Here is a 57,671-nt window from a genome sequence, read left to right as displayed (position 1 = left end):
ACGAGGTTTGCGAGCGGCAGGTGAAGTCGCTGGTGGCGCTCACCGGTGTGCCCGAGCCCGAGGTGCGCCAGCGGCTGGCCGGTGCGCCGGCCTTGCTGTCTTCGGAGCGCCTTGACGGCCTGCTGTTGGTGAACGCCGTGCCGGCCGAAGTCATCCGCCAGCGGCCCGATGTCTACCGCGCACAGCGCGAGCTGGTGGCCGCCAGCGAAGACGTGGGCGTGGCCAGGGCCGCTTTGCTGCCGGGCCTGTCGCTCTCGGGCAGCTTGCTGCGCAACCGGTTCTCCGGCAGCGGCACCGAGGGCACGTTCAACACCTGGGCCATCGGACCGATCCGCCTGAGCCTGCCGCTGCTGGGGCGTGACAGCCTTCGCGCGAGCACCGACAGTGCGCAGGCCCGCTACGAGTCTGCGGCCATCGCGTACGCCAGCACCCTGCGCCAGGCGGTGGCCGAGGTGGAGCAGGCGCTGGTGACGCTGGCCAGCCTGCGCGAGCGGGAGGCGTCGACGGTCACGGCCGTGGCCGGCTACGAACAGTCGCTCAAGGGCACCGAGGCGCGCTACCGCGTGGGCCTGGCCAACCTCAACGAACTGGAAGAGGCGCGCCGCCTCAAGCTCAACGCCGACAGCAGCGCGGTGAATCTGCAGCAAGAACGCATCAACGCCTGGATCCAGCTCTACGTCGCCCTGGGCGGTGGCTTCGATCCCGTGAACAACCCCAACGCACTCAAAGACCCCGCATGAACGCCACAACTTCCCCATCGCGCAAACGCTGGCTCTGGCTGGCCATCGCCCTGGCCCTGGTGCTGCTGGTGGTTTTCTGGGCGTTCATCAAGCAGCCCGCGGCGCCCGCGCCCGACGCGGCTGCCGCCGGCCCCAAGCCTTCGCTCACCGTGACCGTGGCCCAGCCCGAGCGCAGCAGCCTGCCGATCCGCCTGCAGGCCAACGGCAACATCACCGCCTGGCAAGAGGCCAGCGTGGGCGCCGAACTCAATGGCCTGCGGCTGGCGTCGGTGAACGTGAACGTGGGTGACGTGGTGCGCAAGGGCCAGGTGCTGGCCGAGTTCGCGCGCGAAACCACGCAGGCCGACAGCCTGCAGAGCCGTGCCAGCCTGATGCAGGCCGAGGCCAGCCATGAGAACGCCAAGGCCGACGCCGACCGGGCGCGGTCCATCCAGGACAGCGGCGCGCTCTCCGCTTCGCAGGTGGCGCATTACCTCACGCAAGAGAAGGTGGCGCGCGCGCAACTGGAAGCCGCGAAGGCTGTGCTGAGCGCCACCGAGGTTCGCCTGGGCAACACCCAGGTGCTCGCGCCCGATGACGGCGTGATTTCGGCGCGCGGTGCCACCGTGGGTGCGGTGGTGAGCGCGGGGCAGGAGCTGTTCCGCCTGGTGCGCCAGAGCCGCATGGAATGGCGCGGCGAGGTCACGCCCAGCGAGGTGGGGCGTGTGAGCAAAGGCCAGGAGGTGAAGGTCACAGCGGCCAGCGGGCTGGAGATCACCGGCCGGGTGCGCGCGATCGCGCCCAGCGCGGACCCGCAGACGCGCAACATCCTGGTGTTTGTGGACCTGCCGCGCAACGACGAGCTGAAGGCGGGTACTTTTGCCAAGGGCTTCTTTGAGCTGGGCCAGAGCGATGCGCTCACGGTGCCCAGCGAATCCATCGTGGTGCGCGACGGCAGCAACTACGTGTTCGTGATCGACCCGCAGAACAAGGCCAGCCAGCGCAAGGTGCAGACCGGCCGGCGGGTGGGCGAGCGGGTCGAGGTGCTCGAAGGCGTGAAGGCCGACGAGCCGGTGGCGGTGCAGGGCGCGGGTTTCCTGAACGAAGCCGATCTCGTCAAAGTGGTGAAGTGAGGACCGGGCCATGAACGTCTCTGCCTGGTCCATCAAGAATCCGATCCCGGCGTCGATGCTGTTCTTCATGCTGACGCTGGCGGGCCTGTTCTCGTTCGGCCAGATGAAGGTGCAAAACTTCCCCGACCTGGATGTGCCCAACATCACGGTGAGCGCCAGCCTGCCGGGCGCCGCGCCCAACCAGCTGGAAAACGACGTGGCGCGCGTCATCGAAAACAGCCTCGCCTCGCTGCAAGGCATCAAGCACATCACCACCAAGGTGCAGGACGGCGCGGTCACCATCACGACCGAATTCCGCATCGAGAAGAACACGCAGGAAGCGCTGGACGATGTGCGCTCGGCCGTGGCCAAGGTGCGCGGTGACCTGCCGGCCGATCTGCGCGAACCCATCATCAACAAGGTCGAGCTCGCCGGGGGTGCGGTGCTGGCCTACACCGTGTCGTCCGACAAGATGGACGCGGAAGCCATCTCGTGGTTTGTCGAAAACGACATTTCCAAGCTGCTGCTCTCGGTGCGCGGCGTGGGCGCCATCAACCGCGTGGGTGGCGTGGACCGCGAAGTGCAGGTGCTGCTGGACCCGCTGAAGCTGCAGGCGCTGGGTGCGAGCGCGGCCGACGTGTCGCGCCAACTCGCCAAAGTGCAGATCGAAAGCGCCGGTGGCCGGGTGGACCTGGGCGGCAGCCAGCAGCCGTTGCGCACGCTGTCTTCATTGCAATCGGCTGAAGAACTCTCGCGGCTGGAGCTGTCGCTCTCCGACGGCCGACGCGTTCGCCTGGACCAGATCGCCACCATCCAGGACACGGTGGCCGAGCCCACGGCCGCGGCCTTCCTGAACGGCCAGCCGGTGGTGGGTTTTGAAGTCGCGCGCAGCCGCGGCGCCAGCGAGATCGAGGTGGGCAATGGCGTGCGCGAAAAGCTCACGGAGCTGCGCGCCGCGCGGCCGGATCTGAGCATCACCGAGTCGTTCGACTTCGTCACGCCGGTGCAGGAGGAGTTCGACGGCTCCATGGTGCTGCTGTACGAAGGTGCCATCCTGGCGGTGCTGGTGGTGTGGCTGTTTCTGCGCGACTTTCGCGCCACCGTGGTCTCGGCGGTCGCGCTGCCACTGTCGGCCATCCCGGCCTTCATCGGCATGCACTACATGGGCTTCACCATCAACGTGGTGACGCTGCTGGCCATGTCGCTGGTGATCGGCATCCTGGTGGACGATGCGATCGTGGAGGTGGAGAACATCGTGCGCCACATGCGCATGGGCAAGACGCCGTACCAGGCGTCGATGGAAGCGGCCGACGAGATCGGTTTGGCGGTCATCGCCACCACCTTCGCCTTGATCGCGGTGTTCCTGCCCACGGCCTTCATGTCGGGCATCCCGGGCAAGTTCTTCAAGCAGTTCGGCTGGACGGCGTCGTTCGCGGTGTTCGCCTCGCTGGTGGTGGCGCGCGCGCTCACGCCCATGATGGCGGCCTACCTACTCAAGCCGGTGGTGATGGCCCAGGACATGCCGCGCTGGGCGCGCAGCAACCGCGTGACCGGTGCCTTCTGGAAGTGGATGACCAACCAGGACGAACCCGCCTGGCTCAACACCTACCGGGGCTGGGCGGCCTGGTGCATCCGCCACCGCTGGATCACCATGATCGGCGCGGGCGTGTTCTTCGTCGGCTCGCTCATGCTGATTCCGCTGCTGCCGCAGGGCTTCATTCCGCCCGACGACAACTCGCAGACGCAGGTCTACATCGAACTGCCACCGGGCTCCACGCTGCAGCAGACCGTGGCGAGTGCCGAGCGTGCGCGCCTGTTGGTGATGGACGTGCCGCATGTGAAGTCGGTCTACACCACCATCGGATCGGGCTCCGCAGGCAGTGATCCCTTTGCGCCGCAGGGCACGGCCGAGTCGCGCAAGGCGGCGCTGACCATCCAGCTCGACGCGCGGGGCACGCGCCCGCGCAAACAGGTCATCGAAAACCAGATGCGCGCGGCCATGTCCAACCTGCCGGGCGTGCGCAGCAAGGTGGGCCTGGGCGGTTCGGGTGAAAAGTACATCCTGACGCTCACCGGCAACGACGCCGCCGCGCTCACCACCGCGGCCACCGGGATCGAACGCGACCTGCGCACCATTCCCGGCGTGGGCAGCGTGCAGTCCACCGCGTCGCTGGTGCGCACCGAGATCAGCGTGACGCCCGACCTGGCGCGCGCTGCCGACATGGGCGTGACCAGCAGCGCGATCGCCGAGACCTTGCGCATTGCCACCGTGGGCGATTACGACACGGCGCTCCCGAAGATGAACCTGCCGCAGCGGCAGATTCCCATCGTGGTCAAGCTTGACGCCTCCGCCCGTGGTGATCTGGACTTGCTGGCCCGTCTGGCGGTGCCGGGCGGCAAGGGGCCGGTGATGCTGGGGCAGGTGGCCACGCTGAGCTTTGGCGGCGGCCCGGCCGTGATCGACCGCTACGACCGCGCGCGCAACATCAACTTTGAAGTCGAGCTCGCCGGCATTGCGCTGGGCGACATGAAGAACGCGGTGGAGAAACTGCCCAGCCTGCGCAACCTGCCACCGGGCGTGTCGGTGCTGGAGATCGGCGATGCCGAGGTGCAGGGCGAGCTGTTCGCCAGCTTCGGCCTGGCCATGCTGACCGGCGTGCTGTGCATCTACATCGTGCTGGTGCTGCTGTTCAAGGCCTTCCTGCACCCGGTGACGATTCTGGCGGCACTGCCGCTGTCGTTGGGTGGCGCCTTCGTGGCGCTGCTGCTGGCCGACAAGAGCTTCTCCATGCCGTCGCTGATCGGTTTGATCATGCTGATGGGGGTGGCGACGAAGAACTCGATTTTGCTGGTGGAGTACGCGATCGAGGCGCGGCGCGAGCACGGCATGAACCGGCTGGATGCGATTCTGGATGCCTGCCACAAGCGCGCGCGCCCGATCGTGATGACGACGATCGCCATGGGCGCGGGCATGTTGCCGATCGCCATTGGCTGGGGCGCGGCCGACAGCAGTTTCCGTTCACCGATGGCGGTGGCGGTGATCGGCGGTTTGATCACCTCGACCTTCCTGAGCCTGCTGGTGATTCCGGCGGTGTTCACGCTGGTTGACGATGTGTCGATCTGGTTCGGGTCGCTGTTTGGGCGCAAACCTTCTGGGGCCGAGTCGCCGTCGGAGGCCTTGCGAGCCTAGGGTTTGGCGGGCTCGTGAGTGAGTGGCGCTCTGCTCCGCGGCTGTCCCCCGAGGCGGCTTTGCCGCCTCTCCTCCTTGATGCCGCTGCGCTGAGCGCCACTCACTCACGAGCTGATGTGAAGTAGGTGCGCGCACAGACCGAGTGAAACGAGGTCATCGGCGGCCATGGGGCACGGCGCAGCGAAATCAAGGAGGAGGGGCCGCAGGCCCCGGGGGACATTCGCGGAGCCGTGCCCCGTGGTCGCCGATGACCGGAGCAGGCGGAGAGAAACACGAGCAAAGTCGGAGCGAAAACTCAGCCCTCCAAAGTCTCCAGCAACTCCGTCTCGATCTCGATCTGCCGCTTGTTCATCTGCAACTGCGCGCCACAGATGAGGAAGGTGTCTTCCACCCGCTCGCCCAGCGTGGTGATCTTGGCCAGCTGCACGTTGATGTCGTAACGCGCCAGCACGCGCGAGATGCCGTAAAGCAGGCCGGCGCGGTCGCTCGCCGAGACCGACAGCAGCCAGCGCTGCGCCTTCTCGTCGGGCCGCAGGTCCACCCGCGGCGTGACCGGGAAACTCTTGACCCGGCGCGAGAGACGGCCCTTCATGGGCGCCGGCAGCGGGCCGCACTCGTCGATGGTCTGCGCCAGGTTGTTCTCCACCATCGCGATCAATTCGCGGTAGTGCTCCGACAACGTGGGCGCCACCACCTGGAAGGTGTCGAGCGCGTGGCCGGTGAGCGTGGTGTGCACGCGGGCGTCCAGGATGCTGAAGTTGGAGCTGTCGAAGTAGCCGCAGATGCGGGCAAACAGATCGTTCTGATCGGGCGCATACACCAGCACCTGCAGGCCTTCGCCTTCGGGCGAAAGGCGGGCGCGCACGATGCAGCGATCCACCACCGTTTCATCCACGTCGGGCGCCGGCTTGGCGGCGGCTTTGGTTGCGGTCTGGGCGATCTGCCGCGTGAGCACCCGCGTGTGCCAGGCGATCTCGTCGGCCTGGTGGCGCATGAAGTAGCTCACGTCCAGCGTGTCCCACAGCGCCTTGTGCGCCATGTGCGGCAGCGCGTGCAGCGCCAGCATGGACAGCGCCTCGCGCTTGCGCGCTTCGATCACCGCACCCGGGTCGGGGGCTCGGCCGCCGAGCGCTCGCAGGGTGTAGCGGTACAGGTCTTCCAGCAGCTTGCCCTTCCAGGCGTTCCACACCTTCGGGCTGGTGCCCCGGATGTCGGCCACGGTGAGCAAGTAGAGCGCCGTGAGGTAACGCTCGTTGCCCACGCGTTTCGCAAATGCGGCGATCACGTCTGGGTCGCTCAGGTCTTCCTTCTGCGCCATGCGGCTCATGGTCAGGTGTTCGGACACCAGGAACTCGATCAGCTTGCTGTCTTCGCGCTCGATGCCGTGCTGGCGGCAGAAGGTGCGCACGTCCTTGGCGCCGAGGTCGGAATGGTCACCGCCGCGGCCCTTGGCGATGTCGTGGAAGATGGCTGCGATGTAGAAGATCCAGGGCTTGTCCCAGCCGGCGGCTAGCTGTGAGCAGAACGGGTATTCGTGCGAGTGCTCGGCAATGAAGAAGCGGCGCACGTTGCGCAGCACCATGAGGATGTGCTGGTCCACGGTGTACACATGGAACAGGTCGTGCTGCATCTGGCCCACGATGTGGCGAAAAACCCAGAGGTAGCGCCCGAGCACCGAGGTCTCGTTCATCATGCGCAGCGCATGCGTGATGCCTTCGGGCTCTTTCAGGATCTGCAGGAACTGAGCGCGGTTGACCGGGTCGGCGCGGAACTTCGCGTTCATGACCGGTCGGGCGTTGTAGAGCGCGCGCAGCGTGCGGGCCGAGAAGCCTTTGATGCCCACCGTGGTCTGGTAGATGTGAAACGTCTCCAGGATGGCTCGCGGTTGCTGGACGTACAGATCGTCGCTGGCCACCTCCAGCATGCCACCCTTGTCGAAGAAGCGCGGGTTCAGCGGTCTCAGGCGGTCCACGCCGGCCATGTCGTCCTGCAGGCGCTCCTGGATGTTGAGCAGCAGGATCTGGTTGAGCTGGGTCACGGCCTTGGCGGCCCAGTAGTAACGCTTCATGAGCGCTTCGCTGGCGCGGCGCGTGCCTTTGGCCGTGGGTGTTGCGTGAGGCTGTCCGGGTGGGCCGGCGGTGATGACGGCCGGAACCTGCGCCTTGAAGCCGAACGACTCGGCCACCGCGGTCTGCAGGTCGAACACCAGCCGGTCTTCGCGCCGGTTGGCCAGCAGGTGCAGTCGCGCGCGGATCAGGCTGAGCAAGGCTTCGTTGGCCTTGATCTGGCGCGCTTCCAGCGGCGTGGCCAGGCCTTTGCGCGCCAGGTCGTCCCAGCTGCGCCCCAGGCCGGCGGCCTTGGACACCCACAGGATGATCTGCAGGTCGCGCAAGCCGCCGGGCGACTCCTTGCAGTTGGGCTCCAGCGAATACGGCGTGTTTTCGTACTTGGTGTGGCGCTGGCGCATCTCCAGCGTCTTGGCCACGTAAAAGGCCTTGGGGTCCATGGCCTCGTCCAGCAGGCTGACGAGGCGGTTGAAAGCGCTCTTGCTGCCACAGATCAGGCGGCTTTCCAGCATGGAGGTCTGCACCGTCACGTCTTTGGCCGACTCCTCCACGCAGTCGGTCACCGAGCGAACGCTGGACCCGATTTCCAGACCCAGGTCCCAGCACGCGCCGATGAAGCCCTCGATCTGCTTCTTGAGTTCGGCGTCATCGTCGGGCATGGCGCCGTCGGGCAGCAGCACCAGCACATCCACATCGGAGTAGGGGAACAGTTCACCACGGCCGTAGCCGCCCACGGCGATCAGCGAGAAGCCGGTGCCGAAGCCGGCGCGGCTCCAGAGCTCCCGCAAGGTCTGGTCGGTCAGCCGTGAGAGTTGCTGCAGCGCTTGGCGCACACCCCGCGTGGAAGCTCCCTGGTCGCGCAGCAGCGAGAAGAGGGCGGACTTGTCGTCGCGGTAACGCTGGCGCAGTGCGCCAAAGTCGCCCGAGGGCGCCAGAACGGGGTCCATCGGCTCAGGCCGCCACGGCGGCGGCTGGCGTCACAAAAGCCGGCGGCGCCAGGCTGCCGGCCGACAGCGTGAGCACCTCGTAGCCGGTTTCGGTCACCAGCACCGTGTGTTCCCACTGGGCGGAGAGTGAGCGGTCGCGCGTGACGATGGTCCAGCCGTCGCCCTGTTCCTTGATGTCGCGTTTGCCCGCGTTGATCATGGGCTCGATGGTGAAGGTCATGCCGGGTTTGAGTTCTTCCAGCGTGCCCGGGCGGCCGTAGTGCAGCACCTGCGGGTCTTCGTGAAACTTCTGCCCGATGCCGTGGCCGCAGAACTCGCGCACCACCGAGAAGCCGTTGCCCTCGGCAAAGGTCTGGATGGCGTGACCGATGTCGCCCAGGCGGATGCCGGGCTTGACCATCACGATGCCTTTCCACATGGCCTCGTACGTCACCTGGGTCAGCCGGCGCGCCTGCACCGAACAGGCGGCCTCGCCACCGATCATGTACATGCGGCTGTTGTCGCCGAACCAGCCGTCCTTGATGACGGTCACGTCCACGTTGAGGATGTCGCCTTTCTTGAGCGGTTTCTCGTTCGGAATGCCGTGGCACACCACGTGGTTGATGGAGGTGCACAGGTGGCCGGGGTAGGGCGGATAGCCACTGGGCTGGTAGCCGATGGTGGCGGACACCGTGCCTTGCTGTTTCATGAATTCGGCCGCCAGGCGGTCGATCTCCAGCGTGGTCACGCCCGGCTGGATCAGCGGCGTGAGGTAGTCCAGCACTTCGGAGGCCAGGCGGCAGGCCACCCGCATGCCTTCGATGCCCGCTGCGTCTTTGTAGGTGATGCTCATGGACGCGGATTATCCCACCGGGCCCTGCGGCGCAGGGTATCGGTGCCGATGACTGGGCGGGCCACGCGGGTAAAATCGCCACTCCGCCCACCCCCCGGGTCTACGCACCTCAGGCTCCCAACGTGTCCCTGCACCTGCGCACTTTCGATGGCGGCAATGCCATCAGCGACTTCAAAGTCCAGCAACTCCTGCCCCGTCTGGCAGCCCTCTCCGACAAGATCACCGGCCTCTCGGCCCGCTTCGTGCACCTGGCCGCCTTCGACGGCGAGCCCGATGCGGCCACCGTGGCGCGTGTGGGCGAGCTGCTGACCTACGGTGAGCCCGCTTCAGAAGCCCACCTCAAGCTCGAAGCCGCTGGCGCCCCGGCCCTGCTGGTGATGCCGCGCCTGGGCACGGTCTCGCCCTGGGCTTCCAAGGCCACCGACATCGCGCACAACTGCGGCCTGGCCCTGCACCGGGTGGAGCGGCTGGTCGAGTTCCGCCTGCAGCTCAAGAGCGGACTGCTCGGCAAGGCCAGCCTGTCGGCCGAACAGTTGCGTGCCGTGGCCGACCTGCTGCACGACCGCATGACGGAAAACGTCTCGCTCGACCGCAGACAGGCGCAGGCCCTGTTCACCGAACTGCACCCTGCGCCCATGGAGCAGGTGGACGTGCTTGGCGGCGGTCGCGCCGCGCTGGAGCGCGCCAACGCCGACTGGGGGCTGGCCCTGGCCGACGATGAAATCGATTATTTGGTCAACGCATTCAACGGCCTGCAGCGCAACCCGACCGACGTGGAGCTGATGATGTTTGCGCAGGCCAACAGCGAACACTGCCGCCACAAGATCTTCAACGCGCAGTTCACCATCGACGGCGTGGCGCAGGAGAAAAGCCTGTTCGGCATGATCCGCCACACCCACCAGCTGGCACCGCAGCACACCGTGGTGGCGTATTCGGACAACGCCTCCATCATGGAAGGCAGCGTGGTGGAGCGCTTCGTGGCGCGCGCGGGCGGCGAAGCCTCGCCCGCCTACGCGGCCGAAACCGCCACGCACCACGTGTTGATGAAGGTGGAGACGCACAACCACCCGACCGCCATCTCTCCGTTCCCCGGCGCCTCCACCGGCGCAGGCGGCGAAATCCGCGACGAGGGCGCGACCGGCCGCGGCTCCAAGCCCAAGGCCGGCCTGACCGGCTTCACCGTGGGCAAGCTCTGGGGCGGCCTGAGTGACCAGCCGGGCGGCAAGCCCGAGCACATCGCCAGCCCGCTGCAGATCATGACCGAGGGCCCGCTCGGCGGTGCGGCTTTCAACAACGAGTTCGGCCGGCCCAACCTGCTGGGCTATTTCCGCGAATACGAACTGGCGGTGGACGGCGTTCAGCGTGGGTATCACAAGCCCATCATGATCGCCGGCGGCGTGGGCGTGATCGACGCCATCCAGACCCAGAAGATCGAGTTCCCGGCCGGCTCGCTGCTGATCCAGCTCGGCGGCCCGGGCATGAAGATCGGCATGGGGGGCAGCGCGGCGAGTTCCATGGCCAGCGGCACCAACGCCGCCTCGCTGGACTTCGACTCCGTGCAACGCGGTAACCCTGAGATCGAGCGCCGAGCCCAGGAGGTCATCAACCACTGCTGGCAGCAGGGGGCGAACAACCCCATCCTGGCGATCCACGACGTGGGCGCGGGTGGTCTGTCGAATGCCTTTCCCGAGCTGACCAACGACGCCGGGCGCGGTGCGCGTTTTGACCTGCGCGCCGTGCCGCTGGAAGAAAGCGGCCTGGCGCCCAAGGAAATCTGGTGCAACGAAAGCCAGGAGCGTTATGTGCTGGCGATCGCGCCCGAATCGCTGGAGGTGTTCAAAGGTTTCTGCGAGCGCGAACGCTGCCCGTTTGCCGTGGTGGGTGTGGCCACGGAAGAGCGCGAGCTGGTGCTGGCCGACGACCCTTCCACAGGCTCAGGGCGAACGGAAAAAGCGGTCGACATGCCCATGAACGTGCTGCTGGGCAAGCCGCCCAAGATGCACCGTGATGTGAGGTCGGTGGATCGCCAGCCCGCGCCGCTGGACCTCACCGGCGTCGATCTGCAGAAGGCTGTGATCGACGTGCTGAGTCATCCCACGGTGGCGTCCAAGCGTTTCCTCATCACCATCGGCGACCGCACCGTGGGTGGACTCTCTCACCGCGACCAGATGGTCGGCCCCTGGCAGGTGCCGGTGGCCGACTGCGCCGTGACCCTGGCCGATTTCAAGGGCTTCGCGGGCGAGGCCATGAGCATGGGCGAGCGCACGCCGCTGGCCGCCCTCGACGCCGCCGCCTCCGGCCGCATGGCGGTGGCCGAAGCCATCACCAACCTGCTGGCCGCGCCCATCGAACTTCCACGCGTGAAGCTCTCCGCCAACTGGATGGCTGCCTGCGGCGAACCGGGCGAAGACGCTGCCTTGTACGAGACGGTGAAGGCCGTTGGCATGGAACTCTGCCCCGCGCTGGGTATCTCAATTCCCGTGGGCAAGGACAGCCTGTCCATGCGCACGCAGTGGAAAGAGGGCAGCGACACGAAAAAGGTGACCTCGCCGGTGAGCCTGATCGTGAGCGCTTTCGCCACGCTGGCCGACGTGCGCGGCACGCTCACGCCGCAGCTGAACAACGCGCTGGACGACACCACGCTGGTGCTGATCGACCTGGGCAAAGGCCGCCACCGCATGGGCGGCAGCGTGCTGGCCCAGGTGCTGGGGCAGGGCGGTGGCGAGGCGCCCGATCTGGACGACGCACAAGACCTCGTCAACCTGGTGAACGCCGTGAACGCGCTGCGGGCCGAGGGCAAGGTCCTGGCCTATCACGACCGCAGCGACGGTGGCCTGCTGGCCGCCGCCGCCGAGATGGCCTTTGCCGGCCACGTGGGCGTGTCGCTCAACGTGGACCTGCTGGTCACCGAGGGCGACGGCATCAGCGACAGCCGTGCCGAGATGGGCGACGCCAAAAACTGGGCCGGTCAGGTGAGTGCGCGGCGCGAAGAGCTCACGCTCAAGGCGCTGTTCAGCGAAGAGCTGGGCGTGCTGCTGCAGGTGGCGACCTCCGACCGCAACGCCGTGATGCAGACCTTGCGCGAGCACGGTCTGAGCAAACACAGCCACTTTGTCGGCAAGACCCGGCCCGCGACTTCCAGCATGGAGGTGGGCAAAGGCCAGTTGCAGGTCTGGCGCGACACCAAGGCCGTGTTCTCGGCCAGCCTGTTTGATTTGCACCAGGTCTGGGACAGCGTGAGCTGGAAGATCAACCAGCAGCGCGACAACCCGGCCTGTGCCGATGCCGAACATGCGGCCGCCGGCCAGCCCGATGACCCCGGTCTGCACACGAGGCTGACCTTCGACCCGACCAACAACATCGCCGCGCCGTTCCTCAACCTCGCCAGGCCCCGGGTCGCGATCCTGCGCGAGCAGGGCGTGAACTCCCACGTGGAGATGGCCTACGCCTTCACCCAGGCCGGCTTCGAAGCGTTTGACGTGCACATGACCGACCTGCAGACCGGCCGCGCGAAGCTGGCCGATTTCAAGGGCGTTGTGGCCTGCGGCGGCTTCAGCTACGGCGACACGCTGGGTGCCGGCATCGGCTGGGCGCGCAGCATCACCTTCAACGAGGCGCTCTCCGCCCAGTTCCAGGCGTTCTTTGCCCGAGGCGACACCTTCGGTCTGGGCGTGTGCAACGGTTGCCAGATGTTTGCCGAGCTGGCCGACATCATCCCCGGCGCCGAGGCCTGGCCGCGCTTCACCACCAACCAAAGCGAGCGTTTCGAGGCACGCCTCTCGATGGTGGAGGTGCTCGACTCGCCCAGCCTGTTCTTGGCCGGCATGGCGGGCAGCCGGTTGCCGATCGCGGTGGCGCATGGCGAGGGCTATGCCAACTTCCACCACCGGGGCGACGCCAGCAAGGCGATCGCGGCGATGCGCTTCACCGACAACACGGGTACGGCCACCGAGGCCTACCCGTTCAACCCCAACGGCAGCCCGGGTGGCCTGACCGCAGTGACCACCGCAGACGGCCGCTTCACGGCCATGATGCCGCACCCCGAGCGCGTGTTCCGCAACATCCAGATGAGCTGGACCGACCAGGACCCGGCGGCCCGCAGCGCCTGGATGCGTTTGTGGCACAACGCGCGACGGTGGGTCGCATGACCCCGCCCCGCATCGCTTTCGGCGCCTGACGCCTCAACCCTCGAAAGTACCCATGGCCGGAAGCAGCTTGCTTTTATTGATCGACGACATCGCCGCCATCCTGGACGATGTGGCCGTGATGACCAAGATCGCCGCGCGCCAAGGCGCAGCCGCGGCCGATGACGTGGCCGTGATGACGAAGCTGGCCGTGAAGAAGACGGCGGGTGTGCTGGGCGATGACCTCGCGCTCAACGCGCAACAGGTCACCGGCGTGAAGGCCGATCGTGAGTTGCCGGTGGTCTGGGCGGTGGCCAAGGGCTCGATGATCAACAAGGCCATCCTGGTACCGGCGGCCTTGCTCATCAGCGTGGTCGCGCCCTGGGCCATCACGCCGCTGCTGATGCTGGGCGGCTTGTTCCTCTGTTACGAGGGGGTCGAAAAACTCGTGCACGCGTTCGGCGCCCACAAGGCCGAAGACGAGGCGGAACACGCGAAGCTGCTGGAAGCCGTGGTCGACAAGAATGTGGACCTGGTGGCCTTCGAGAAAGAGAAGATCAAGGGCGCCGTGCGCACCGACTTCATCCTCTCGGCCGAGATCATCGTGATCAGCCTGGGCACGGTGGCCGCGGCCAGCATGGGCCAGCGCGTGGCGGTGCTGGTGGGCATTTCGCTGCTCATGACGGTGGGTGTTTATGGCCTGGTGGCCGGCATCGTCAAGCTGGACGATCTGGGTCTTCACCTCAACCAGCAAGTGGCGCGCTGGAAGCAGGCGATCGGCCGCGGAATCCTCGCGGCTGCGCCCTGGCTCATGAAAACGCTCTCGGTCGTGGGCACCGCCGCCATGTTCCTGGTGGGCGGCGGCATCCTGGTGCACGGTGTGCCCGCGGTGGGCCATGGCATTGAAGACTTCGCCGCGGGCCTGGGCTGGGTGGCGCCCGTGGTGACCAGCCTGGCCGGAGCGCTGGTGGGCGTGGTGGCCGGTGCCGTGGTGCTGGTGTTGGTGGGCTTGGTTGGCCGCCTGCGCGGCAAGAAGCCCCAGCCCGCCTGACGCGCTGATCCTTCAGTTGGGGATGGCACTGACCGGGGCAGCGTCCTAGAATGAGTCGGTCGAGCCCCGAGCCTCCAGGGGCCCGCCACCGGACACCGCACCGATTGGCGGTGAAACCTCGGGTCTTCGCCACATGGACGGGATCTTCATCAGCTACCGCAGGGACGACTCGGCCGGTTACGCCGGGCGGCTGTACGACCGCCTCGCCGCCCACTTCGGCGCCGACCGGGTGTTCATGGACGTGGCGGGCATCGAACTCGGCACCGACTTCGTCACCGCGATCGAGCAGGCGGTGGGTTCCTGCCAAGTCCTGGTCGTCGTCATCGGTGACGAATGGCTCAGCACCACCGACGCTGCCGGGCGCCGGCGGCTCGACGATCCCCACGACTTTGTGCGACTGGAAACCGGCGTGGCGCTGGAGCGCGAGATCCGCGTGGTGCCGGTGCTGGTGGGTGGTGCGCTCATGCCGCGTGGTGACGAGCTGCCCGCCGACCTCAAGGCGCTGGCCCGGCGCCAGGCCATCGAGATCAGCCACAAGCAGTGGGAGGCCTCCACGCAAGAGCTGATCCGCGCCCTCGACACCATGCTGGACCGGCGCGCGGACGCCGGCATCACCGAACCCACTGCCGTCGCCGACAAGCCTCGCGACGCCCATGGACCCGTTGCCTCGACCTCCTCACCCGCCGTGACGGCGGCCAGCAGCGGTGGACTTTGGCGCTGGGCAGGTCTGGGCGTCGGTGGGCTCGCGCTTGGACTTTGGGCCTTCTGGCCCGGCGATGACGGGTCCACGTCCCCGGTCGCCTCCACCCCCCTGCTCACCGCCGAATCGCCCCGAGCGCCCGAGACGGCGGTCGTGGTCGCAGCCGCGCCGGCACCGGCTCCAGTGTCCGCGGCGACGCCGACAGCGGAGACGGCACCTCCCGCCAGGCCCGCTGTGGTGGCGGCTCCCGTGGTGTCTGCGCCGGTGATCGTGGCCGCTGCACCGACCCGGCCGCCGCCCCCCTCGAGCCCGGCCACGGCGGCCCCGCTGACCACGACCCGGCCCGCCACGCCGATCGACGTGGCACGTGCCAGGCCAGCGGAGCCTGCCGCACCAGCACCAGCGCCCGCGACGGTGGCTGCGGTGCCGGAGCGTCCACCCGAAGTGGCGCGTGAAGTCAACGCCGCCTTGCCCCGGCCGGGCGAGAGCTGGACGTACCGCACCAGCGGCAAATGGCCTACCAGCCCGCGCCGTGACATCGTGATTTCCGTGCAATCGGTGCGCGACGGCTTGGTGACGGATACCCTGCGCGCCGACGCCGAAACGCGCATCGTGGGCGACTCGCGCCGCGCCATCGGCAGCCGCCCCGCGTTTCTGACCTGGGACCAGATCGGCCTGGAGTACAGCCCCTACCTCGGCGCCTTTCGCGACCTGAGCACCCTGGGCTCGCTGAGCGACTTCGCCACCCCTGACGTCGACACCTGGGGCCAGTGGTACTCGCAGGCCAAGGTGCTCGGGCGCGAGACGGTGAATGTGCCGGGCGGCAGCTTCGAGGCGTTCAAGGTGGAGGTGTGGAGCAGCCGCAGCGCCACCGGTGGCACCACCCTGGCCTCGATCGAGCCGGTGCGCATCCACTACCTGATCTGGTACGCACCGCCGGTCAAGCGCTACGTGAAGATGCAACGTCGCGTGATCAGTGCCAACAGCCGGGAAATCGAAAAGGACCTGTTCGAGCTGGTGGCGCATCGCTGATCCCGAGACCGCTTGACCTGTGTCAAGGCACGCAGACGCGGTCTGCCTAGACTGGTGCCATCCGCCGGCCGATCCTGCCCGGCGAAGCGCGAGGAGACCGCATGACCACCGCCACCCACAGCCCTGAAGCCAACGCGCGCACCGACGCGCCGCTGACCACCTTCGCGAACTGCCACGTCGGCATCCTCAAACGCCTGCAGTCGCTGGATGCGCTGCCCGCGCTGCTGGCGCCCGCCGCCCAGGCGCGCCAGATCGCATCGGACTCGTTGGCGTTCTTCCGCGAAGCGATTTTTGAACACCACCTCGACGAAGAGCGCGACCTGTTCCCGGCCGTGCTCGCCAGCGCCCAGCCGGGTGCCGAGCGCGACCGCGTTCGGGTCATGACCGAGCGGCTGACGCACGAACACCGCGCCATCGAAACGCTGTGGAAAAACCTGGAAAAAGCGCTCAAGCGCGTGGGCAAGGGGCAGGATGCCGACCTGGACGTGAACGAAGTGCACCAGCTCGTGGCCGCGTATGCGGCCCACGCGGGCTTCGAGGAAGCGGAGTTCCTGCCCCTGTGCGAAACCATCCTGGGTCGCAACAGCAACCACATGGCCGCCCTCGGCCTCTCGCTGCACATGCGCCACGTGCGCCAGCCGACCGCCTACATCTGAGGACGCGGCGCCCTCAGGGCAGAATCCGGTGGTGCCCAACCCGCCACCGGAGACCCGCTTTGACCGCAGCCGCCGACCCCACGCAGACAACTTCCATCGTGCTCGTGCATGGCGCTTGGCACGGCGCCTGGTGCTGGAGCCGGGTGTTGCCGCTGCTGCGCAGTGCCGGGGTGGACAGCCACGCCGTCACCTTGACCGGTGTGGGCGAACGTGCCCACCTGATGGCGCCCACGATCGATCTGCACACCCACATCCAGGATGTGATCGGCCTGATCGCAGCCGAAGAACTCCAGCGCGTGGTGCTGGTGGGCCACAGCTACGCGGGCATGGTGATCACCGGCGTGGCCGATCGGCTGCAAGCCAACCACCCGGGGTTGCTCGTGCACCTGGTGTACCTCGACGCCGCGCTGCCGTATCCCGGTGACAGCTGGAGCAGCCACCACGCCACAGAGACCCAACAGGCCCGGATCGCGGCATCGCAGCCCAGCGGCGGCCTGAGCTTTCCGCCGCCCGATGCCAGCCTGTTCGGCCTGAGCGGCGCCGACCGCGACTGGGTCAACCGGCGCCAGACCCCGCAGCCTTTCCATCTGTACCAACAGCCGCTGGACTTCGACGCCGAGCGGGTGGCCGCCGTGCCGCGCACGTTCATTGACTGCACCCAACCGGCGCTGGCCACCATTGCACCGTCGCGCGTGCGGGTGCGCAGCGAACCCGGCTGGAACGTGGTGGAGATGGCCACCGGCCACGACCCGATGGTGAGCGAACCGGCGGCGCTCAGCCAGATCCTGCTGGACATCCAGCGGCGCGCCTGAGGTCCACACGAATACGATCATGACGCAGCGCCTGGACCGCATCGACCTCCTGCGCGCCGCGGCCATGCTGTGGATGACGGCGTACCACTTCTGCTTCGACCTCAACTTCTTCCGCCTGATCCGCGAAGACTTCTACCGGGACCCGTTCTGGACCTGGCAGCGCACCGCCATCGTGAGCCTGTTTCTGTTCACCGCCGGCCTGTCGCAGGCGGTGGCTGTGCACCAGGGGCAGACCTGGGCGCGTTTCTGGCGCCGCTGGTTGCAGGTGGCCGGTGCGGCGCTGCTGGTCACCGCCGGCTCGCTGCTGGTCTTTCCCCAGAGCTTCATTTACTTTGGCGTTCTGCACGGCATCGCGGTGATGTTGATCGTGGTGCGCCTGACCGCGGGTTGGGGCGCATGGCTGTGGCCGCTGGGTGCGCTGGCCATCGGCCTCAAGCTGGTGGCACCGGCCCTGATCCAGTCGGTTCCTGCGCTGGAGGTGTTCAACACGCCCTGGCTCAACTGGCTGGGTCTCATCAGCAAAAAGCCCGTGACCGAGGACTACGTGCCTTTGCTGCCCTGGCTGGGTGTGATGTGGTGGGGTGTCGCGGTCGGGCGCTGGGCGAGTCGCGAGCGGCCGCAGTGGCTGGGCAACGGTGTGCCGGCCCGGAGGGGACGCAAGGCGTTGGTGTGGCTGGGCCGCTGGAGTTTGAGCTACTACCTGCTGCACCAGCCGGTGCTGATGGCGCTGATCTGGCTGGCCATGCGGCTGTCCTGAAACGAAAAAAGCGCGGAAGTCCGCGCTTTTTTCTTGAGCCATGAGGCCGCTTATTCGATCTTGGCCTTTTCGCGCAGACCTTTCTGGAACTCGGTGAGCTTTTGCTGCTGCATCTGCTGCGCGATCTGCGGCTTGATGTCTTCCATCTTGGGCAGTTCGGCCTGGCGGACGTCGTCGACGCGGATGATGTGCCAGCCGAACTGGGTCTTCACCGGCACCTGGGTGGTCTGGCCCTTTTCAAGTTTGACCATCGCCTCGGAGAACTCCGGCACGTAGCTGGCAGCGGCGGCCCAGTCCAGATCACCACCGTTGGCACCGGAGCCTGGGTCCTTGGACTGTTTCTTGGCGATGTCTTCGAACTTGGCCTTGCCCTTGAGCGAAGCGATGATGGCCTTGGCTTCTTCTTCCTTCTCCACCAGGATGTGGCGGGCGCGGTATTCCTTGCCACCGTTGGCCGCCACGAACTTGTCGTATTCGGCTTTGATGTCGGCGTCCGTCACCGGGTTCTTGGCCTGGAAATCGGCGAACAACGCGCGGATCATGATGGTCTGGCGGGCCAGTTCAAGCTGGTTCTTGAATTCGTCGGTGGCGCCGATGCCCCGCTTCTGCGCTTCCTGCATGAACACTTCGCGCAGTACCACCTCTTCCTTGAGCTGGGCACGCACCGTGTCGTCCACCGGGCGACCGCTGGCGGCGATCTGCTGCGCCAGCACGTCCAGGCGCGCGGTGGGCACGGCCTTGCCGTTGACGATGGCGATGTTCTGGGCAGAGGCGCTGAAGGCAGCGGCAACGAGCACGGCCATGGTCAGGGCTGAGCGGGAAAATTTCATGTTGATCCTCGGGGTTGAAAAGGGGTTGGAGCTGCGGGTGCCGACAGGGTTCAGCAGACTCGTATCAGAACGTAGCGGCGGGCATGGAAGCCGCGTCAGGCCTTGATTTCAATGGCCAACGCGTGCAGCCCCGCGTCGGTGAATTTTTGCAGCGCATCATACACAAGGCGGTGTTTGGCCACCCGGCTCAAACCGGCAAAAGCGGGTGCCGCGATGCGCACACGGAAGTGGGTGCCGAAACCCATGCCGTTGGACCCGGAGTGCCCCGCGTGGGCCGCGCTTTCGTCCAGCACTTCCAGCTCGGTGGGGGTCAGCACGGCGCGCAGTTGCGCTTCGATGGCGGCCGCCGTGGGCGTTGCGGCATCGCTCATGATTTTTCCACCGGGTCGTCCTTGAGGAAGCGCGAGATGTACAAGCCCTGGCCGACGATGAAGACCACCGGGAACACATAGCCCCAGAGCTTGAAGTTGACCCAGTCTTCGGTGGAGTAGTAGGCCGCCACGTAAGCGTTGATCGCCGCCATGAACAGGAAGTAACCCACCCAGGCGACGGTGAGTTTGGCCCACACGCCGTCGGGCAGGCTGAGCTGACTGCCCAGCAGCAGCTTGAGAAAGTTCTTTTTCCAGATCCAGAGCGCGGCGGCCAGCACGATGGCCATGCTCGCGTACAGCACGGTGGGCTTCCATTTGATGAAGCGCTCGTCCTGCAGGAAGAGGGTGAGGGCACCGAACACGAGGATGAGCACCAGCGTGACCTTCTGCAGCGTCTGCAGTTTGCGGTCGATGCCGTAGATGATGCCGGTCTGCACCACCGTGGCCGCCATCAGCACCGCGGTGGCGGTGTAGATGTCGGCCATCTTGTAGGCGATGACAAACAGGGCGATGGGGAAAAAGTCGATGAGGAAACGCATGGGTGGATTATCCGCTGCGCACGGCGGTCGCCGTTGACAGGGGTCAAGCCGAGGAACTCGGCACCACAATGGGTGCTCCATACGACTCGTGCATTCACTTTCGGCTTCCAGGAGCAACACCGACATGACCCCTCAAGAACAACAATCCATCCTCACCATCGCCTTGCTGGCGGGCTTTGCCGATGGCCACAAGGCCGACAGCGAGCGTGAGGCGATCCGGCGCATGGCCGATTCGCTGGGGCAGGAGAACGCCGGTGCCGGCCTGCCGCGGCTGTACCAGGACGTGTTGCTCAAGCGCGTGTCGTTGTCCACCGCAGCGTCCAGCCTGCAAGATGCCGGGCAGCGCCAGCTGGCCTATGAAATGGCGGTGTGCGTGTGTGACGCCGATGGCCGGCAAAGCGAGCCCGAACGCGCCTTCCTGGCGGAGCTGAAGACACTTCTGAAGCTCGACCCGACGGTCGCCGCTGCGTTTGAGCGCGAGGCCGACGCCATCGTCGATGCGGCGGAAAAAGCGGTGCCGGTCGCGGTGCCTGCGGCGGTGGCTGCGGCCTCGGTGGTGGCCGCCTCCGTGACGCCCGGGGTCGATCTCGACAAATCGATTCTGAACCACGCGCTGCTCAACGGTGCCCTGGAGCTGCTGCCGCAATCCTGGGCCTCCATGGCCATCATTCCGCTGCAGGTCAAGATGGTCTACGCCATCGGCAAGGCGCATGGAGTGGAGCTGGACCAGGGCCACATCCGGGAATTCATCGCTGCCGTGGGCGTGGGCCTCACCTCTCAGTACCTGGAGCAGTTCGGCCGCAAATTGCTGGGCGGCTTGCTGGGCAAGGTGGCGGGCCGCGCCATCGGCGGGGTGGGCGGTGCAGCCACCGGCATGGCCTTCTCGTTTGCCACCACCTATGCCTTGGGCCAGGTGGCGAAGCGCTACTACGCGGGTGGGCGGGTCATGAGCACCGCGTTGCTGCAAGAGACCTTTCAAAGCCTGCTGGGCCCCGCGAAGCAGATGCAGACGCAGTACCTGCCGCAGATCCGGGAGAAGGCCGCCACGCTGGACGCGGGTCAGATCATGCAGATGATCAAACGGTGAGAGGTTCGGACACGGCCATCGCTTCTGCAGCGATGTCCAGCGAACGAAGGCGCAGCGCAGGGTCGTAGATGTCGCAGACGATCATGAATTCGTCGGCCTGCGTCGCGTCGGCCAAGGCCTGCAGGCCTTCGCGCACCGTGTCCGGCCCACCAATCACCGCAGCGGCCAGGAAGTCGGCGATGCCGGCCTGTTCCTGTGGGTGCAAGCGTTCCATGAAGCCCTGCACCGGCGGCGGCAGCTGGCCGCGCTGACCGGTGAGGATGCCCAGCACGCGCTGGTAGGTGCTGCTGGCCAGGTACTCGGCCTCGTCGTCGGTCGGGGCCGCAATCAAGGGCACGCCGATGATCACGTAGGGTTTCGCCAGCTGGGCCGATGGCTTGAAATGGCTGCGGTACACGTCCAGCGCCTGCAGCAGCATGCGCGGTGCGAAGTGCGAGGCGAAGGCGAACGGCAGACCGCGCTCGGCCGCCAGTCGGGCCGAGAACAGGCTGGAGCCGAGCAGCCAGATCGGCACGTTGGTGCCGGTTCCCGGGTTGGCGACCACGCGCTGGCCGGGCTGTGACGGGCCCAGCAGGTGCTGGAACTCCGCCACGTCGCGCGGGAAGTCGTCTTCGCTTTCGGTGCGGTTGCGGCGCAGCGCGCGCATGGTCATGGGGTCGGTGCCGGGCGCACGGCCCAGGCCCAGGTCGATGCGGTTGGGGTAGAGCTCGGCCAGCGTGCCGAAGGCTTCGGCCACCACCAGTGGCGCATGGTTGGGCAGCATCACGCCGCCCGAGCCCACGCGCATGCGTGTGGTGCCGCCCGCGATGTGGCCCACCAGCACGGCCGTGGCCGAGCAGGCGATGCCGCTCATGTTGTGGTGCTCGGCCAGCCAGTAGCGGGTGAAGCCGAGGGACTCGGCGTGCTGTGCCGTGCTCAGCGCCACGTTGAGCGCGTCGGCCACGCTGCGCCCTTCGCGCACGGCGACCAGGTCGAGCATGGAGAGTGGGATGTCTTGCAGTGTTTTCATGGGGATCAGGTGGGGAACAGACCTTCAACCGACAGGTAGCGCTCACCGGTGTCGTAGTTGAAGCCGAGCACCACGGCGTTGGCCGGCAACTCGGGAAGTTTTTGCGCGATGGCGGCCAAGGTGGCGCCGGAAGAAATGCCGACCAGCATGCCTTCTTCGCGCGCGCTGCGGCGCGCCATCTCGCGGGCTGGTTCGGCCTCGACCTGGATCACGCCGTCGAGCACGCTCACGTCGAGGTTGTTCGGGATGAACCCGGCGCCGATGCCCTGAATGGGGTGGGGCGAGGGCGCACCACCGGAGATCACCGGCGAGGCAGCCGGTTCCACCGCGAACACCTTGAGCCGGGGCCAGCGCGCCTTGAGCACACGGGCCACACCGGTGAGGTGGCCGCCCGTGCCCACGCCGGTGATGATGGCATCGATGCCTTCGGGAAAGTCGGCGGCGATTTCCTCGGCCGTGGTCTGCACGTGCACCGCCACGTTGGCCGGGTTGTTGAACTGCTGCGGCATCCAGGCGCCGGGTGTGCTGGCCACGATTTCTTCGGCGCGAGCGATCGAGCCTTTCATGCCCTTTTCGCGCGGCGTGAGGTCGAAACTGGCGCCATAGGCCAGCATGAGGCGGCGGCGTTCCACCGACATGCTGTCGGGCATGACCAGGATGATCTTGTAGCCCTTGACCGCCGCCACCATGGCCAGTCCGATGCCGGTGTTGCCCGAGGTGGGCTCGACAATGGTGCCGCCAGGTTTGAGCGCCCCGGTTTGCTCGGCCGCCTCGACCATGGCCAGGGCGATGCGGTCCTTGATGGAGCCGCCCGGGTTGCCGCGCTCGGACTTGATCCAGACCTGTTGTGTGGCGTCTCCAAACAGGCGCTGGATGCGCACGTGCGGCGTGTTGCCGATGGTCTGCAGGATGCTGTTGGCTTTCATGGGGTGTCCTTGGTGGGAGCGTGTTCCAGCGACGCCGAGTTCATGCAGTAGCGCAAGCCGGTGTCGGTGGGGCCGTCGTCGAACACATGGCCCAGGTGCGCGCCGCACTGGCTGCACACGGTCTCCACCCGCACCATGCCGTGGGTGCGGTCGGTGATTTCGGTGATGGCGCCGGGCACGGCCTGCGAGAAGCTGGGCCAGCCGCAGCCGGCGTCGAACTTGGTCTTGGCGTCGAACAGGGTGTTGCCGCAGCAGATGCAGTGGTAGCTGCCATCGGCCCAGACCTGCTCGTACTTGCCGGTGTAGGGGCGCTCGGTGTGGGCGTGACGGGTCACGTCGAAGGCTCGCGCTTCGGCGCCTTTGGCGGCCAGCAATTCGCGCCACTCGGCTTCGGTTTTCTGGATGGGAAAATTCATCTGGGTTCTCCTAGGACGAGCAACTGATTTCGATCTGGCTGGCCCAGTCGGGCGGGAAGGCGGCCAGGTCTTCTTGACCGGCGACTTCTTCAAATGGGTGCTCCAGTGCGTTTTGCAACCTGGCCACCTCGCTGAAGTCCCCTTGTTTCGCGCGCTGGATGGCGACTTCGCCCAGGTGGTTGCGCAGCACCACGTGCGGGTTGGTGCGCAGCATGTGCGCCTGTGTGGCGGTGGCGTCGAAGCCGGGCTGCGCCTGCAGGCGCGCTTGCCATTGCCCTGCCCACGCATCGAAGGCGTCGCGCTGCAGAAACAGGTCGCGCACGGGCTCCAGCCCACCCGCCACCGCATGGCTCAGCCGGCGCCAGAAGATGGTGAAGTCCACCGCATCGGCGGCCATCAACTTCATCAGGCCTTCGGTGAGTTCCGCATCCCCGGCCTGCACGCTGGCCAGGCCCAGCTTGGCGCTCATGCGCCGCTGCAGCGCGGCCGGCATCAGCGCCTTGTAGGGCTCCAGTGCATCCAGCGCCTGCTGCTGCTCGTCCATCAGCGGCAGCAGGGCCTGGCCGAGCGCAAACAGGTTCCAGTAGGCGATGTTGGGCTGGCGGTTGTAGGCGTAGCGACCGCCGGTGTCGCTGTGGTTGCAGATGTGGCCGGGGTTGAAGGCGTCGAGGAACTGGAACGGACCGTAGTCAATGGTGAGGCCCAGGATGCTCATGTTGTCGGTGTTCATCACGCCGTGGCAAAAGCCCACGGCCTGCCACTGGGCCACGGTCTCGGCGGTGCGCGCGCTCACAGCTTCCAGCAGCGCGGCATAGGGGTTGCCCGGCGCCTCACGACACGCGGGGTAGAAGTGGTCGATGACGAAATCGGCCAGGAGGCGCAGCTGGTCGTGCTGGCCACTGTGCGAGAAATGCTCGAAATGTCCAAAGCGGATGAAGCTGGGCGCCACCCGCGTGACCACCGCGGCGGTTTCGATTGCTTCGCGCCGGACCGGTGCGGGCGAGCCCGTGACGCACAGCGCGCGGCTGGTGGGTACGCCCAGCGCGTGCATGGCCTCGCTGCAGAGGAATTCGCGGATCGAGCTGCGCAGCACGGCCCGGCCGTCGCCCATGCGGGAGTAGGGCGTGAGTCCCGCGCCCTTGAGCTGTATTTCCTGTGGGCCGTTCCCGGTGTCCACCTCACCCAGCAGAATCGCACGTCCGTCACCCAGTTGACCGGCCCAGTGGCCGAACTGGTGGCCGCTGTAGACACTGGCCAGCGGCTGCGAGCCCGCGATCGGCACATTGCCGGTGAATGCGTTCAGCCCGGTGGGCGAGGTCAGCCAGGCGTCGTCCAGGCCGACCAGCCGAGCGACGCCGTGGCTGATGCCCACCCACGTGGGAGAAGGCAGCGGTGTCGGCAGCAAAGGTGTGTAAAACGCGGCGCCCAGGCCTGCAAAACGGTTGCGCCAGACCAGTCCCAGGTCGGCCTCTGCGTGCACGGTTGTGTTCATCGGGCCATTGTCGCCTTGCGCAAGCGACCCCGGCCGCGCAAGGCTAATCGGAATCTGCTGTGGTCAGCAGGGCAGCGAGCGCTGGTTCGTCCAGGATGGTGATGCGGCCAAAGTTGATCGCGACCAGGCCGTCCAGCTGCATGCGCTGCAGCACCTTGTTCACGGTCTGGCGGGACAGGCCGGCCAGGTGGCCGAGTTCTTCTTGCGACAACTCAATGCGCTTCATACCGTGCCAGAAGAGCCGGCTGAGGTACAGCGCGACCCGCTGCTGCGGCGAACGCACCCGGCCAGCTTCGATCACGGCCATGCTTTGCGAAAGCCGCTTGTTCATCTGTGCCACCAGGGCCTGGTTGAACTCCAGGCTGGCCGCGCGCAGTTCGTCAAACAGGGGCAGCGGCAGGCACATCAAGGCTGTGTCGCGCAAGGCCACCACCTCGTAGCGCCGTTTCTCCGATTTCAAGGCCGAGCCTTCGCCAAACCAGTCCCCCGCGGAAACGCCGAGAAACACCGAGAGGCGGCCATCGGGCGAGTGGGTTTGCAGCTTCACCAATCCCGAAAGCACCGCGTACCAGCCCATCACGGGTTCGCCAGCGCGCAACAGCACATCACCCTTGTCCCCCTTGATGGAGAACACCTCGTTGATGACGCGTGTTCTCAGCGTGTGGGGCAGTCGGTCCAGCCAGGGTTGGCTCGCCACGAAGACGGGTGAAGTTCTGTTGGAGATGGTGAGCACGGGTCGGGTCCGGGGTGGGGCTCGGCGAGCTGTTTCGCGGAAATGTCTCATGGCATGCAAAGGTTCCATGCGATCCCGCACGCTTTGCCAGAGTGCGCATGAATGAAAACTTTACTACGAGAGGCGCAGTACGTTATTGTTATAAACGCACATTCCGTTGCAACTTTAGGAGTCAAACATGAAGGATCTGCTTCGCCCGCGCCGGGCCTTCGCCCTGCTGATGTCGCTCATGCTGGCCTTGGGCAGCGCCCAGGCCACCGCCTCTGAAATCGGGGTCACAGACACAGAAATACTGCTGGGCCAGTCGCTGGGCCTGACTGGACCGCTCGCCGAGTTGACGCTGGACATCAACAATGGAGCGCGTGCTTATGTCAACGAGGTCAATTCCCGGGGAGGCATTCATGGCCGTCGCCTGAAGGTCATCACCATGGACGATGGCTACCAGGCACCCAACACCGTGAAAAATGTGGAGCAGATGGTCAATCAGGACAAGGTGTTTGCCATCTTCAACGTGACCGGCACACCCAATTGCGAAGCCATCCTCCCCCTTGTGAAACAAAACGGTGTCCCCTTCTTCTCGCCGTTCACCGGGGCAGACAGCCTGAGGAATCCCCCGGTGCCCAACGTGTTCAATGTGCGCGCAAGCTACCGCGACGAGACCGAAAAACTGGTCCAGCACCTGCAGACCGTCGGCATTCAGCGCATCGGGGTGGTCTACCAGGCCAGCAGCTTCGGCAAAGACGGCCTCGCCGGCGTGGAGGCCGCGATGGCGCAGCGCGGCATGAAACCCCACGCCGTGGCCAGCGTCCAGTCCAACGCCTCGGACACGGATGCCGCGGTCACCGCCGTGAGTGAAAGCAACCCCGGCGCCATCATCTTGATCACCGCGGGACGCCCGACCTTTGAATTCATCAAGTCCTACAACAAGGCGCGTCGAGGCGTGCAGTTCTACACGCTGTCGGTCATGGGCGCCAGCGCCAACATCAAGGCCTTGGGCAAAGACGGCGTCGGGGTGGTGGTGGCATCCGTCGTGCCGTTCCCCTGGAGTCAAGCTCACCCGCTGGTCAAGGAATACCAGAGCGCCATGCAGAAGATCGGACTCACCGACTACTCATTCGTGAGCTTCGAGAGCTACATCAATGCCCGGGTTCTGGGTGCCGCGATCGAACGCACCGGCAAGAACCTGACCCGCAGCGGTCTGGTCAACGCTGCCGAGAACATGAGACAGGTCAGCCTGGGCGGATTCAACGTGGGCTTCGGCAAAGATTCTCGCCAAGCGTCAAAACACGTCGAGCTCACCATCATTGGCGCCAACGGAAAATTCATCAAGTAAGCCACCCCAACGCCGACCGGAGCAACCCGCTACCATCAGGCCGATTTATCCAAAACCTCAACCACAGGAGACAACCCATGCTGGGTCAGATGCAGAGCCAACCCCTTTTGATTTCCACGCTGATCGTTCACGCCGAGCGGCATCACGCCAGCGGCGAGATCGTTTCACGCCGGGTCGAAGGAGACATCCACCGCAGCAACTGGGGACAGGTCGCCGTGCGCGCACGTAAGGTCGCCAACGCGCTCAACGCGCTGAACCTCACATTTGGAGACCGTGTGGCCACGCTGGCCTGGAACGGCTACCGGCACCTCGAACTGTATTTCGGCGTCAGCGGCACCGGCCATGTGCTGCACACGCTCAACCCGCGTCTGCACCCTGAGCAACTCACCTGGATCGTCAACCACGCAGAAGACAAGGTCGTCTGTTTCGACATGACTTTCCTCCCGCTGGTCAAGGCCGTGGCGGCCAATTGCCCCTCGGTCAAGCACTGGATCGCATTGTGCGACGCAGACAAGCTGCCCACCGACAGTGGCCTCACGGGCCTGCAGAGTTACGAGGCCTGGATCGCCAACCAGCCCGACACCTACCAATGGCCCACGTTTGACGAGAATTCCGCGTCCAGCATGTGCTACACGAGCGGTACGACCGGCAACCCCAAGGCCGCGCTGTACTCGCATCGGTCCACCATCCTGCATGCGTTCACCGCAGCGCTGCCCGATGCCCTGAATCTGAGCGCGCGCGACAGCGTCTTGCCTGTGGTTCCGATGTTCCACGTCAACGCCTGGGGCATTCCGTACTCGGCGGCCGCCACGGGTTCCAAACTGGTGTTCCCCGGCCCGGCCATGGACGGCAAATCGATTTTCGACTTGCTCGAAGGCGAAAAAGTGACGATGGCGGCGGGCGTGCCCACGGTGTGGCAAATGTTGCTGGGCCACCTGCAGGCGAACAACCTGAAGTTCGGCACGCTCAAGAGCACCGTCATTGGAGGATCGGCATGCCCGCCCGCCATGATGAAAGCATTCAATGACCAATACGGCGTGTCCGTGATCCACGCCTGGGGCATGACCGAAATGTCGCCGCTGGGCACGGTGTGTTCGCTGAAGAATGCGCAGATGGCGCTGCCGCCCGAGGAGCAACACAAGATCTTGCTCAAGCAGGGTCGTGCCGTGTATGGCGTGGACATGAAGATCGTCGACGATGCGGGAGAGGAATTGCCCTGGGACGGCAAGAGCTACGGCGACCTGCTGGTCCGTGGGCCCTGGATCATTGCGAGTTATTACAAAGGGGAGGGCGGTGACCCATTGCGCTACGACGCGCAAGGCCTGGGCTGGTTTCCCACCGGCGACGTTGCCACCATCGATCCCGACGGTTTCATGCAGATCACCGACCGGAGCAAGGACGTGATCAAGTCCGGCGGCGAGTGGATCAGCTCCATCGACGTTGAAAACATCGCCATGGCCCATCCGGCCGTGGCCATGGCCGCCTGCGTCGGGATGCGCCACCCCAAGTGGGACGAGCGCCCCATTGTGGTGGTGGTCAAAAAGCCGGGGACCGAAGTCACGCGTGAGGAGTTGCTGGCTTTCTTCGAGGGCAAGACCGCCAAGTGGCAGATCCCGGACGATGTGGTGTTCGTTGACGCGATTCCGCTGGGGGCCACCGGCAAGATGCAGAAGATGACCTTGCGTCAGCAACTCAAGGACTACGTGTTGCCCGGCGTCTGACACCGAGGTTGGGGGGCGCGAGAGAAGCACTTTCGCGCATAAAAGTCGCCAGCGCGATAGCCCCTAGGGGCTATCCCTGAGTGCTGCACCGCAACAGGCTTGTAAGCTGCGCTCGCGACTTTCCCAAAACCATCGGAGACAGACAATGCATTTCGCCATCAAGAGCCTCACCGCAGCAACGCTGCTCGCTTGCGCCCTGGGCGCCCACGCCCAGAAGGGCGAAACGGTCAAGATCGCGCTGATCGACCCTCAGACCGGCCTCATGGGTCCGGTGGGCAACAACCAGCTCAAGAGCTGGCAGTTCTTCGCCGAGAAGTTCTCGCAGAGCAATCCGGCCGGCGTGAAGTTCGAGGTGGTCGGCTTCGACAACAAGCTCAGCCCCGCCGAGAGCCTGAACAACTTCAAGGCCGCACTCGACCAGGGCGTGCGCTACATCGCACAGGGCAACGGCTCCTCGGTGGCCGGCGCGTTGATCGACGCCGTGAGCAAACACAACGAGCGCAACCCCGGCAAGGAAGTGATCTTCCTGAACTACGCCGCCGTGGACCCCGACTTCACCAACAGCAAGTGCAACTACTGGCACTTCCGCTTCGACGCGGACACGTCCATGAAGATGGAGGCGATGACCACCTTCATGAAGGACCAGCCGGACGTCAAGAACGTCTATCTGCTCAACCAGAACTACTCGCACGGTCAGCAGGTGGCACGCTTCGCCAAAGAAAACCTCGCGCGCAAGCGCCCCGACGTGAAGATTGTGGGCGAAGACCTGCACCCGCTGGCCCAGGTGCGCGACTTTGCGCCCTACGTGGCCAAGATCAAGGCCTCAGGTGCCGACACCGTGATCACCGGTAACTGGGGTTCCGACCTCGCCTTGCTGGTGAAGGCCGCCAACGAAGGTGGTTACACCGGCAAGTTTTACACCTATTACACCGGCGTGACCGGCACGCCCACGGCGCTGGGCACGGGCGGCGACGGCCGCGTCTACCAAGTCTCTTACCAGCACTACAACATGGGCGGCCAGATGGGCAAGTGGGCTGATGAGTTCCAGGCCAAGTACAAGGACGACATGTACACCGGCGCGATCCCGCTGGCTTACGCTGCCGTGTCCGAAGCCATGGCCAAAGCCAAGTCCACCGACCCGGTGAAGGTGGCTGCCGCCATGGAAGGCCTGAAGTTCAAGGGCTTCAACGGTGAAGTGGAAGTGCGCAAGCTGGACCACCAGTTGCAGCAACCGCTGTTCGTCACGGTCTGGCAGAAAGCCGGCGGAAAGTTCCCCTACAGCGCCGAGAACACCGGCATGACGCTGGTGCCAGTGAAGGAATATCCGTCCTACGTGTCCAGCACGCCCACCAGCTGCCAGATGAAGCGTCCGGGCTGATCGACTGCACCACCGCGCACGAACCCGGTTTCGTGCAGGGCGGTTGCCTTGGGTAGAACCAGCGCCGTTTCCGGCGCTGGTTTGTTTTCACCATGCTCCGACGGCTGACACACCAGCCACGAAAGGCGAACTCATGGAGTTCTTCATCATCTCCATGCTCAACGGCATCAGCTACGGTCTGTTGCTGTTCATGTTGAGCTCGGGGTTGACCCTCATCTTCAGCATGATGGGCGTCCTCAATTTTGCGCATGCCAGCTTTTACATGGTGGGCGCCTACGTGGGCTACACGCTGTCCAACTGGATCGGCTTCTGGCCCGCCCTGATCGTGGCCCCCGTGCTGGTGGGTGCCATGGGGGCGCTGTTCGAGCGGCTCACGCTTCGCAAGGTGCACAAGTTCGGTCATGTGCCCGAGCTGCTGGTGACCTTCGGCTTTTCCTACATCCTGCTCGAGGTGGTGCAACTGATCTGGGGCCGCACGGCGCTGGACTTCGCACCGCCCGAAGCCCTGCGCGGTCCGGCGTTTACGCTGGTGCACCTGGCCGACGACTCGCTGCGAATGGTCTGGGGTGCTGCCTCCAGCGAGGTGTGTTCAGCAGCCAACGTGATCTGCTCGCCATTCCCTGCCACGCGCGGTTTCATGATGCTGGTGGCACTGCTGATGCTGCTGTCGCTCTGGCTGCTGCTCACGCGCACCCGCATCGGTCTGGTGATCCAGGCCGCGCTCACCCACCCTGAGACCGTGGAGAGCCTGGGGCACAACGTGCCGCGTGTGTTCATGCTGGTGTTTGGCGCCGGCACCGGGCTGGCCGGGCTGGCTGGCGTGATTGGAGGCAGCACGTTTGTCACCGAGCCGGCCATGGCCGCCACGGTGGGATCCGTGATCTTTGTGGTGGTGGTGGTCGGCGGCATGGGCTCGCTCTCCGGCGCGTTCCTGGCCTCGGTGCTCATCGGCGTGATCCAGACCTTCGCCGTCGCTTTCGACTATTCCTTCATCAGTCTGGCGCAGCAGTTCGGCATCGAGCTGTCTGACACGGCCAAGAACAACTCGGTGGTCAAGCTGACCCTGTCGCAGGTGGCGCCGATCCTGCCCTACTTGTTCCTCGTGCTGATCCTGATCTTCCGCCCCAAGGGCCTGCTCGGCACGCGAGAGGGCTGACCCGCCATGACCACCATGCAACACACCAAAACAGGCTTCAACAAAGGCCGCTGGACCGTCTGGTCCCTCTTTGCCGCGCTCCTGCTGGTCGCACCCTTCGTGTTCAGCAGCAACCTCGCGGTGACCATGCTCTCGCAGATGGGCATCGCCATCATTGCCTGCCTGTCCTACAACATCCTGCTGGGGCAGGGCGGCATGCTGAGCTTCGGCCACGCGGTCTACACGGGGCTGGGATCCTACGTGGCGATGCACGCGCTCAACGCCGCGTCGGGTGGGCAGTTGCCCATCCCCGTGACGCTTTTGCCTCTGGTCGGCGGCGTGACCGGTCTGTTCTTCGCCATCCTGTTTGGCTACGTCACCACCAAGAAGGCTGGAACCACCTTTGCCATGATCACGTTGGGCATGGCTGAACTGGTGTTTGCCATGTCCCTCATGTTCTCCGAGTTCTTCGGTGGCGAAGCCGGCGTGTCGGGCAACCGGGTGGTGGGAGAGGCTTTCATGGGCGTGACCTACGGGCCGCCACGGCAGGTGTACTTCCTCATCGCGGTGTACACCTTCATCTGTGTTGGACTGATGTTCGCCTTCACACGCACGCCGCTGGGCCGCATCCTCAACGCCGTGCGCGACAACCCGGAGCGCGTGGAGTTCATTGGTTACAACACGCAAAAAGTTCGCTACCTGTCGTTCATGATCGCCGGCTTCTTCGCCGGTATCGCCGGTGGGCTGGGCGCGCTCAACTTCGAAATCGTCACGGCCGAAGTGGTCGGTGCCGGGCGCTCGGGGGCTTACTTGCTGTTCACGTTTCTGGGCGGCGCCACCATCTTTTTCGGACCCATCATCGGCGGCATCCTGATGGTGTTGGCCTCGGTGCTGCTCTCGGAGCTCACCAAAGCCTGGCTGCTCTACCTGGGCCTGATCTTTTTGTTCATGGTGATGTACGCACCCGGCGGCGTGGCCAGTCTGATCATGATGAATGTGCGGGTGGCGGCTTACGGCATGCTGCGCCGGGTGATGGGCAGTTACGCGTTGCTGGCGGTCTTTGGTGTGGTCATGTTTGCCGGAGCGGGCGCCATGATCGAGATGATGTACCACCTGCAGCTCAATGCCGGACAGGACACCCTGTTGCGTTTCTTCGGGCTGGAACTCGACGCCAAGGGAGTTTCGAGCTGGGTGGGTGCCATCGCCGTGTTTGCGGTTGGTTTCGTCCTGTTCGAATGGGTACGCCGCCGCTTCATGCGGCAGTGGAGTGACATCCAGGTGGCGATTGAAAAACACACACAGCAACGGGAGGCGGCATGAGCACAGAGGCAAACACGCCGGCGCTGGAACTGCGCGACCTGCGCAAGAGCTTTGGCAAAACAGACATCATCCGCGGCGTGAACCTCACGGTGAAGCCCGGTGAACGCGTGGCCATCATCGGCCCCAACGGCGCGGGCAAGTCCACGCTGTTCAACCTGATTTCGGGCCGATTCGAGCCCAGCAGCGGCGACGTGATCCTCGGCGGCCACCGCATCAACGGGCTGAAACCTTTCGAGATCAACCGGCTGGGGCTCTCGCGCAGTTTCCAGATCACGAACATTTTTCCCAAGCTCAGCGTGTTCGAGAACCTGCGCTGCGGCGTGCTCTGGAGCCTGGGCTACAAGTACACCTTCCTGAAGTTCCTTGCGAACCTTAAAGACGCCAACGACCGCGCAGAAGAGCTCATGCGCATGATCCACCTGGAGCGCAAGCACGACACGCTGGCCATGAACCTGACGTACGCCGAACAGCGTGCGCTGGAGATCGGCATCACGATCGCGGGGGGAGCACAGGTCATCCTGCTCGATGAACCCACGGCCGGCATGAGCAAGAGCGAAACCAGCCGGTTCATCGATCTCATCCGCGAGGTGACGGTGGGCAAAACGCTGCTCACCGTGGAACACGACATGGGCGTGGTGTTCGGCCTGGCCGACCGCATCGCCGTGGTGGTGTACGGCGAGGTGATTGCTTTCGACACGCCCGAAGCCGTGCGCGCCAATCCGCGCGTGCAAGAAGCTTATTTGGGCTCGGTGCTCGCAGATCAACAGGCGGCAGGCCACTGAGGACACACCATGCTCGATATCCAAGACCTTCACGCCTACTACGGCAAGAGCCATGTGCTGCACGGGGTGCAGTTTTCGGTCGGCAAGGGCGAGATCGTGGCCCTGCTCGGGCGCAACGGCTCGGGCCGCTCCACCACCGCCAAGGCCATCATGGGTTTGGTGGAAGCCACCGGCAGCGTGGCGTGGCAGGGCAAGCCCATCCTGGGCAAGAAGCCTTTCGAGATCGCCCACCTCGGCATCGGCCATGTGCCCGAGAACCGCGACATCTTTCCCAAGCTCACCGTGCACCAGAACCTGCTGCTCGGCCAAAAGGGCAAGGGCATCGGTGCGCGCTGGAGTTTTGACGACATGTACGCCATGTTCCCGCGCCTCAAGGAGCGAGAGCACACCGAGGCCGGCGTGCTCTCCGGTGGCGAACAGCAGATGCTCACGCTGTGCCGCACGCTCATGGGCGACCCCGACCTCATCATCATCGACGAGCCCACCGAAGGTCTGGCGCCCAAGATCGTGGAGCTGGTGGCCGAATACCTGCAGACGCTCAAGGCCCGCGGCGTGTCGGTGCTGCTGATCGAGCAAAAACTCACCATCGCGTTGAGCATCTCCGACCGCGTGCTGGTGATGGGCCATGGCAGCATCGTGTTCGAGGGAACGCCCGAGACCCTGCGTGCTGATGCGCAGATCCGCAAGGAATGGCTTGAGGTGTGAGGCCCCCCGCGCCGCCTTCGGCGTCACCCCCCGGTAGGGAGCGATGCCTGTGGGCCGGCGGAGCCCGACCCACGGCATCCTGGGTTCGGGCACCTGCGCCGCAGAGGGTTCGGTCTTCCACGCGACACCCGGCCCTTGCGGCATCGCAGCAAGTTTCTAGAATCGAACGATCGTTCTTTTTCGGGAAGAGCGTCACAGTCAACGCCCCACGGGCACCCGTTTTCCGCCAACAACGAAGGAGATTCCATGACCGCTGAGTACCAGGTCCACGGCGATGTGGCCGTCATCACCATGAACAACCCGCCGGTCAACGGTCTGGGTCTCTCCACGCGCCAGGGCATTGCCGCAGGTCTGGAGAAGGCGGAAGCCGATCCGGCGGTGAAGTCCATCGTGATCACCGGCGCCGGGAAGGCGTTCTCAGGTGGCGCGGACATTCGCGAATTCGGCTCGCCCAAGGCGCTGGCCGAGCCCAACCTGCTCTCCGTCATCCTGGCGGTCGAGAACACGTCCAAGCCGGTCATCGCTGCCATCCACAGCGTGTGCATGGGTGGTGGTCTGGAACTCGCGCTGGGTTGCCATTACCGCATTGCCGCACCCGGCACCAACGTGGCGCTGCCTGAAGTGAAGCTGGGCCTCATCCCCGGCGCTGGCGGCACACAGCGCCTGCCGCGCGCCCTGGGTGTGGAGGCCGCGCTCAACATGATCGTCAGCGGCGAGCCGGTGAAGAGCGAGATGCTCGCCATGCTGCCGGGCCAGAAGCTGTTCGACAAGATGGCTGCGTCTGCCGAGAGCCTGGCCGAAGAAGCCCTGGCCCTGGCGCGCGAGATGGCCGCCAAACACGCCGACGGCAGCGCGTTGCCGAAGGTGCGCAACCTGCCCTGCAAGCACCCGCTGGGCGACGCCTATTTCGCGTTCGCACGCAACATGGTCAAGGGCATGTCGAAGAACTTTCCCGCGCCCGCCAAGTGCGTGGACGCCGTGGAAGCCGCCACCAAGAAGAAGTTCGACGACGGCATGGCCTTCGAGCGCGACATCTTCATCAACCTGATGTGGACGCCCGAGTGCCGCGCGCTGCGCCACCTGTTCACCGCCGAACGCGCCGCGAGCAAGATTCCGGACGTGCCGGAAGACACGCCCAAGCGCGAGATTGCTTCGGTGGCCGTCATCGGCGCCGGCACCATGGGTGGCGGCATCGCCATGAACTTCCTCAACGCCGGCATCCCGGTGAAGATGCTGGAGATGAAGCAAGAAGCGCTCGACCGCGGTCTGGCCACCATCCGCAAGAATTACGAAGCCCAGGTGAAGAAGGGCAAGCTCAAGCAGGACAAGTACGAGCAGCGCATGGCGCTCTTGAGCACCACGCTGAGCTACGACGACCTGAGCGCGGCCGACCTCGTGATCGAGGCCGTGTTTGAAGAGATCGGCGTCAAGGAAGCCGTGTTCAAGGAACTCGACCGCGTGATGAAGCCCGGCGCGATCCTGGCCTCCAACACCTCGACGCTCGACGTCAACAAGATCGCCTCCTTCACGAAGCGCCCGCAGGACGTGGTGGGCCTGCACTTCTTCAGCCCGGCCAACGTGATGAAGCTGCTCGAAGTGGTGCGCGGCGAGAAGACCGCCAAGGACGTGATGGCCACCGTGATGACCGTGGCCAAGAAAATCAAGAAAACCGCGGTGGTCTCTGGCGTGTGCGACGGCTTCATCGGCAACCGCATGATCGAGCAATACGGCCGCCAGGGCGGCTTTTTGCTGGACGAAGGCTGCACGCCCGAGCAGGTCGACAAGGCGATGGAGAAGTTCGGCATGGCCATGGGACCGTTCCGCATGGGCGACCTCGCCGGCAACGACATCGGCTGGGCGATCCGCAAGCGCCGCTACCAGGAAAAGCCGGACATGAAGTACAGCAAGACCGCTGACTTGCTGTGCGAGAAGGGCCGCTACGGCCAGAAGACCGGCGCCGGCTGGTACGACTACGTGCCGGGCAAGCGCGACGCGATCCCGAACGCCGAAGTGGTGAAGATGATCGAGGACCATCGCAAGGCCCTGGGCATCACGCCGCGCAAGATTTCCGATGAAGAGATCGTGCAGCGCCTGGTGTATTCGCTGGTGAACGAAGCCGCGCACATCCTGGAAGAGGGCATTGCCAACAAGGCCAGCGACATCGACGTGGTCTACATCTTCGGTTACGGCTTCCCCGCGCACCGCGGCGGCCCGATGGTCTACGCCGACACGGTGGGCCTGTTCAACGTGGTGCAGAGCATGAAGCGCTTTGCCAAGAACCCGCTGGACGACGCGAAATTCTGGGAGCCGGCACCGCTGCTGGCGAGGTTGGTCGCTGAAGGCAAGACCTTCAACTGATCCCACACCACCCGAACACATCAGGAGAATTTTCATGACCAACGCCGTCATCGTTTCCACCGCCCGCACACCCCTGGCCAAGAGCTGGAAGGGCGCCTTCAACATGACCCATGGCGCCACCCTGGGTGGCCATGCGGTCCAGCACGCTGTTCAGCGCGCCGGCATCGAAGCCGCCGAAGTGGACGACGTGATCATGGGTTGCGCCAACCCCGAGGGCGCCACCGGCGCCAACATCGCGCGCCAGATCGCGCTGCGCGCCGGCCTGCCCATCACCACCTCGGGCATGACGGTCAACCGTTTCTGCTCGTCGGGTCTGCAGACCATTGCCATGGCCGCGCAACGCATCATCGCGGGCGAAGGCGACGTGTACGTGGCCGGCGGCGTGGAGAGCATCTCCTGCGTGCAGCAGGAAATGAACACCCACATGTTGGCCGATCCCTGGCTGGTGAAGAACAAGCCCGAGATCTACTGGAACATGCTGCAGACCGCCGAGCAGGTGGCCAAGCGCTACAACATCGGCCGCGACGCCATGGACGAATACGGCGCCGCCAGCCAGCAGAAGGCCACGGCCGCTCTCGAAGCCGGTCTGTTCAAGGCCGAGATCGCCCCCATCACCGTGACCGCCGGCGTGGCCGACAAGGTCATGGGCCTCACCACCAAACAGGTGACGGTGGAGAACGACGAAGGCATCCGAGCCGGCACCACCTTTGAAGGTATCCACGGCCTGCGCTCGGCGCTGCCGGGTGGCCTGGTCTCCGCCGGCAATGCCAGCCAGTTCAGCGATGGCGGCGGCGCCTGCGTGCTGATGAACGAGACGATGGCCGAGAAGCGCGGCCTGACACCCCTGGGCCGTTTCCTGGGCTTCGCTGTGGCCGGTTGTGAGCCCGACGAGATGGGCATTGGCCCGGTGTTCGCCATCCCCAAGGTGCTCGCGCGCCTGGGCTTGAAGGTGAGCGACATCGATCTGTGGGAACTCAACGAAGCCTTCGCGGTGCAGGTGATCTACTGCCGCGACAAGCTGGGCATCCCGGGCGACCGCCTCAACGTCAACGGCGGCGCGATTGCCGTGGGTCACCCCTACGGCGTGTCGGGCCAGCGCCTGACCGGTCACGCATTGATCGAAGGCAAGCGCCGCGGCGCGAAACGTGTCGTGGTCACGATGTGCATCGGCGGCGGCATGGGTGCCGCTGGTGTGTTCGAAGTTCTCTGAGACCGGGGCGCACCATGACTTTGCGCCCGACCGTCGACTTCCTGCTGCACGACTGGCTGCACGTCGAGACGCTGCAGCAGCGTGAGCGTTTCGCGGACCACAGCCGCGAAACGTTCGACGCGGTGCTCGACACCTGCGAGCGCATTGCGCGCGAGAAGTACGCACCCTTCAACCGGCTGGTGGACACGCAGGAGCCGCATTTCGACGGCGAGCGCGTGATCCTGCCGCAGGCGACGCACGATGCACAGAAAGCCTACGCCGCCAGCGGCATGCTGAGTGCTGCTCAGGATTACGACGTGGGGGGCATGCAGCTGCCTTACACGGTGGAAGCCGCGGCCAACGCGTTCTTTGCCATGGCCTCGGTCAGCATCGGCAGCGGCATGCTCACGACCGGCAACGCCAACCTGCTGATGGTGCACGGCACCGAGATGCAGAAGCAGGTGTTTGCGCTCAACGAATTCAGTGGGCGCTTTTCGGGGACCATGTGCTTGTCCGAGCCCCAGGCCGGTTCGAGCCTGAGCGACGTGTCCACCCGTGCCGTGCCCGATGGCGCCGACTTCGCGGACGATCCGCTGGGCCCGCGCTACCGCCTCAAGGGCAACAAGATGTGGATCTCGGCCGGCGAGCACGAGCTGACCGAGAACATCATCCACCTGGTGCTGGCCAAGATCCCGGACGAGAACGGCAAGCTGGTGCCGGGCACGCGCGGCATTTCGCTGTTCATCGTGCCCAAGAAGATGGTGAACACCGCCGGTGAACTGACCGGCGAGCGCAACGACGTGGCGCTGGCCGGGCTCAACCACAAGTGCGGCTGGCGCGGCACCACCAACACGCTGCTCAATTTCGGCGAGGGCAAGTACCCGGTCGGTGGTGAAGCGGGGGCCGTGGGCTACCTGGTGGGCCAGGCGGGCAAGGGCCTGCACTGCATGTTCCACATGATGAACGAGGCCCGCATCGGCGTGGGCATGGCCGCGACCATGCTGGGCATGGCGGGCTACCTGGCGAGCCTGGACTACGCGAAGAACCGCCCGCAGGGCCGCCCCATGGGGCCTGCCGGCAAAGACCCGGCACAGGCACCTGTGCGCATCATCGAACATGCCGATGTGAAACGCATGCTGCTGGCGCAGAAGTCGTATTGCGAAGGCGCGCTCGCGCTCGAGCTCTATTGCGCGCGGCTGGTCGACGAACAGCACACGGCCGAAGCGGCAGCGGCCGACGATGCCCGTCTGTTGCTTGAAGTGCTCACACCGATAGCGAAGAGCTGGCCGAGCGAGTGGTGCCTGGAAGCCAACAGCCTGGCGATCCAGATCCACGGCGGCTACGGCTACACGCGCGACTTTCCGGTGGAGCAGTACTGGCGCGACAACCGCCTGAACATGATCCACGAAGGCACGCACGGCATCCAGGCGATGGACTTGCTGGGCCGCAAGGTGCTGATGGAAGGCGGCAAGGGTCTCACGCTGCTGGCCGGGCGCATCAACGCCACCATCCAGCGCGCCATCCACGTGCCCGAGTTCGCGGCCCACGCCAACGCACTGGGCCAGGCGCTCGCGCAGGTGGGTGCCGCCACCAAGGCGGCCTGGTCCACCGGCGAGCCGACCGACGCCCTGGCCAATGCCGTGCCGTATCTGCAGGCCTTTGGCCATACCGTACTGGCCTGGGTTTGGCTGGACGTGGCGCTGGCCGCCCACGCTGCACCCGAGTCGCATGCACGCACCGGGCGCCTGGCCGCTGTGCGTTTCTTCTTCCACTACGAGCTGCCGAAAATCGGCGCCTGGCTGCAGGTGGTGAGCAGCCGCGACCAGACCTGTGCGGCGCTGCCCGAAGAGGCCTTTTGATGCTGCACCACATCGTCATGTGGAAGATCAAGGACCTGGGCGTCGAGGGCGACAAGGCCGCCAACGTTGCCCAGGCCAAAGCCTTGCTGGAAGCCTGCTCGAACCTGGTGCCCGGCATGGAACGCTTCGATGTGGCCACCGCACAGACCGGACTGGAGGCCACCTTCGATCTGGTGCTCAACAGCACATTCACCGATCGCGCAGCGCTCGCGGCCTACCAGACACACCCGTCGCATGTGGCGCTCAAGCCGTTCATGCGCAAGGTGGTGCTGGAACGACACTGCATGGATTACGAGAACTGAGCGCCGGCGACGGTGCCCACCCCAACCCGTTCCCCATGGGGGCGGCGTCAACACCACAACAAGGAGACACCCATGACCAGAACCATCCACCAACTCTTCGACCTCAAAGGCAAGACCGCCCTCATCACCGGCGGCTCGCGCGGCCTGGGCCTGCAGATGGCCCACGCATTGGGTGAAGCCGGTGCCCGCGTGGTGGTCAGCTCGCGCAAGGCCGAGGACCTGGAAGCCGCCACCGCCGAGTTGCAGGCCGCGGGCATCGATGCGCGCTGGATTGCCGCCGACTGTTCGAAGGAAGAAGACATCCATCGCCTGGCCGACGAAAGCTTGCAGCGCCTGGGCGACATCGACATCCTGATCAACAACGCCGGTGCCGCCTGGGGCGCGCCGGCCGAAGACCACCCGGTGGACGCGTGGGACAAGGTGATGAACCTCAACGTGCGCAGCTATTTCATCCTGAGCCAGGTCGTGGCCAAGCGCAGCATGATCGCGCGCAAAACCGGCAGCATCATCAACACCGCTTCGATCGCCGGCCTGGGCGGCAACCCGCGCGACATGAAGACCATTGCGTACAACACCTCCAAGGGCGCGGTGATCAACTTCACCCGCGCGCTGGCCGCCGAGTGGGGCGCGCACGGCATCCGCGTCAACGCGATCTGCCCCGGCTTCTTCCCGAGCAAGATGACCATGGGCACGCTCAAGGCCATGGGCGAAGAGCGCCTCGCCGCGCATGCGCCGCTGGGCCGCCTGGGCGACGACGAAGACCTGAAAGGCCTCACGCTGCTGTACGCGAGCGACGCGGGCAAACACATCACGGGCCAGTGGCTGGCGGTGGACGGCGGCGTCAGCATCATCACCGGCGGCTGAGCACTTCATGGAGTTTTCTGTCCGCATCCCCTTCGTCGAACTGCTCGGCTTCGAACTGCACAAGTTCGAGGGCGGTGACGCGGAGATCAGCTTCAACCCGTCAGAGGACCACCTCAACTCCTTCGACGTGGTGCACGGCGGCGCGAGCATGACGCTGCTCGACGTGGTCATGGCGCACGCCGCGCGCTCGGTCGAGCCCGACATGGGCGGCGTCACCATCGAGATGAAAACCAGCTTCATGCGCGCGGCCAAAGGGCCGCTCACCGCCAAAGGCAAGCTGCTGCACCGCACCGCCACCATGGCCTTCACCGAAGGCAGCATTTTTGACGCGGCGGGCAAGCTCTGCTCTCATGCCACCGGTACCTTCAAGTTTGTTGCCCGCCTGCCCGTGGGCGCGGGCAGCGTGCAGGCTTTCAACCGCATCTCGACCGACTGACTTCACCAGCCGATTTCACACACCGACTTTTCAGGAGACACACATGCCCACCAACCAACAGATCGTGCTCGACAACCGTCCCCAGGGCGAAGCCACCGTCGACAACTTCAAGCTCGTCTCGACCGACACCCCGGCACTTGCCGACAACCAGGTGCTGGTGCGTCACCACTTTCTGAGCCTGGACCCCTACATGCGCGGACGCATGAACGACAGCAAGAGCTACGCGGCCTCGCAGGCGCTGGGCGAGGTCATGATCGGCGGCACCGTGGGCGAGGTGGTCGAATCCAAGCACCCCAAGTTCCAGCCCGGCGACAAGGTCGTGGGCATGGGCGGCTGGCAGCAGTACAGCGTGGTCGATGCCGCGCAGCCCGGCGCGCTGCGCAAGGTCGACACCACCCACGTGCCGCTGTCCTACTACCTGGGTGCGGTCGGCATGCCCGGCGTGACCGCCTGGTACGGGCTGGTGAAGATCATCAACCCCAAGGCGGGCGACACCGTGGTGGTGAGTGCGGCCACCGGTGCGGTCGGCAGCGCCTTCGGTGCCCTGGCCAAGGCGCGCGGTTGCCGTGCGGTGGGCATTGCGGGCGGTCCGGAGAAGTGCAAGTACGCGGTCGAAGAACTCGGCTTCGACGCCTGCATCGACTACAAGCTCCACAAGGACGCGTACTCGCTGGCCAAGGCACTCAAGGATGTGTGCTCGAAAGGCATCGACGGCTACTTTGAAAACGTGGGTGGCATGGTGCTGGACGCGGTGTTGCTGCGCATGAACGCCTTCGGCCGCATCGCGGTGTGCGGCATGATCGCTGGCTACGACGGCCAGCCGCTGCCGCTGGCCAATCCCGCGTTGATCCTGGTGAACCGCCTGAAGATCGAAGGTTTCATCGTCAGCGAGCACATGGAGGTCTGGCCCGAGGCGCTCACCGAGTTGGGCACCCTGGTGGCCACCGGCAAGCTGCGACCGCGCGAAACGGTGGCCGAGGGTCTGGCCGCTGCGCCCGAGGCCTTCATGGGTCTGTTGAAGGGCAAGAACTTCGGCAAGCAGCTCGTCAAACTGGTCTGACGCGGGCGCAGCCATGGACACGGCCAGCCCACGAGGTGAGGAGTTCCGGCAGGACCTTCGCGCCCCCGGGGTGCGCAACGTGGAGGCGCGGCGGCTGCTGACCTCCGACGAGCTGGCCCCGCTGACCACGCTGTCCCTGTCCCGCACCTGGCTGGCCTTGGCACAGACCGTTGGTCTGATCGCGGCCGCCGCGGCGCTGGCGGTGGCCACCTGGCCGAGCCCCTGGATGTTGCTCAGTGTGGTGGTGATCGGCATGGCGCAGCACGCCATCTTCGTCCTGGTTCACGAGGCCGCGCACTACCGCCTGTTCGCCGCGCGCTGGGCGAACGACGGTCTGGGCCGGCTGATGGGCATGGCGGCGGGACTGTCCATGTGCACCTACCGCGTCACGCACCGGCTGCACCACAACCACCTCTACACCGAAGAGGACCCCGACACCGCCATCCACGGCGGTTATCCGCGCGGTCGTCTCTACCTGCTGAAGAAGCTTGGGCAGGATCTGCTGGGCCTTAACGCGTGGAAGACCTACGCCTATTTCTTCGGCGCGCCCGCGATCAACGAGGACACGCAGCGCGAAATCCGCCCGCTGGACGACACCTCGCCCGCCCTGCGCGCCGCCGCGAGGCAAGACCGCTGGTTTGTGGTCGGCTTTCACCTCGTGGCACCGTTGCTCGCGCTGTTGCTGGGCGGCACCACCGGCCTGGCGATGTACGCGGTGCTCTGGCTGCTGCCGCTGGTGACGGTGCTGCAGCCCATCCTGCGCCTGCGCGCCATCTTTGAACACGGCGCGGTGCACGACCTCTCGTCGCCACTGACCGCCGCGCGCTGCAACCGCACCTGGGGCGGCGTGCTGAACTGGCTGGGCCGGTTTGTCCTGTTCCCGCACCATGTGAACCACCACCTGGAACACCACCTGTATCCGGCGGTGCCGCACTACCACCTGCCGCGTCTGCACCAGCTGCTGCGGGAAAAGGGCGCGCTGGACGCGGCCGAGGTGCGTGACCTCGCCGACACCTGGGGCCTGATCTTTGCCGCGAGGAGGCGCCGCCATGAATCCCACGCATGAAGTCTTCAACCAGCCCGCACCGCTGGTCGACACCAACCTCTTTGCCACCAACCGGGCGATGCAGGCCGCGCTGAAACTCAACGCACCCGCGCTGGACACCGCGCCTTTGCGCGCGCTCGGCGCTGTGGTGGGCAGTGGCGAGATGCAGGCGCATGCCCGGCTGGCGAATGTGCACACGCCGCAACTCAAGACGCACAACCGGTTGGGCCAGCGGGTGGACCAGGTGGAGTTCCATCCGAGCTACCACGCGCTGATGTCGGCCGCGGTCCATGCCGGGCTGCACGGCACGGCCTTTTCTGCCGAGCAGCAGGCCACCGGCCACGCGCACCAGCTGCGCGCCGCCGGCTTCATGCTCTTCACCGAGCTTGAGCCTTCCATCCTCTGTCCCATCTCCATGAGCTACGCCGTCGCGCCCGCGCTCAAGGACAACCCCGCGATCTACAACGACTGGGAAGGCGGCCTCACCAGCCGCGCTTACGACCCGGCGCTCAAGGTCTGGCGCGACAAGGCCGGCCTGACCATGGGCATGGGCATGACCGAGAAGCAGGGCGGCTCCGACGTGCGCGCCAACACCACGCGCGCCGAGCCCGCCGGCACGGACGCCTGGGGCCAGCGCTTCAGCGTCACCGGCCACAAGTGGTTTTTCTCGGCCCCCATGTGCGACGCCTTCCTGATCCTGGCGCAAACCGCCAGCGGCCTGAGCTGCCTGTTTTTGCCGCGCGTGCTGCCCGACGGTTCGATGAACCGGCTGTTCATCCAGCGCCTGAAAGACAAGCTGGGCAACAAGGCCAACGCGAGTTCCGAGGTGGAGTTCGCCGGTGCCAGTGCGTGGCTGGTGGGCGAGGAGGGCCGGGGCATCCCGCAGATCCTGGCCATGGGCACCCTGACGCGGCTCGACTGCGCCTTGGGCACCAGCGGCCTGATGCGCCAGGCGCTGAGCATCGCGCTCCACCACACTGCTCAGCGCAAGGCCTTCGGCAAGACCCTCATCGACCAGCCGCTGATGAAAAACGTGCTGGCCGACCTGGCCCTGGAGTCCGAAGCCGCCACCGCGCTGGCGTTGCGCCTGGCGCGCAGCTTCGACCGGGCGGACGACGCCCACGAGCAGGTGATGAACCGACTGCTCACGCCGGTGGCCAAGTTCTGGATCTGCAAGCGCGGCAGCCACTTCGCCCAGGAGGCCATGGAATGCCTGGGTGGCAACGGCTACGTGGAAGAGGGCGGTGAAGGGGTGATGGCGCGCATCTACCGCGAAATGCCGCTCAACAGCATCTGGGAAGGCGCGGGCAACATCATGGCCATCGACCTGCTGCGCGCCCTGCGCAAGGCCGATGCCGCCGCTGCGCTGGCCCACGAGCTTGCACCCGCCCGGGGCATGCACGCCGCGCTCGACCGGCTTGCCGCGCAACTGCCCATCCGCGTGGAAGAGATGGCCAGCGAGATGGAAGCGCGCCGCCTCGCGCAAGACGTGGCGCTGGCCGTGCAGGCCGCGCTGCTGGCGCAAACCGCGCCAGCCGCTGTGTTCGCCGCGTTCTGCGATTCGCGCATTGGCGGCGCGTGGGGCCACAGCTTCGGCTCGCTGGGCGCCGGGGTGGACCACGACGCCATACTCGAACGCGCCATGCCGCACTGAACAACGACACTGGAGACACCATGCCCGACCTCATCCTGCACCACTACCCCACGTCCCCGTTCTCGGAAAAAGTGCGCCTGATCCTGGGCCACAAGCAGCTCAGCTGGCAGAGCGTGAACATCCCGCGCATCATGCCCAAGCCCGACGTGATCGCGCTCACCGGCGGTTACCGCCGCACGCCGTTCCTGCAGATCGGCGCCGACATCTATTGCGACACCGCGCTCATCTGCGATGTGCTCGAACACCGCCAGCCCGAGCCCACGCTCTACCCCGAGCACCTCAAGGGCGCGGCGCGCGTGCTCGCGCAGTGGGCCGACAGCACCTTGTTCTGGGCCGCCATGGGTCACAACCTCAGCCCCAAGGGCGCAGCCGCGCTGTTCGCCGGTCAGCCACCCGAAGCGGCGCAGGCCTTTGCGGCCGACCGCGGCGCCATGCGAACGGGCATGACCAGTCTGCGCCCGGGCGACGCCACCGCCGCCTACAAGAGCTATTTGCGCCGCCTCTCGACCATGGTGGACATGCACCCGTTTTTGCTGGGCGACGCGCCCTGCGTGGCCGACTTTGCGGCCTACCACCCGCTGTGGTTCAGCCGCGTGGTCAACCCGGCCATGGCGGGCATCCTGGACGCCACGCCCAACGTGATCGAGTGGATGGACCGCATGGCCGCCATCGGTCACGGCCACTCGAGCAAGCTCACGGCCACCGAGGCCATTGCCATCGCAGCCGCGGCTCAGCCCGCGCCGCACACCGACGACACCTTCCAGGACGACCACGGCATCGCGCTGGGCAGCCGCGTCACCATCAGCGCCGAGACTTTTGGCCAGGAACCCACCGAAGGTATCCTGCGCGCCGCCACCCGAACCCGCTACACCCTGGAGCGCACCGACGAGCGTGCGGGCTTGCTGCATGTGCACTTTCCGCGCATCGGTTTTGTGCTGAGGGAAGCGCGCGCTTGAGACCCGAAGGACCCACGCACTGGCGCTGCCTGCCGTTTGATGCGCTCGCTGCCCACACCCTTTACCGTCTGCTGGCCCTGCGCAGCCAGGTGTTCGTGGTGGAGCAGCGCTGCGTGTTCCAAGACATGGACGGCGCCGACGCGCAGTGCATGCATGTGCTCGCCGAATGCCACCGGCCCGACGGCGTCGAGTTGATGGCCTACGCTCGATTGGCGCCCGCGGGGCTGAAATACGCCGAGGCCAGCATTGGCCGGGTGGTGACGAATCCGGTCACGCGCGGCAGCGGGATCGGCCATGCGCTGATCCGCCAGTCGGTGCACATGCTGCACGGCCTGTGGGGTGCACAACCCATCCGCATCGGCGCGCAGGCGCACCTGCAACCTTTCTACGGCCAGCACGGCTTCGAGCCGGTCGGGCCGATCTACCTTGAGGACGGCATCGACCACATCGAGATGGTGCGGGCCGCCTGAACTTTTCACACACAGGAGACAACCATGATTCAGGACTTCAAAGGCAAAACCGCGGTGCTCACCGGCGCAGGCTCGGGCTTCGGGCTGGAGTGCGCGCGCATCGGTGCGAAGCTCGGCATGAACCTCGTGCTGGTCGACGTGCAGCAAGACGCGCTGGACGCAGCCACCGCGGAAATCGAGGCCACCGGCGTCCAGGTGCTCTCGCGCCAGGTCGACGTGTCGAGCACCGAGCAGATGGAGGCACTCGCCGCCGACGTGGAGAAGACCTTCGGCGCGCCGCACTTCGTGTTCAACAACGCGGGCGTGGGTTCGGGTGGTCTGATCTGGGAAAACTCGGTCAAGGACTGGGAGTGGGTGTTGGGCGTGAACCTCTGGGGCGTGGTGCACGGCGTGCGCCTGTTCACCCCCATGATGCTGGCCGCCGCGAAACAGGACCCGACCTGGCGCGGCCACATCGTGAACACCGCCAGCATGGCCGGCCTGCTGACGCCGCCCAACATGGGCATCTACAACGTGAGCAAGCACGCGGTGGTGAGCCTGACCGAAACGCTCTACCAGGACCTGAAGCTGGTGAGTGATCAGGTGAGCGCGAGCGTGCTCTGCCCGTACTTCGTGCCCACCGGCATCAGCCAGAGCCACCGCAACCGCCCGGCCGAACTGGCCGACGAGAAAGCCACGCAGAGCCAGCTGATCGGCCAGGCCATGAGCGACAAGGCCGTGAGCTCGGGCAAGGTCACCGCTGCGCAGGTGGCCCAACTGGTGTTCGACGCCATCACCGCCGACCAGTTTTACATCTTCAGCCACCCGCGCGCGCTGGGCAATGTGCGCGCGCGCATGGAAGGCATCGTCAACCAGACCAACCCCGCGGACCCGTTCCACGAGCGGCCCGAGATCGGCGTGGGTTTGCGCGCGGCGCTGCGCGCGGTCTGACGCCTGGGTGGTCGAGAGCGGTCAGGCCGGGTCTTGCGCCGTCTGCTGCGCGGCGGCCTTCTTCACCTGGTTGCCCAACACGAGCGCCCGCCCGGCAAACAAGCCACCAGCGGCTTCCATGTCCATGCGCTCGGCGTCGCGCCGGCGCAGGCGCTCCATCACCTCGTCCGCCTCTTCTTCGGCCGCGCCCAGCGTCAGCACGGCCTGGCGCCCCATGGCCATGGCGGACTCGAAGGTTTCGCGAACGAGGTAGCCCACATCGGCCTTGCGCAACGCCAGCACGTGTTCGCGGTCGAAGGCGCGCACCAGCAGTTCGGCCTGGGGGAACTCGGTTCTGGCGAGTTCGGCGATGCGCGTGGCAGCGCCCTTGTTGTCCAGACAGACCAGGATGGCGCTGGCCGTGTGCGCGCCGGCGGCGTGCAGCACATCGGCCCGGCAGCCGTCGCCGTAGTAGACCTTGAACCCGTAGGCCTCGGCGTCGCGGATCATCTGCACGTTGTTGTCGATGATGGTGATGCTCGCGCCGCGCGCGATCACGCCCTGGCTGGCGATCTGGCCAAAGCGGCCGAAACCGATCACCAGCACGCTGGCGGCCTGGCCATTGACGGCCTCGATGCCCTCCATGGACACACCGGGTTTTGTGGCCAGGCGCCGGTGCATCAGCACCACCAACGGCGTGAGCGCCATGGAGAGCACGACGATGGCGGTCATGTTGGCGTTGACCACGGGGTCGATCACTTTCGCGCCGAGGGCCGCCGTGAACAACACGAAAGCGAATTCGCCGCCTTGCGCCATGAGCACCGCCCGGTCCAGCGCGTCGGCGTGTGAACTCTTCGCGAAGCGCGCCACACCGTAGATGCACAGCGCCTTGACCAGCATCATGGCCACCACGCCGGCGGCGATCAGTGGCCAGTTGCTCGCCACCGCCGCCAGGTCGAGTGACATGCCCACGCTCAGGAAGAAAAGACCCAGCAGCAGGCCGCGGAAGGGTTCGATGTCGGCTTCGAGCTGGTGGCGGAAGGTGGATTCGGACAGCAGCACGCCGGCCAGAAACGCGCCCATGGCCATGGACAGGCCGCCCACCTGCATGAGCAGCGCCGCGCCCAGCACCACCAGCAGGGCGGCGGCGGTCATGACCTCGCGCGCCTTGGCGTTGGCCAGCACGCGGAAGAGGGGGTTCAGCAGCCACACGCCAGCGGCCACCAGCGCCACCAGCGAGCCCAGCGCCAGGCCAATGGTGGTCCAGCGCGACGAGGTGGCCGCTACCGGCCCGGCCAGGTCGGGCGGGGCCATGAAGACAATCACGGCGAGCAGCGGCACGATGAGCAGGTCTTCAAACAGCAGGATGGCCACGATCTTTTGGCCGCGCGGCTGTGCCATGTCGCCGCGTTCGCCCAGCAGCTGCATGACCACCGCGGTGGAGGTCAGCACAAAACCCATGGCGCTCACGAACGACACCGGCAGCGAAAAACCAAATGCCAGGCCCACACCGGTTAGCAGCAGACCACACACCACCACCTGCAGGCTGCCCAGGCCAAAAATGGCCCGTCGCAGGCTCCACAGGTGCGAAGGCTGCATCTCCAGGCCGATGACAAACAGGTACATCACGACACCGAGTTCGGCAGTGTGCAGGATGGTCGCCGGGTCGTTGATCAGCGCCAGGCCAAACGGTCCGATGGCCAGGCCCGCGGCCAGGTAACCCAGCACCGAACCCAGGCCCAGGCGCTTGAACAGCGGCACGGCCACGACCGCGGCGCCGAGCAGGGTCACAACTTTGAGCAGATCGCCTGCGCTGCCTTCAACGGCCATGGAGAACTCCGGGTGAGTGGATGGGTGGAACGCGAAATTGTGACGCACGTGTTCACCGCCCTGACCAGGTGCTGCGACACGATCGACCGCCGGCTTTCGCCCGGCTGGGACAATGCCGGTCTATGTTCAACACCCGTTACCTCAAGATGGCCCTGATCCTGGGCCTGCTCTCCGCCATTGGCCCTTTCGCCATCGACATGTACCTGCCCGCGCTGCCCGACATCGGGCGGAGCCTGGGCGCCGAAGTCGCCCCCGTGCAACTCAGCCTGACCGCCTTCTTTCTCGCGCTGGGCGTGGGCCAGTTGCTCTACGGCCCGGTCTCCGACATGGTGGGTCGCAAGCCACCGCTGTATTTCGGCCTCGGCCTGTTCACGCTGGCCAGCATCGGCTGCGCCTTGGCCACCGACATTGAAACCCTGGTGGTCCTGCGCTTTCTGCAAGGCCTGGGTGCGGCCGCCGGCATGGCGATTCCGCGCGCCGTGGTGCGCGACCTGCACACCGGCGCCGAAGCCGCGCGCCTGATGTCCTTGCTGATGCTGGTGTTCAGCGTCTCGCCCATCCTGGCGCCGCTGGTGGGCAGCGGGGTGATCGCGCTGACCGGCTGGCGTGGGGTGTTCTGGGCCGTGGCCCTGGCCTCGGTGGCCGGGCTGGTGCTGGTGTACAGCGCGCTGCAGGAAACCCGCAGCGCCGCCGAGCGGGTGGAGAGCAGCCTCGGCAGCGCTCTGCGGGCCTATGCGCTGTTGCTGCGCGACTGGCACTACCTGGGGCTGGTGGGCATCGGCGCCACGGCGATGGCGGGCTTCTTCGTGTACCTGGCGGGCTCGCCCTTCGTGCTCATCAACCATTACGGCCTCACACCCGTGCAATACAGCCTGGCGTTTTCGTTCAACGCCATCGCTTTCATCGGTGCTTCGCAGTTCACCGCCCTGCTGGGTCGGCGCTTCGGGCTGGTGCGCCTGGTGAAGGCGGCGGCCAGTGCCTCGGGCCTGACCATGTCGGTGCTCCTGATTTACTACCTCGCCGGCGGCGACCAGCTTGCCGTGTTGATTGCGCTGTATTTCGTGGCCAGCGGTTTCATGGGCCTGGTGATTCCCACCACCTCGGTGCTCGCGCTGGAGAAACACGGCGCCATCGCCGGCACCGCCTCGGCGCTGCTGGGCACGCTGCAGATGCTGGGCGGCGCCGCCGCCATGGCCATCGTGAGCCTGTTTGCCAACGGCAAACCCCTGCCCATGGTGGTGGGCATGGCGTCGGGTGCGCTGATCGGCGTGGCGCTGACCTGGGTCACGCTGGGTGGAGATGCCCATTGAGGGCGCGCATGCAACTGCCCGGCGCGCTCACCGGAAGAGGCGCTGCAACCAGGCCCGAGCGCCCGTGGGCGGTTTGCGCATCGTCTTGGGCATCTGACTGGCGGCCGACGCGAAGTCCCGTTCGAAGTCGAGGTCTTCAGACACCTGGGTCCGGTGGCGCATCACGCGTGCGGGTTCCGCCAGCAGTTGGCGGTGTCGGGCCAGGGCGGACCGCAGCGTGCGGTTCAAGTATTCGGCGCCAGCGGGTTTGGCGATGAAGCGGTAGATCTGACCTTCGTTGATCAGCCGGCCGATCACGGCACTGTCGCGCTCCTGGCTGTAGACCATCACCACCACCTCGGGCTGGTTTCGCCGCACCGCGCGGATCAGGTCCATCTGCTGCGAGCGTGCGCCCTGGATGTCGGTGATCAGCACGGCCACTTTTTGCCGGGTGAGCTGGCTGACCGCTTCACCAATGTCGTCGGTGCAGACGATGTTGCCCTCGCGCTTGACGGCCGAGCGCCACTGCGCAACCGCGCTGTCATCGCCGTCGAAGACCAGCACGCCTTCGTCAAATGCGTCGGGTCCATCGGCACCCACGGTGTCTTGAAAGTCCACCCACGAAGCCTGTGTCATGCGGGCGACCTTGGCCGCGTCGCTCACGGTTTCCAGCAGTTTCTGGTTATCCCAGGGTTTGGAGATGAAGCGGAAGACTTCGCTCTCGTTGACCGAGCTGAGCACCGCGTTGAAGTCCGAGTAGCCGGTGAGCAGCAGCCGGATGCTGCGCGGGGAAACCCGTCGGGCCCTTTCCAGAAACTCGGTGCCGGTCATGCCGGGCATGCGCTGATCGCTGATGACCACATCGAAATTCTGGGCGCCCATCAAGGCCAGGGCGTCGAGCCCGCTGGCGGCCACCGCCACGTCGTACTGACCGCGCAGCAACCAGCGCAGCGAGCGCAGCAGGCCGGGCTCGTCGTCGACGCACAGCACCTTGGGCAGTGAAGCGTGGGACATGGTCAGGTCACCTTGTCGATGGGCAGGCGCACGCGGAACTCGCTGCCCACGCCGACTTCGCTGCTGACGTGGATGTCGCCCCCGTGCTCCTCCACGATGTTGCGGGCGATCGCCAGACCCAGTCCCGTGCCTTCGCCGTCCGGCTTGGTGGTGAAGTAGGCTTCGAAAATGTGGGGCAGGACTTCGGCCGGAATGCCCCGACCCGTGTCGCGCACGCTGACGGTGATGTGTCGGGCATCGGCACGGGTGGCCACTGTGATCGTGCCCGCGCCGTCGATCGCCTGTGCTGCGTTGTTGATGAGGTTCAAGAACACCTGGTTGAGCTGCGACACATTGCACTTGATCGCGGGCAGCGGTTGAAATGCCTGCTCCACGGTGATCTTGGTCGAGATCACTGTCTTGGCGATGTAGCACACGCTGCCCAGCGCGGCGTTGAGATTCACCTCGGCGGTGTGGGCGCGGTCGAGGCGGGTGAAGCTGCGCAGGTTGTCCACCAGCTCGTTCATCTGTCCCATGCCCATGAGCACGTCGCTCAGCATCTCGCGCGCTTCGCGCACCTCCAGCATGGCCGATGCGAGGTCGCGTGCCTGTCTTTCTTCATCCAGCGGTTCCATCACGGTGTCGGATTCGGTCACGGCTTCGGTCCGGCAGATGGAGTGGCGGATTTGCCGGTGCACAGCGCCTTCGAGCTGGTCCAGCGACTGGATCGACATCAGAACATTGTTCTTGGAAAACGCCAGCGGGGTGTTCAACTGGTGCGCCACACCCGCCACCATCTGACCCAGGGACGTCATTTTTTCCGACTGCGCCAGGCGCTGTTTGGTGGCGTCGCTCTCGCGCGCCTGGCGCTCGATCACGGTTTGAGCCCGGCGCACGATGCTCAGCAGCACAACGTAGAGCAGTGCCAGCAGACCCGCCACGATACCGAGTTGCTGATTGGAGCTGTTTTGCACTTTCAAGTGGTTGAGGGCGGCCTGCTCGGCCAGTCGGGTCTGGTTGGCTTGGGCCACCTGTTTGAATTCGCCCGAGGTGGCCTTGATCTGGCCCAGGAACGGAGTCACGTCGGCATACACCTCGAACACCCCCACGATCTTCTGGGTGCCGGGTTCGATAACCGGCAAGTAGCTGGCGATCAGGTCGCGGTTTTCCACCACACCCTGCAATGCGCTGAATTTGTCGCGGAACGTGAGTTCGCTGATGGCCTTGCCGTCGCGGGCCGCGCTCTTCCAGCCGCCGTTGCCCGACTTGTCCTCGCCGACCTGAGCCAGCTCGGTCGAATAGACCGTGATACCGCTCAAGTCATACACCTTGATCTTGAAGATGGTGCTGCCCTGCATGGCCTCGCGCACCCGTGCGTCCAGCGGAGCAAAGCTCTTCAATGCCTTGAGCTTCTCACCAACCTGTTTGAAGCACGCCTTTTTCTCAGGCGTTGCCCCCGCCTTGCCCTGAGCGTCCACCCCATCGGCCATGGCTCTGCAGGGTGCGAAATCGACCGAGTCGATCTCGCCAAAGTACGGGGTGAGGTCGCTGGCCCAGAGCGCGTTGGAGAAAAGCCGTGTCAAGTTCACGTTGCCCTGCTCGTTCACCGCCAGCAGGTCGCGCCGGGCGACTGCATCGGCGCGGGTCACGAAATCGCTTTGAATGCCACTGAGCATTTGCGCTTCGTTGGACTGGACTTCCTGGAAGAAGGAAGACTGTCGCTGTTCGAAATACATCAGGGTGGCAGCCACCACGCCAAAGGCCACCAGGCTGGTGACGGTGAAGTAACGGGTGAGGCGGAAATAGTTGTTCATGAACTCTCCAGCAAGTTGGGAAACCGGAACCAACGGTGCGAGACGGGCTTCGTGTCGGTTGATGCGTCGGACTGGCTGAGATACTAGGTAGGGGTATCAAAACAACCCATACTTCAAGTGAATTATTTCGTATTCACAAACTCAGGAATTGGTGACAAAAGTCATGTCTGTTTCATGAAAAAGCAGGCATCGCCAACGCCCGGCACGCACAAAAGACCCTCGCCCTGCGTGTGGCACACTCCCCGGCTTTTTCCACCACACGACAAGCGCCCCAGAGGCGAACAGAGTTAAAAGATGCAGAACATCGTTGCGCAAATCGCGCAGGAAATCCGGGTGGGCGTCCACCAGGTCCAGGCCGCCGTGGACCTCATCGACGGCGGGGCCACCGTGCCCTTCATTGCCCGCTACCGCAAGGAAGCCACCGGTGGTCTGGACGACATCCAGCTGCGCGAACTGGCGTTTCGCCTGGACTACTTGCGCGAACTCGAAGCGCGTCGCGAGACCATCCTCAAGAGCATCGACGAGCAGGGCAAGCTGACCCCGGAACTGCGCGCCGCGGTGCTGCTGGCCGCGACCAAGCAGGAGCTGGAGGACCTGTATTTGCCGTTCAAGCAACGCCGGCGCACCAAGGGCCTGATCGCGCGCGAATTCGGCATCGAACCGCTGGCCGACAAGCTCTGGGCCGACCCCACACTGGATCCAGCCACCGAGGCCGTGGCTTTTCTGAAACCGCCCGAGGTGTTGGACGACGGCAAGCCTGGCGCCGACTTCTCCACCGTGCCCGCCGTGCTCGATGGCGTGCGCGACATCCTCAGCGAGCGCTGGGCCGAAGACGCGGCGCTGCTGCAGAACCTGCGCGAATGGCTCTGGGCGGAGGGCCTGCTCAAGAGCACGCTGGTGGCCGGCAAGGACGAGAACGCGCCCGAGGTGGCGAAGTTTCGCGACTACTTCGACTACGACGAACCGATCTCGCGAGTGCCTTCTCACCGCGCGCTCGCGGTGTTCCGTGGGCGCTCGCTGGAGATCCTGGATGCGAAGCTGGTGCTGCCCGAACCCGAGTTGGCGCCATTGGCCTCCGGCAAGGCCGCGCCCGTGATCTCGTTGGCCGAAGGCCGCATCGCCCTGCAGCTGGGCTGGAGCCACCAGGGCCGCAAGGCGGACGATTTGCTGCGCAAATGCGTGGCCTGGACCTGGCGCGTGAAGCTCTCGCTCTCCAGCGAGCGCGACCTGTTTGCCCGCCTGCGCGAGAGCGCCGAGGCGGTGGCGATCAAGGTGTTTGCCGACAACCTGCGCGACCTGCTGCTGGCCGCACCGGCCGGCCCCAAGGTGGTGATGGGCCTGGACCCGGGCATCCGCACCGGCGTGAAGGTGGCGGTGGTGGACGCCACCGGCAAGCTGGTCGACACCGCCACGGTGTACCCGCACGAACCTCGGCGCGACTGGGACGGTGCGCTGCACACGCTGCGCCTGCTGAGCGACAAGCACGGCGTGAACCTGATCGCCATCGGCAACGGCACGGCCAGCCGCGAGACGGACAAACTGGCGGCGGACCTGATCAAACAACTGGCCAGGCCGGAGATCCAGAAGGTGGTGGTGAGCGAGGCGGGCGCATCGGTGTACTCCGCCAGCGAATTCGCCTCCCAGGAGATGCCCGATGTGGACGTGAGCCTTCGCGGCGCGGCCTCCATTGCGCGCCGCCTGCAAGATCCGCTGGCCGAGCTGGTGAAGATCGACCCCAAGAGCATTGGCGTGGGCCAGTACCAGCACGACGTGAACCAGAGCGAGCTCGCGCGCACGCTGGACGCGGTGGTGGAAGACTGCGTGAACGGCGTGGGCGTGGACCTCAACACCGCCAGCGTGCCGCTGCTGTCCAAGGTGTCGGGCCTCTCGGGCAGCGTGGCCAAGGCCGTGGTGCGCTGGCGCGAGGCGCACGGCGCATTCAAAAACCGGCAGCAGCTCATGGACGTGGCCGGCCTGGGCGCCAAGACCTTCGAGCAGAGCGCGGGCTTTCTCCGCATCCGGGGTGGCGACAACCCACTGGACATGACCGGCGTGCACCCGGAAACCTACAGCGTGGTCGAGCAGATCATGAAGACCACCGGCAAGCCGGTGGCCGATCTGATGGGCCGGGCCGATATGCTCAAAACCCTGCGCCCGGAGCTGTTCGCCAACGAGCGCTTCGGTGTGATCACGGTCAAGGACATCCTGGGCGAGCTGGAAAAGCCCGGCCGCGACCCGCGCCCGGACTTCCAGGTGGCGCGCTTCAACGACGGCGTGGACGACATCAGCGACCTGCGCGAGGGCATGATCCTGGAGGGCACGGTGAGCAACGTGGCCCAGTTCGGCGCCTTCATCGACCTCGGTGTGCACCAGGACGGGCTGGTGCATGTGAGCCAGCTGGCGCACAAGTTCGTCAACGACGCGCGTGAAATCGTCAAGACCGGGGACATCGTCAGGGTCAAGGTGATGGAGGTGGATGTGGCCCGCAAGCGCATCGGCCTGTCGATGAAACTGGGCGATGCGCCAGTGGGTGCGCCGGGACGCAGCGCAGGGCAGGGCGGCAGCCCGCGCGAGAACCGTTTCGAGCCGGTCCGATCGGGTCGCTCCGATGCCCGCAGCACCTCGGGCGGCTCGGGAACCGCGGTGCCCTCGGCCATGGCCTCGGCGTTCGCCCGGCTGCAGGGCTCGGGCAAAGACCGCAAGGGCTGAGGCTGGCCGGTGGCATCCGGCCAGCTCAGGGCGCGTTGGGGGCTCAAGTCGCTGGTGTTGGCGCCGATACACCATGGAACGGGCAAGCAACAGGTCATTGCCCGCAACGACCCCACGCTGCCACCGGACTTCACCCCATGCAACTCGAAGCCCTGCTGAACTTTCCCCGTGCACTGCCGGCCATGTCGCGCACCGTGTCCGACCTCCTGGCAGAGATGAACAAGGACGACCCCAGCCCCAAGCGCGTGTCCGACCTGATATCCCAGGACCCGTCGCTCACCACGCGGGTGCTGCGCCTGTCCAACTCCGCCTTTTTCCGGGTGAGCCGCAAGATCGGCAGTGCCGAAGAAGCCGTGGCCATGCTCGGCATGACCCACGTGCGTTCGCTGGTGATGGCCGCGGCGCTGGGTTCCAGCTTCAAGAACGTGCCCGGGGTCAACCTGCCCCAGTTCTGGCGCTACAGCCTGCGCGTGGCGGACATTTCGAAATCGCTCGCCGGCGTGCTGCGCCAGAACGAGAGCAACGCCTTCACCGCTGGCCTGATCCACGCCATCGGCGACCTGATCATGCACATCGCCATGCCCGATCTGGTTGGCCCGCTGGACATGGGCACACCACCGCTGGACCTGAACCGCGCGCAGGCCGAGATGTCGGTGTTCGGCTACACCTACGCCCAGGTGGGCGCGGGCATGGCCGAGAAGTGGCAGTTCCCCACCACCATCGTCTCCGCCCTGAACAACCAGATCAGCCCGTTTGAGGGAGAGTCCTACGACCCCCTGGGTGGCGTGCTGCACCTGGCCTCGTGGCGCGCGCGCGCCGAGGAAATCCAGCTCGACGAAAACGGCCTCGTCGCCACCTTTCCCGACCTGGTGGGCCTCTCCCTCGGCCTCGACCTGGACAGCGTGCTCGGCAAGGACCCGTCGGAGTGGTCGTTCAGCCAGGCGCTGGGTGCGTTCATTGACTGAAAAAGACCTCAAGTGCGCGGCTTTTCAGGCGATAAAAAAGGCAGCAAACCCCATTCGGGTCGGCAATCAAGGCGGGGAAAAGACATGCAACTCGAGAAGCTTCTGAAACGGCCCGACGCCCTGCCGTCGGCCCCCAAGGTGGTGCGCAAACTGATCGAGACTTTCGACCAGGAAGACGTCGACGCCATGTTGGCCGCGTCTTACATCGAAGACGATCCGGTCCTCACCGCCAAGCTGCTCAAGACCGCCAACTCCGCATTCTTTGGCCTGCACCGATCGGTCTCCAACGCGCGAGAAGCCATCCACGTGTTGGGCCTCATCAAGGTGCGCGCGCTCGTGATCGCCGCTTCGCTGGGCGAAGGTTTTCACGCGGTGGGCGGCGTCAACCTCAACCAGTTCTGGCGCTACAGCCTCAACACCGCCAACCTCTCGCGCTACATCGCGCTGCCGATCCGCATTGACGAGAACACGGCCTTCACCGCCGGTCTGATCCACGGCATTGGTGAGCTGGTGATGCACGTGGGCATGCCCGAAGCCATGATCGATCTGGACCGCAGCGTGCCGATGCTCGACCTCAAGCGCTCGGTCGCCGAGCGCGGTCTGTTTGGCTACAGCTACGCCGAGGTGGGGGCGGCCCTGGCGCGCGAGTGGAATTTCCCCAAACGGATGATCAACGCGATCGAGCATCAGACGGCGCCGTTCGAGAACGAGGTTTACGAGCCCATCGCCGGCGTGATCCACATCGCCTCCTGGCGTGCCCGCGCAGAAGAACAGGCCATGCGCTCCGAGCTGCTGATCAACACCTACCCCGATCCCGTGGGTCTGGTGCTGGGGATCGATCCCGACAGCGTGGTGGCCGAAGAGATTCCCTCCCTCTCACGCCACACCGAGATCACCGAAGTTGAAGACGCCCCGGGCGACCGCGTCACGTCGTGAGGGTCGGCTGCGACACAATCGCAGCCCATGCAAGCCCTTCGCCTTCACGCCGGCCCGCGCGCCCGCCAGCACATCGAGCAGCACGGTCTTCGCCCGCAGGACGTGGGCATCATTCCCGCTGCTGCCGGTGGGCCCAAGGGTCTGATCCTCGGGCCCCTGGACCGTTTCTTGTTCGGCCAGTGGTTGCCACAGAGCCGCCAACCGGTGCAGCTGGTCGGCGCCTCCATTGGTGCGTGGCGCATGGCCACGGCCTGCCTG

At 65.8% G+C, this 57,671-nt stretch carries 47 protein-coding genes (2 of these 47 cut by a window edge); 34 read left to right on the top strand and 13 right to left on the bottom strand.

From position 1 onward, the window contains the following. The 3 genes in view from Q1W68_RS14220 to Q1W68_RS14210 are tightly spaced (at most 10 nt apart) and all read left to right on the top strand, a layout consistent with a single transcriptional unit that may run on beyond the window. A protein-coding gene (locus Q1W68_RS14220; RefSeq protein ID WP_300716968.1) for an efflux transporter outer membrane subunit crosses the window boundary here: on the top strand, window positions 1-740 show its 3' portion. Its footprint begins 682 nt before the window's first position; 740 of the gene's 1,422 nt are visible here — the last part of the coding sequence; its start codon lies beyond the left edge, outside the window; the stop codon is at window positions 738-740. Continuing rightward, window positions 737-1,852: an efflux RND transporter periplasmic adaptor subunit gene (locus Q1W68_RS14215; protein WP_300716967.1), complete on the top strand. Its 1,116-nt coding sequence runs from the start codon at window positions 737-739 to the stop codon at window positions 1,850-1,852. The genes Q1W68_RS14220 and Q1W68_RS14215 overlap by 4 nt, the downstream gene beginning before the upstream one ends. 10 nt (window positions 1,853-1,862) lie before the next feature. Continuing rightward, window positions 1,863-5,021 carry an efflux RND transporter permease subunit gene (locus tag Q1W68_RS14210; RefSeq protein WP_300716966.1) on the top strand — a complete coding sequence of 1,053 codons (3,159 nt, stop codon included), beginning with the start codon at window positions 1,863-1,865 and terminating at the stop codon, window positions 5,019-5,021. A gap of 295 nt (window positions 5,022-5,316) precedes the next feature. Here Q1W68_RS14210 and Q1W68_RS14205 read toward each other — a convergent pair whose 3' ends face one another. Together Q1W68_RS14205 and map are read right to left on the bottom strand one after the other, a co-directional pair. After that, window positions 5,317-8,034 (bottom strand): [protein-PII] uridylyltransferase, encoded by a 2,718-nt coding sequence (locus Q1W68_RS14205; protein WP_300654719.1) that lies wholly within the window; start codon window positions 8,032-8,034, stop codon window positions 5,317-5,319. Between the two features lie 4 nt (window positions 8,035-8,038). Next, window positions 8,039-8,866, bottom strand: coding sequence for a type I methionyl aminopeptidase (gene map, locus Q1W68_RS14200; protein WP_300716965.1), 828 nt, complete (start codon window positions 8,864-8,866; stop codon window positions 8,039-8,041). Between the two features lie 122 nt (window positions 8,867-8,988). On the opposite strand from map, the gene purL reads away from it, so the two are divergent. The 6 genes from purL (at window position 8,989) to Q1W68_RS14170 (ending at window position 17,998) form a co-directional block, all read left to right on the top strand. Further along, window positions 8,989-13,014, top strand: coding sequence for a phosphoribosylformylglycinamidine synthase (gene purL / locus Q1W68_RS14195; protein ID WP_300716964.1), 4,026 nt, complete (start codon window positions 8,989-8,991; stop codon window positions 13,012-13,014). Between the two features lie 52 nt (window positions 13,015-13,066). Continuing rightward, complete coding sequence (locus Q1W68_RS14190) at window positions 13,067-14,041, top strand: DUF808 domain-containing protein (protein ID WP_300654711.1); 975 nt, start codon at window positions 13,067-13,069, stop codon at window positions 14,039-14,041. Window positions 14,042-14,174: 133 nt separating this feature from the next. Beyond that, the gene (locus Q1W68_RS14185; RefSeq protein ID WP_300654709.1) at window positions 14,175-15,773 is read left to right on the top strand and encodes a toll/interleukin-1 receptor domain-containing protein; all 1,599 of its coding nucleotides are present in this window, start codon (window positions 14,175-14,177) and stop codon (window positions 15,771-15,773) included. Between the two features lie 101 nt (window positions 15,774-15,874). After that, window positions 15,875-16,429 carry a hemerythrin domain-containing protein gene (locus Q1W68_RS14180; protein ID WP_300654706.1) on the top strand — a complete coding sequence of 185 codons (555 nt, stop codon included), beginning with the start codon at window positions 15,875-15,877 and terminating at the stop codon, window positions 16,427-16,429. Between the two features lie 59 nt (window positions 16,430-16,488). Further along, the gene (locus Q1W68_RS14175) at window positions 16,489-17,241 is read left to right on the top strand and encodes an alpha/beta hydrolase (protein ID WP_300654703.1); all 753 of its coding nucleotides are present in this window, start codon (window positions 16,489-16,491) and stop codon (window positions 17,239-17,241) included. Window positions 17,242-17,260: 19 nt separating this feature from the next. Further along, window positions 17,261-17,998 (top strand): heparan-alpha-glucosaminide N-acetyltransferase, encoded by a 738-nt coding sequence (locus Q1W68_RS14170; protein ID WP_300658453.1) that lies wholly within the window; start codon window positions 17,261-17,263, stop codon window positions 17,996-17,998. A 50-nt stretch (window positions 17,999-18,048) separates the two neighbouring features. Here the strand turns inward: Q1W68_RS14170 and Q1W68_RS14165 are convergent, their stop codons facing one another. The 3 genes from Q1W68_RS14165 to Q1W68_RS14155 all read right to left on the bottom strand — a co-directional run bounded on the left by Q1W68_RS14165 (window position 18,049) and on the right by Q1W68_RS14155 (window position 19,738). Continuing rightward, window positions 18,049-18,828 carry a peptidylprolyl isomerase gene (locus Q1W68_RS14165; protein ID WP_300658455.1) on the bottom strand — a complete coding sequence of 260 codons (780 nt, stop codon included), beginning with the start codon at window positions 18,826-18,828 and terminating at the stop codon, window positions 18,049-18,051. A gap of 95 nt (window positions 18,829-18,923) precedes the next feature. Next, on the bottom strand, window positions 18,924-19,199 hold the full coding sequence (locus Q1W68_RS14160) for a BolA family protein (protein WP_300654696.1): 276 nt from the start codon (window positions 19,197-19,199) through the stop codon (window positions 18,924-18,926). Next, window positions 19,196-19,738: a septation protein A gene (locus Q1W68_RS14155; RefSeq protein WP_300654694.1), complete on the bottom strand. Its 543-nt coding sequence runs from the start codon at window positions 19,736-19,738 to the stop codon at window positions 19,196-19,198. Before Q1W68_RS14155 ends, Q1W68_RS14160 begins: the two co-directional genes overlap by 4 nt. 124 nt (window positions 19,739-19,862) lie before the next feature. On the opposite strand from Q1W68_RS14155, the gene Q1W68_RS14150 reads away from it, so the two are divergent. After that, window positions 19,863-20,825 carry a DUF533 domain-containing protein gene (locus Q1W68_RS14150; protein WP_300654692.1) on the top strand — a complete coding sequence of 321 codons (963 nt, stop codon included), beginning with the start codon at window positions 19,863-19,865 and terminating at the stop codon, window positions 20,823-20,825. On the opposite strand, the gene Q1W68_RS14145 is transcribed toward Q1W68_RS14150, so the two are convergent. The 5 genes from Q1W68_RS14145 to Q1W68_RS14125 are packed head-to-tail and all read right to left on the bottom strand — an operon-like array spanning window position 20,815 to window position 25,401. Then, window positions 20,815-21,834, bottom strand: a complete 1,020-nt coding sequence (locus tag Q1W68_RS14145) for an LLM class flavin-dependent oxidoreductase (protein ID WP_300716963.1) — start codon at window positions 21,832-21,834, stop codon at window positions 20,815-20,817. The genes Q1W68_RS14150 and Q1W68_RS14145 overlap by 11 nt on opposite strands. 5 nt (window positions 21,835-21,839) lie before the next feature. After that, on the bottom strand, window positions 21,840-22,760 hold the full coding sequence (cysK, locus tag Q1W68_RS14140) for a cysteine synthase A (protein ID WP_300654688.1): 921 nt from the start codon (window positions 22,758-22,760) through the stop codon (window positions 21,840-21,842). Further along, window positions 22,757-23,176, bottom strand: a complete 420-nt coding sequence (msrB, locus tag Q1W68_RS14135) for a peptide-methionine (R)-S-oxide reductase MsrB (RefSeq protein WP_300654686.1) — start codon at window positions 23,174-23,176, stop codon at window positions 22,757-22,759. Before msrB ends, cysK begins: the two co-directional genes overlap by 4 nt. Before the next feature lie 10 nt (window positions 23,177-23,186). After that, entirely contained in the window at window positions 23,187-24,668 is a 1,482-nt protein-coding gene (locus tag Q1W68_RS14130; RefSeq protein WP_300654685.1) for a protein adenylyltransferase SelO, read from the bottom strand. A gap of 43 nt (window positions 24,669-24,711) precedes the next feature. Continuing rightward, a complete protein-coding gene (locus tag Q1W68_RS14125) occupies window positions 24,712-25,401 on the bottom strand; it encodes a Crp/Fnr family transcriptional regulator (protein WP_300654683.1) in 690 nt (229 codons plus the stop codon). Between the two features lie 178 nt (window positions 25,402-25,579). On the opposite strand from Q1W68_RS14125, the gene Q1W68_RS14120 reads away from it, so the two are divergent. The 19 genes from Q1W68_RS14120 to Q1W68_RS14030 all read left to right on the top strand — a co-directional run bounded on the left by Q1W68_RS14120 (window position 25,580) and on the right by Q1W68_RS14030 (window position 46,898). Further along, window positions 25,580-26,734 (top strand): ABC transporter substrate-binding protein, encoded by a 1,155-nt coding sequence (locus tag Q1W68_RS14120; RefSeq protein ID WP_300654680.1) that lies wholly within the window; start codon window positions 25,580-25,582, stop codon window positions 26,732-26,734. A 77-nt stretch (window positions 26,735-26,811) separates the two neighbouring features. After that, complete coding sequence (locus tag Q1W68_RS14115) at window positions 26,812-28,455, top strand: 3-(methylthio)propionyl-CoA ligase (protein WP_300654678.1); 1,644 nt, start codon at window positions 26,812-26,814, stop codon at window positions 28,453-28,455. 145 nt (window positions 28,456-28,600) lie between these two features. Next, a complete protein-coding gene (locus Q1W68_RS14110) occupies window positions 28,601-29,833 on the top strand; it encodes a branched-chain amino acid ABC transporter substrate-binding protein (RefSeq protein WP_300654674.1) in 1,233 nt (410 codons plus the stop codon). A 133-nt stretch (window positions 29,834-29,966) separates the two neighbouring features. After that, the gene (locus tag Q1W68_RS14105) at window positions 29,967-30,989 is read left to right on the top strand and encodes a branched-chain amino acid ABC transporter permease (protein ID WP_300654672.1); all 1,023 of its coding nucleotides are present in this window, start codon (window positions 29,967-29,969) and stop codon (window positions 30,987-30,989) included. Window positions 30,990-31,004: 15 nt separating this feature from the next. Further along, window positions 31,005-32,288 carry a branched-chain amino acid ABC transporter permease gene (locus Q1W68_RS14100; RefSeq protein ID WP_300654669.1) on the top strand — a complete coding sequence of 428 codons (1,284 nt, stop codon included), beginning with the start codon at window positions 31,005-31,007 and terminating at the stop codon, window positions 32,286-32,288. Beyond that, window positions 32,285-33,070, top strand: coding sequence for an ABC transporter ATP-binding protein (locus tag Q1W68_RS14095; RefSeq protein WP_300654667.1), 786 nt, complete (start codon window positions 32,285-32,287; stop codon window positions 33,068-33,070). Before Q1W68_RS14100 ends, Q1W68_RS14095 begins: the two co-directional genes overlap by 4 nt. Before the next feature lie 9 nt (window positions 33,071-33,079). Continuing rightward, window positions 33,080-33,775: an ABC transporter ATP-binding protein gene (locus Q1W68_RS14090; protein WP_300654664.1), complete on the top strand. Its 696-nt coding sequence runs from the start codon at window positions 33,080-33,082 to the stop codon at window positions 33,773-33,775. Window positions 33,776-34,021: 246 nt separating this feature from the next. Continuing rightward, window positions 34,022-36,133, top strand: a complete 2,112-nt coding sequence (locus Q1W68_RS14085) for a 3-hydroxyacyl-CoA dehydrogenase NAD-binding domain-containing protein (protein ID WP_300716962.1) — start codon at window positions 34,022-34,024, stop codon at window positions 36,131-36,133. 34 nt (window positions 36,134-36,167) lie between these two features. Further along, complete coding sequence (locus tag Q1W68_RS14080; protein WP_300658461.1) at window positions 36,168-37,343, top strand: acetyl-CoA C-acyltransferase; 1,176 nt, start codon at window positions 36,168-36,170, stop codon at window positions 37,341-37,343. Window positions 37,344-37,357: 14 nt separating this feature from the next. Continuing rightward, window positions 37,358-39,181: an acyl-CoA dehydrogenase gene (locus tag Q1W68_RS14075; protein WP_300658462.1), complete on the top strand. Its 1,824-nt coding sequence runs from the start codon at window positions 37,358-37,360 to the stop codon at window positions 39,179-39,181. Beyond that, on the top strand, window positions 39,181-39,483 hold the full coding sequence (locus Q1W68_RS14070) for a Dabb family protein (protein WP_300652968.1): 303 nt from the start codon (window positions 39,181-39,183) through the stop codon (window positions 39,481-39,483). Before Q1W68_RS14075 ends, Q1W68_RS14070 begins: the two co-directional genes overlap by 1 nt. 72 nt (window positions 39,484-39,555) lie before the next feature. After that, a complete protein-coding gene (locus Q1W68_RS14065; protein WP_300652971.1) occupies window positions 39,556-40,347 on the top strand; it encodes an SDR family oxidoreductase in 792 nt (263 codons plus the stop codon). A 7-nt stretch (window positions 40,348-40,354) separates the two neighbouring features. Then, the gene (locus Q1W68_RS14060) at window positions 40,355-40,783 is read left to right on the top strand and encodes a PaaI family thioesterase (RefSeq protein WP_300716961.1); all 429 of its coding nucleotides are present in this window, start codon (window positions 40,355-40,357) and stop codon (window positions 40,781-40,783) included. Between the two features lie 43 nt (window positions 40,784-40,826). Continuing rightward, on the top strand, window positions 40,827-41,843 hold the full coding sequence (locus tag Q1W68_RS14055; protein WP_300716960.1) for an NADP-dependent oxidoreductase: 1,017 nt from the start codon (window positions 40,827-40,829) through the stop codon (window positions 41,841-41,843). Window positions 41,844-41,856: 13 nt separating this feature from the next. After that, window positions 41,857-42,909 carry a fatty acid desaturase gene (locus Q1W68_RS14050; RefSeq protein ID WP_300652977.1) on the top strand — a complete coding sequence of 351 codons (1,053 nt, stop codon included), beginning with the start codon at window positions 41,857-41,859 and terminating at the stop codon, window positions 42,907-42,909. After that, window positions 42,893-44,542 (top strand): isovaleryl-CoA dehydrogenase, encoded by a 1,650-nt coding sequence (locus tag Q1W68_RS14045; RefSeq protein WP_300652978.1) that lies wholly within the window; start codon window positions 42,893-42,895, stop codon window positions 44,540-44,542. The genes Q1W68_RS14050 and Q1W68_RS14045 overlap by 17 nt, the downstream gene beginning before the upstream one ends. Window positions 44,543-44,562: 20 nt before the next feature. Then, complete coding sequence (locus Q1W68_RS14040; RefSeq protein ID WP_300652980.1) at window positions 44,563-45,498, top strand: glutathione S-transferase family protein; 936 nt, start codon at window positions 44,563-44,565, stop codon at window positions 45,496-45,498. Then, entirely contained in the window at window positions 45,495-45,968 is a 474-nt protein-coding gene (locus Q1W68_RS14035; protein WP_300652982.1) for a GNAT family N-acetyltransferase, read from the top strand. The genes Q1W68_RS14040 and Q1W68_RS14035 overlap by 4 nt, the downstream gene beginning before the upstream one ends. Window positions 45,969-45,992: 24 nt before the next feature. Then, window positions 45,993-46,898 (top strand): SDR family oxidoreductase, encoded by a 906-nt coding sequence (locus Q1W68_RS14030; RefSeq protein WP_300652985.1) that lies wholly within the window; start codon window positions 45,993-45,995, stop codon window positions 46,896-46,898. A 21-nt stretch (window positions 46,899-46,919) separates the two neighbouring features. Here the strand turns inward: Q1W68_RS14030 and Q1W68_RS14025 are convergent, their stop codons facing one another. After that, entirely contained in the window at window positions 46,920-48,707 is a 1,788-nt protein-coding gene (locus tag Q1W68_RS14025) for a monovalent cation:proton antiporter-2 (CPA2) family protein (protein ID WP_300652988.1), read from the bottom strand. Between the two features lie 122 nt (window positions 48,708-48,829). Between Q1W68_RS14025 and Q1W68_RS14020 the strand changes: the two genes are divergently transcribed. Next, window positions 48,830-50,017 carry a multidrug effflux MFS transporter gene (locus tag Q1W68_RS14020; protein ID WP_300652990.1) on the top strand — a complete coding sequence of 396 codons (1,188 nt, stop codon included), beginning with the start codon at window positions 48,830-48,832 and terminating at the stop codon, window positions 50,015-50,017. Between the two features lie 27 nt (window positions 50,018-50,044). On the opposite strand, the gene Q1W68_RS14015 is transcribed toward Q1W68_RS14020, so the two are convergent. Beyond that, a complete protein-coding gene (locus Q1W68_RS14015; protein WP_300652991.1) occupies window positions 50,045-51,010 on the bottom strand; it encodes a response regulator in 966 nt (321 codons plus the stop codon). 2 nt (window positions 51,011-51,012) lie between these two features. Continuing rightward, on the bottom strand, window positions 51,013-52,803 hold the full coding sequence (locus Q1W68_RS14010; protein WP_300652993.1) for a HAMP domain-containing sensor histidine kinase: 1,791 nt from the start codon (window positions 52,801-52,803) through the stop codon (window positions 51,013-51,015). Between the two features lie 294 nt (window positions 52,804-53,097). Between Q1W68_RS14010 and Q1W68_RS14005 the strand changes: the two genes are divergently transcribed. The 4 genes from Q1W68_RS14005 to Q1W68_RS13990 form a co-directional block, all read left to right on the top strand. Beyond that, the gene (locus Q1W68_RS14005; protein WP_300716959.1) at window positions 53,098-55,512 is read left to right on the top strand and encodes a Tex family protein; all 2,415 of its coding nucleotides are present in this window, start codon (window positions 53,098-53,100) and stop codon (window positions 55,510-55,512) included. Window positions 55,513-55,649: 137 nt separating this feature from the next. Next, window positions 55,650-56,477 (top strand): HDOD domain-containing protein, encoded by an 828-nt coding sequence (locus Q1W68_RS14000; RefSeq protein ID WP_300652998.1) that lies wholly within the window; start codon window positions 55,650-55,652, stop codon window positions 56,475-56,477. A gap of 84 nt (window positions 56,478-56,561) precedes the next feature. Continuing rightward, window positions 56,562-57,413 carry an HDOD domain-containing protein gene (locus tag Q1W68_RS13995; RefSeq protein ID WP_300652999.1) on the top strand — a complete coding sequence of 284 codons (852 nt, stop codon included), beginning with the start codon at window positions 56,562-56,564 and terminating at the stop codon, window positions 57,411-57,413. A 27-nt stretch (window positions 57,414-57,440) separates the two neighbouring features. Next, window positions 57,441-57,671, top strand: partial view of a patatin-like phospholipase family protein gene (locus Q1W68_RS13990; RefSeq protein ID WP_300653001.1) — the 5' portion only. The gene runs 843 nt beyond the window's last position; 231 of the gene's 1,074 nt are visible here — the first part of the coding sequence; the start codon lies at window positions 57,441-57,443; its stop codon lies off the right edge, out of view.

Source organism: Hydrogenophaga sp., from assembly GCF_030158645.1.
GTDB lineage: Bacteria > Pseudomonadota > Gammaproteobacteria > Burkholderiales > Burkholderiaceae_C > Hydrogenophaga.
This window is presented reverse-complemented; position numbering and strand designations above follow the sequence as displayed.

Coding starts and splice junctions, on each gene's coding strand:
- Q1W68_RS14215 (WP_300716967.1), top strand. CDS start 737: ATGAACGCCACAACTTCCCCATCGCGCAAACGCTGGCTCTGGCTGGCC.
- Q1W68_RS14210 (WP_300716966.1), top strand. CDS start 1,863: ATGAACGTCTCTGCCTGGTCCATCAAGAATCCGATCCCGGCGTCGATG.
- Q1W68_RS14205 (WP_300654719.1), bottom strand. CDS start 8,034: ATGGACCCCGTTCTGGCGCCCTCGGGCGACTTTGGCGCACTGCGCCAG.
- map (WP_300716965.1), bottom strand. CDS start 8,866: ATGAGCATCACCTACAAAGACGCAGCGGGCATCGAAGGCATGCGGGTG.
- Q1W68_RS14190 (WP_300654711.1), top strand. CDS start 13,067: ATGGCCGGAAGCAGCTTGCTTTTATTGATCGACGACATCGCCGCCATC.
- Q1W68_RS14185 (WP_300654709.1), top strand. CDS start 14,175: ATGGACGGGATCTTCATCAGCTACCGCAGGGACGACTCGGCCGGTTAC.
- Q1W68_RS14180 (WP_300654706.1), top strand. CDS start 15,875: ATGACCACCGCCACCCACAGCCCTGAAGCCAACGCGCGCACCGACGCG.
- Q1W68_RS14170 (WP_300658453.1), top strand. CDS start 17,261: ATGACGCAGCGCCTGGACCGCATCGACCTCCTGCGCGCCGCGGCCATG.
- Q1W68_RS14165 (WP_300658455.1), bottom strand. CDS start 18,828: ATGAAATTTTCCCGCTCAGCCCTGACCATGGCCGTGCTCGTTGCCGCT.
- Q1W68_RS14160 (WP_300654696.1), bottom strand. CDS start 19,199: ATGAGCGATGCCGCAACGCCCACGGCGGCCGCCATCGAAGCGCAACTG.
- Q1W68_RS14155 (WP_300654694.1), bottom strand. CDS start 19,738: ATGCGTTTCCTCATCGACTTTTTCCCCATCGCCCTGTTTGTCATCGCC.
- Q1W68_RS14150 (WP_300654692.1), top strand. CDS start 19,863: ATGACCCCTCAAGAACAACAATCCATCCTCACCATCGCCTTGCTGGCG.
- Q1W68_RS14145 (WP_300716963.1), bottom strand. CDS start 21,834: ATGAAAACACTGCAAGACATCCCACTCTCCATGCTCGACCTGGTCGCC.
- cysK (WP_300654688.1), bottom strand. CDS start 22,760: ATGAAAGCCAACAGCATCCTGCAGACCATCGGCAACACGCCGCACGTG.
- msrB (WP_300654686.1), bottom strand. CDS start 23,176: ATGAATTTTCCCATCCAGAAAACCGAAGCCGAGTGGCGCGAATTGCTG.
- Q1W68_RS14130 (WP_300654685.1), bottom strand. CDS start 24,668: ATGAACACAACCGTGCACGCAGAGGCCGACCTGGGACTGGTCTGGCGC.
- Q1W68_RS14120 (WP_300654680.1), top strand. CDS start 25,580: ATGAAGGATCTGCTTCGCCCGCGCCGGGCCTTCGCCCTGCTGATGTCG.
- Q1W68_RS14115 (WP_300654678.1), top strand. CDS start 26,812: ATGCTGGGTCAGATGCAGAGCCAACCCCTTTTGATTTCCACGCTGATC.
- Q1W68_RS14110 (WP_300654674.1), top strand. CDS start 28,601: ATGCATTTCGCCATCAAGAGCCTCACCGCAGCAACGCTGCTCGCTTGC.
- Q1W68_RS14105 (WP_300654672.1), top strand. CDS start 29,967: ATGGAGTTCTTCATCATCTCCATGCTCAACGGCATCAGCTACGGTCTG.
- Q1W68_RS14100 (WP_300654669.1), top strand. CDS start 31,005: ATGCAACACACCAAAACAGGCTTCAACAAAGGCCGCTGGACCGTCTGG.
- Q1W68_RS14095 (WP_300654667.1), top strand. CDS start 32,285: ATGAGCACAGAGGCAAACACGCCGGCGCTGGAACTGCGCGACCTGCGC.
- Q1W68_RS14090 (WP_300654664.1), top strand. CDS start 33,080: ATGCTCGATATCCAAGACCTTCACGCCTACTACGGCAAGAGCCATGTG.
- Q1W68_RS14085 (WP_300716962.1), top strand. CDS start 34,022: ATGACCGCTGAGTACCAGGTCCACGGCGATGTGGCCGTCATCACCATG.
- Q1W68_RS14080 (WP_300658461.1), top strand. CDS start 36,168: ATGACCAACGCCGTCATCGTTTCCACCGCCCGCACACCCCTGGCCAAG.
- Q1W68_RS14075 (WP_300658462.1), top strand. CDS start 37,358: ATGACTTTGCGCCCGACCGTCGACTTCCTGCTGCACGACTGGCTGCAC.
- Q1W68_RS14070 (WP_300652968.1), top strand. CDS start 39,181: ATGCTGCACCACATCGTCATGTGGAAGATCAAGGACCTGGGCGTCGAG.
- Q1W68_RS14065 (WP_300652971.1), top strand. CDS start 39,556: ATGACCAGAACCATCCACCAACTCTTCGACCTCAAAGGCAAGACCGCC.
- Q1W68_RS14060 (WP_300716961.1), top strand. CDS start 40,355: ATGGAGTTTTCTGTCCGCATCCCCTTCGTCGAACTGCTCGGCTTCGAA.
- Q1W68_RS14055 (WP_300716960.1), top strand. CDS start 40,827: ATGCCCACCAACCAACAGATCGTGCTCGACAACCGTCCCCAGGGCGAA.
- Q1W68_RS14050 (WP_300652977.1), top strand. CDS start 41,857: ATGGACACGGCCAGCCCACGAGGTGAGGAGTTCCGGCAGGACCTTCGC.
- Q1W68_RS14045 (WP_300652978.1), top strand. CDS start 42,893: ATGAATCCCACGCATGAAGTCTTCAACCAGCCCGCACCGCTGGTCGAC.
- Q1W68_RS14040 (WP_300652980.1), top strand. CDS start 44,563: ATGCCCGACCTCATCCTGCACCACTACCCCACGTCCCCGTTCTCGGAA.
- Q1W68_RS14030 (WP_300652985.1), top strand. CDS start 45,993: ATGATTCAGGACTTCAAAGGCAAAACCGCGGTGCTCACCGGCGCAGGC.
- Q1W68_RS14025 (WP_300652988.1), bottom strand. CDS start 48,707: ATGGCCGTTGAAGGCAGCGCAGGCGATCTGCTCAAAGTTGTGACCCTG.
- Q1W68_RS14020 (WP_300652990.1), top strand. CDS start 48,830: ATGTTCAACACCCGTTACCTCAAGATGGCCCTGATCCTGGGCCTGCTC.
- Q1W68_RS14015 (WP_300652991.1), bottom strand. CDS start 51,010: ATGTCCCACGCTTCACTGCCCAAGGTGCTGTGCGTCGACGACGAGCCC.
- Q1W68_RS14010 (WP_300652993.1), bottom strand. CDS start 52,803: ATGAACAACTATTTCCGCCTCACCCGTTACTTCACCGTCACCAGCCTG.
- Q1W68_RS14005 (WP_300716959.1), top strand. CDS start 53,098: ATGCAGAACATCGTTGCGCAAATCGCGCAGGAAATCCGGGTGGGCGTC.
- Q1W68_RS14000 (WP_300652998.1), top strand. CDS start 55,650: ATGCAACTCGAAGCCCTGCTGAACTTTCCCCGTGCACTGCCGGCCATG.
- Q1W68_RS13995 (WP_300652999.1), top strand. CDS start 56,562: ATGCAACTCGAGAAGCTTCTGAAACGGCCCGACGCCCTGCCGTCGGCC.